Consider the following 57,671-nt stretch of genomic DNA (forward strand, 5'->3'; position numbering starts at 1 on the left):
AGATTAATAATTAACGTTTAATTTAACGTCCAACTTTTCGGGGTCACTTCAAAAATGGGTCGGCGCCTTTGATGTTTAGAAACAAAATACCTTCAAGCAAGCTCGGTTCTTATCTCACTTAACCACGACCTTTTTACTAGTACCATCGCTGTAGCGGATGATGTTGAAGCCCTTCTGCAGCTGGTGGCAACGAATGCCGCCAGTGGTGTAGAAGGCGTTGACGGACTTGCCCTCGTCGGGCGTCCAGCCGTCAACCTCGGCAGCATCGATGGTGGTGGCGATGGCGATGGTACGATAAGCCTCGAGTTCGTCCTCGCTGATGATAATCCACTGCTGGGCGGTGGCGGTATTGGCGAAGCTGAAGTTGGCCTGGGTGACGGTGCCGATGCCGGTAACAGCGCCATAGGCATTGGCGCCCATAGCCTTACTTTCGCCTCCGCTGGCCCATGTGAACCAATAGCCGTGGGTCTTGATCTTGTCGGCACCAGTACCGAGGGTGACGTCGGTGCGGTCGGGCATCAGCTGGAACTGCTCGCTGCTGGTGGGGGCTGCGAGGTCCTTCATGGTGATGCTGGTAGAGGCGTGAGAGAGGTACTTGCCTGTGGCTACGTTCTTGAACATATAGTAGCCGGTCTTGGCGTTGAACTCCATATACCATGCTGCCGAGTCGCTGAGGACGTCGTCAGCGAGGTTGTACTTCCAGCCGGCACCTGTGGACGAGCGCTGGAAGAGCAGGCCTGCGCCCAGTCCGCGGTCTTTGTTCTTGCACATGAGGTAATACTTCTTGCCGTCGTCGAAATTATAGGTATAGCCCGAGATGCCGTTGATGTCGCCACTGGTGGGACAGAGTCCGTCGATGAAAAGGCCGTGGAGGATGCACATGCCGCCGATATACTGAATCTCGGTGTGCTTGTCCTTGTCGGCACCGTTGACCAGCCAGTCGTAAGAGATGGCGGCACCGTTGTTAGAGCCCCATCCCCAGCCGTGGGTCTTATCGCCTGTGAAATAGACCTGCTGGCTGTCGTAGTTGTTCTCAAGGAAGTGCAGCACATCGTTGGCCTCGCGACCCAGCCATTTGCCGGTGGTAGTGCCCTCGCGGGTGTCCTTACAACTATACCAGCGCCAGTGGGTGCCCACGCCTACACCATGACCCGTTTCGTGGAGTACGGTGCCGATGGCCTGATTGCCGGCATTGGGACCGATGCGCATCCAGCCGCCATAAGAGCAGTCGGCCGTGGGGGTCTCTGAGCCATAGTGTCCGGAGAGCGTAAAGCCCTTGATACCAGTCCATTCGTTGAAATAGTCGATGGTTTGCTTGATGGCTGTGCGACAGCGTGCGTTGGCAGCCTCATCGGGTGCGCCCTCGTCCCATGTGCCGCTGCAAGTGCCCTTGGGATGGGTCACAATCTTGACCTCGTCGCCATAGGCCACGGTATAGGTCTTGTTCATGACATAGGGGCGCAGATAGTAAACGGTAGAGGGTTCGAGGTCCTTGATGTGGAACATCAGGCCCTTGAGCGAGAAGACCTTGGTGGTGCGGTTGTCGAGCACGGTAGGATTATGCTCTGTGCTCCAGCAGACGCCACGCTCGAGGATGTCGGAGCCCATTATCTTGGCACGCATCAGGGCCTGGGTGGCTCCTGTGGCCACATAGTGGTTGGTCTCGGTGACCTGCGGGGCGGTGCCTGTGCCTGGGGTGGCGTTGGCGAGCTTGAAGGCCAGCAGGGCCTTGTCGAGTGCGGCAATCTCGTCGGCCAGCTGTTCGGAGGTGGCCTCAGGATTGACCACCAGCAGCTTGGCGGCATCGAGGGCGGCCTTCAGGTCGGCAGCGCCAATGAGGGTATCGACATATTCGGCCTCTACATCGGCAATCTTCTGTGCCAGCGCGTCATATTCGGCAATAGACTCCTTGGCCTGTGCCGTAGCCTCCGTGAGGTCCTTGCAGGCTTTCTGGATGTCGGCATCGGGGGTCTCGACGGTTACAGCCTTAGCAGCAGCGATGGCTGTCTGCAGGGCAGAGGCCGCCACGGCCGACATCATGCTGGACTGCAGCGCCTCGGCCTCGGCAATCATGTTGGCGAGTACGGCAATAGCCTCTGCGGCATCGACCTCGGCCACCAGATAGAGTCGGAAGTTATCGACGGCAATCCAGTTGCCCGTGGCATTCTGAGCCTCGAAGCCTATCTCCACCTCACCCATTATATTAATAAAGGTGACGGAATAGTCGTCGGGGGTATAGACGGGCTCACGGTCGTCGCCTGCAAAGATATAGGCGCCGGTGTTCTGCTTCGACGTGCTGTTCTGCGACAGGTTCTGGGCAGCCACCGTGAGCATATACTGTCCGCGAGGCAGGTTTTTGATGGTCTGCTTCACAGAGCCGTTACCTACGCTGTTGCCCGAGGCGGTCCACTTCTCCATATAGTAGTTGCCGGCCTTCTTGGTAAACGAATTGTTACCTTGATGGGCCATACCGTCAACACTCCATGAGTTGGTGCCATTCTCAAAACTGGGATTCGTGATGTATTGCGTCTTGTCTTCCTGGGCAGAGACCAATACGGTGAACAACAGTAACAAGCTGGTAAGTAAGATTCTTTTCATATCATGCATAGTTAATTAGTTATTGTGTGCAAAGATAATAAAGATTGCGGAAATAACAAAATAATGTGGGTTTTATTTTGTTTTTTCCACATTTTGCACTAACTTTGCATCATGTTAGCATTGAAAATACTTTTCTGGATTTGCCTGGCGTTAGTGATCTACACCTATGTAGGTTACGGCGCCATCCTATACATTATTCTCAGAATAAAACGGCTCTTCATGAGACGGGAGCTCACCCCTATCCTACCCCTCAACGAGGAGCTGCTGCCCAACGTGACGCTGATGATCTGCGCCTATAACGAGGCCAGCATCATCAAAGAGAAGATGGAGAACATCAGGCAGCTGAAATACCCCAAGGAGAAGCTCTGCGTGATGTGGGTGACCGACGGCAGCAACGACGAGTCGAACGATATTCTGAAGACCTACGACGACATCACGCTGGTATTCTCGCCGGAAAGGAAAGGCAAGGCAGCAGCCATGCAGCATGGACTGCGCGAGAACAAGAGCGAGTATGTGGTGTTTACCGATGCTAACACCATGCTGAACGCCGACGCCATTCGCGAGATTATGCGACAGTTTATGAAGAAAAACGTCAGCTGCGTGTCGGGCGAGAAACGCGTAAAAGCACGCCACGAGGGACAGGCTGCCGCCGAGGGCGAAGGACTCTACTGGAAATACGAGAGCACCTTGAAGCAATGGGACAACGACCTCTATTCGGCCATGGGAGCAGCCGGAGAGCTGTTTGCCGTGCGCATGAGCCACTACCGCGAGGCACCCAGCAACGCCCTGCTCGACGACTTCATGATGTCGATGCTCATTCTGAAAGACGGACACCGCATAGCGTATACCCACGAGGCCTACGCCATGGAGTACGGATCGGCAGACACCACCGAGGAGTCGAAGCGCAAGCGACGCATCGCTGCAGGAGGACTGCAGAGCATCTGGTGGCTGCGCTCGCTGATGAACCCCTTTGCCTACCCCAAAGTAGCCTTCCAGTTTGTGTCGCACCGTGTGCTGCGATGGAGCATCACCCCTGTGGCCATGGTGGCTCTCATCCCTCTCAACATCCTGCTTATCATCCTGGGCGCCAACTGGTTATACAGCGTTATCGGCATCCTGCAACTGCTGTTCTACCTCGCCGCCCTCGCTGGCTATCTGCTGGAACGTGCAGGCCACCGCAACAAGCTGCTCTACGTGCCCTATTACTTCCTGTTTATGAACCTCAACGTCTTTCTGGGCGTGAGGTATCTGATGACCCACCACACCAGCGGAACATGGGAAAAAGCACGTCGAGGATAAAAATTTTATAAAGTTTTTGAGTTTTTATTCGGTCGAACGATTTTTTTTTATTAATTTTGCAACCTGTAATGCATGCTTAGCAAGAATGAGTCTAGACGAGAAAGAAATATTATCGAAGAAACTAGCTGAAGTTACTCAGGAACTTGAGTTGGCCAACAAGCAGTTGCAGCAGGCCAACCAGAAGTTAAAGGAATACGAGGAAAAGGCGGCTAAAGCAGAAAAAGCCAGCCAGATGAAGTCGTTGTTCCTTGCTAACATGTCGCATGAAATTCGTACCCCGCTGAATGCTATCGAAGGTTTCTCGAGAGTGATGGCTGAGACCGACTCTCAGGAGGAGCGACTCAACTACATGGAAATCATCGAAAGCAACAACAGCCGACTGCTGAGCCTCGTCAACGAGATTCTCGACCTGTCAAGAGTAGAGTCAGGCGAAATCGTCATCAAGAAGAACCCCACCGACCTCAACACGCTGATGAACAGCATCAAGCAGCTGTTTAAGTTCCGCTGCCCAGAAACGGTGGCGCTCACCTGGCAGAAGCCAGAGGTGTCGGCTGTCATGGATACCGACGAGAACCGCATCACGCAGGTATTCTCGAACCTCATCTCGAACGCACTCAAGCATACGCCCAAGGGTTCCATCACCTTTGGCTATCGACTCATTAACGATACCGAAGAAATTGAGTTCTTTGTTTCTGACACTGGCTCAGGCATCGACCCCAACTTCATAGACCATATCTTCGACACTTACGCTTCGAAAGACGCTGAGCAGCAGCGAGGCTTCGGACTGGGTCTAGCTCTTTGTCGCATCATCGTAGAGAAGATGGGCGGTAACATCAAGGTTGACTCGAAGGTGGGCGAAGGCTCTAACTTCGTATTCACCCTGCCATTCTCAGGCAATGTGGGCGGTCTGGCCATCAGCAACCGCTTCGGCAACAACATGCGCACGCTGCGTGTGAGCCATAACCTGGATCAGAACAACATGAAGACCGTGCTGGTGGCAGAAGACGAGGAGAGCAACTACGAGCTGGTACGCATCGTGCTGCAGAAGCGCTACAACCTGATTCGCGCCCACAACGGCATCGAGGCCGTCACCATGTTCGAAGAAGAAAAGCCCGACCTCATCCTGATGGATATCCGCATGCCAGAGATGGATGGTCTCGACGCCACACGTATTATTAAAGAGGTGAATCAGGAAGTTCCCGTCATCGCACTCAGCGCCTATGCCTTCCCTGAGAACATCCGCGAAGCCAAGGCTGCAGGATGTGACGAGTTCATGGCCAAGCCTTTCAAGGTGGAAGACCTCATTGAGCTTATCAGGCATTACATAGGAGCATAATCCACTTACGGCTATGGGTAAGCAATGCGTATATAAGTATATCTCTTTTATGTTTCTGCTTATCAGTACGCTGATAGCAATCTTCACCATTTTCGGACTCTTCGGCGGATGCGTCGACCCTGCCACAGGCACAGCAATGGCTATGCTGGTCTATGTGCTGCCATTCCTCATTGCCGGCAACGTCATCATGGCTATCTGCTGGATAGTACGCCGACGCTGGCATTGGCTCGCCATTCCTGGCGTCACCCTGCTTTGCTGCATCCCCTACATGGGCACAGTCTATCAGACAGGATGGTTCAACAGCGGCGAGACGAGTCGTTCGGGCATCAAGATTGCCACCTATAACGTGGCTGCCTTCGACCGCGAGACGTCGGGCTTCAAGGCGCAGGACATCCTTGCCGAGATGAAGAAAGAGGGCGTTGACATCCTCTGCATGCAGGAATACCTCGACACCAGCGGCGACAAGCTCAACTCTGACAGCTATAAGGAATACTTCACCGCACATTGCTACGGACGCAGCGATATGATTATCTACAGCCGATTCCCCATTGAGCGCTACGAGACTATCGACTTCGGAGACACCAACAATAGCGGCATGTGGGCAGACATCGACGTCAACGGACGCATACTCCGCGTCTTCAACGTTCACCTCGAGACAACAGGATTCAACCGTACCCTGCACCATTTCGCTAAGATGGAGGCAAAGGGACAGACTGCAGAGGAGAACACCATCGTCAGCACCATCTACGGCAACTATACCAGAGGTATGGCCGTCAGAGCACGTCAGGCTGACCTTGTGGCCAGCGAGATACAGCAATCGGAATATCCCGCCATCGTCTGTGGCGACTTCAACGATGTGCCCTACTCCTATGTCTACAACACCATGCTGGGCGACCTCGTCGATGGTTTCAAGGAGTGTGGCGAAGGGCTCATGTACACCTTTACAGGCAAGAAGATTGTTCGCATCGACTACATCTTCCACGATGAGTCATTGGAGGGCGAGACATACTACAAGAAAGATTTCGCCTACTCCGATCACTATCCCGTATTTATGAAGATTGCCTTCTGATTTAACAGTAAAGCAATCACAATTAAGCTTTAGTTTTATTTTTGCCTACAGTCTCAGTTTCTCTAAGCGAGAACGGAGTTGCGAGGCCTCACTATGTCGGATAGAGAGGGTTATCTCGCAGGTATTGTCGTAGGTCTGACTGATGATGCGGGGCTGCATATCCTTCACCACACGCATCACATCGTTCATCATCTCGTAAGGGAACTTGAAAACAATGCGCTCCTCTACCTGACGGGTCTCGATGGTGGCGTGGGCTATGGCATCGGCAGCTGCCTCACGATAGGCAATGATGAGTCCGCTGGTGCCCAAGTTGACACCGCCGTAATAACGCACAACAACGATGAGGATATCAGTCAGTTCTTTGCTGTTGATTTGTCCGAGGATGGGTTTGCCAGCGGTGCTGGAAGGCTCACCGTCATCATTGGCGCGAAACTCTTCCCTACTCGCCCCCAGCATATAGGCGTAGCAGACGTGACGAGCATCGTAGTACTTCTTGCGATACTGAGCAAGGAGTTCCTTGATTTCGTCGACAGTCTCTACATGATGTGCAAAAGCGAGGAATTTACTCCGCTTCTCAGAGTAAAATCCCTCGCTAGTAGTTGCTATGGTTTTGAATTCGTCGTTTATCATCGTTATGACGTTATAACGTGATAACGTTATTACGACAATTTGTGAATGACCAATCCTGAGCGCAGCTTCGGCTCGAACCAGGTAGCCTTCGGCGGCATAATCTTACCGCTGTCGGCAATATCCATAATCTGCTGCATAGACACGGGATAGAGCGCCAGAGCAGCACGCATCTCGCCAGAGTCCACACGGCGCTTCAGCTCTTTAAGTCCACGCAATCCGCCAACAAAGTCGATACGCTGCGAAGAACGCAGGTCGCCGATGTTGAGAATCTCGTCGAGAATCAGACGACTGGAGATATCTACGTCAAGCACACCGATGGGGTCGCTGTTGTCGTAGGTGCCTTCCTTGGCCTTCAGGCTGTACCAATGCTGGTCGAGATAGAGTGAGAACTCATGGAGCTGCTGGGGCTTGTAAATCTCAGTTCCCTTATCCTCAACCACGAAGTTCTTGGCCAATGCCTTCAGGAAATCCTCTGATGAGAGGCCGTTGAGGTCCTTCACCACGCGGTTGTAGTCGAGAATGGTGAGCTGAGAAGCCTGGAAGCATACTGCCATGAAGAAGTTGTACTCCTCGTCGCCCTTGTGGTTGGGGTTCTGCTTCTGCTTTTCGGCGCCAACCAGAGCAGCGGCAGCGCTGCGGTGGTGTCCGTCGGCGATATACATCGACGGCATCTTGGCAAACTCAGCCGTAATGGTCTCGGTATCCTTAGCATCGTTGATCACCCAGAACTGATGACGGAAGCCATCGATAGGTGCGAAGAAGTCGTACTCGGGCTTGGTGGCAGCATAGCGCATGATGAGCTCGTTGAGCACGGCATTGTCAGGATAGGCAAAGAACACAGGCTCGATGTTGGCATTGTTCACACGAACATGCTTCATGCGGTCCTCTTCCTTATCGCGACGGGTCAACTCGTGCTTCTTGATGCGGCCAGCCATATAGTCGTCGGTATGAGCACATACCACCAGACCATACTGGGTCTTGCCATTCATCGTCTGAGCATAGATATAATAGTGCTCCTGCTCGTCCTGAACCAGCCAGCCCTTGTCCTGGAACTTCTGGAAGTTCTCGGCGGCCTTCTCATAGACACGTGGGTCATACTCCGAGGTGCCAACGGGGAAGTCAATCTCTGGCTTGATGATATGATAAAGACTCATCTCATTGTCGCCAGCCTCGGCACGAGCCTCTTCGCTGTCGAGCACGTCGTAAGGACGGCTCTCCACTTTCTCCACCAACTCTTTCGGCGGACGGATACCCTTAAATGGTTTTACGATTGCCATATTACTTCTATATTCATCAAAACAAAAGTACACAAAAGGGACGGTTGACTTTCCCCTATGGGGCGTCGAGCTAAACCTTCCTTTTGTGTACTTTCTATAGTTATCTTACTTGTTCACCTGGAATTTTGTATCTCCATCCTTGAAGAAGGCGTTGATCTGCTTGGCAGCAGCGATACCAGCGTTGATGTTGGCCTCGGCTGTCTGAGCACCCATCTTCTTAGGAGTAGAGAAGTAACGACCCTCGAACTTAGCAAACTCGTCGTTGGCATCGGGCATGATGTCGGTAACGAACTTCAGGTCCTCACGCTCAGCCATCAGTTTGATAAGGCCAGCCTCGTCGATAACCTCCTTACGGGCGGTGTTGACGAGAATGCCACCCTTCTTCATCTTACCAACCAGTGCAGCGTTGATGCTCTGCTTGGTCTCAGGAGTAGCGGGGATATGGAGTGATACAACGTCGCAGGTCTCGAACAGGGCGTCCTGATTGGCAACGGCGTGAACACCGGCCTTCTCGATAACCTCTGCAGGGCAGAAAGCATCGTAAGCATAAACATCCATACCGAAGCCCTTAGCGATGCGGGCCACGTTGCGACCAACATTACCGAAAGCAAGGATACCCAGCTTCTTACCCAGCAGCTCTGAGCCGCTCTTGCCGTTGTAGAAACCACGAACAGCCATCACCAGCAGACCGAACACGAGCTCGGCTACGGCGTTAGCGTTCTGACCAGGAGTGTTCTCAGCAACTACGTTGTGAGCGGTAGCGGCAGCGAGGTCGATATTATCGTAACCAGCACCAGCGCGAACCACAATCTTCAACTGCTTGGCAGCGTCCAGCACCTCTGCGTCAACCTTATCCGAACGGATAATCATCGCGTCAGCATCCTTCACAGCGTCCAGCAACTGAGCCTTCTCAGTATATTTCTCGAGCAGCACCAGCTCATTGCCGGCTGCCTCAATCTCTGCCTTGATACCATTAACAGCTGCTGCTGCGAATGGCTTCTCTGTTGCAACTAATACTTTCATAATTTTCAATTTTCAATTGTCAATTATCAATTAGTTTAGTGATTTGCTTCGAATTCCTTCATGCAGGCAACGAGGGCGTTGCAACCTTCGATGGTCTGGGCGTTGTAGCAAGATGCGCGGAAACCACCAACAGAACGGTGACCCTTCACACCTACCATACCCTTCGATACTGCGAAGTCGAGGAAGTCCTTCTCCAGTTCCTGATACTCAGGAGCCATCACGAAGCAGAGGTTCATCAGTGAACGGTCCTCAGCCTTAGCGGTACCCTGGAACATCTTGTTACGGTCGATCTCGCCATAGACGATCTCAGCACGCTGCTTAGCCAGCTTGTCCATAGCCTCAACACCACCGTTCTTCTTGATCCAACGGAGAGTCTCAAGGGCGCTGTAGATGGGAACCACAGGAGGAGTATTGAACATAGAACCCTTGTCAACATGTGTGCGATAGTCGAGCATGGTAGGAATCTCACGAGGAGCCTTACCCAGTTTCTCGTCCTTCAAGATAACGATAGTCACACCAGCCATAGCCAGGTTCTTCTGAGCACCAGCATAGATAGCGTCGTACTTCTTCACGTCGATAGGACGGCTGAAGATATCAGAAGACATATCGGCAATCAGAGGCACATTGACATCGAGGTCCTTACGGATCTCAGTACCGTAGATAGTGTTGTTGGTAGTAATATGCAGATAGTCTGCATCGGCAGGTACACTCCAATCCTTGGGGATGAAGGTGTAGTTGGCATCGGCTGAAGAAGCCACCTCCACTACCTCACCGAAAAGCTTAGCTTCCTTCATGGCCTTCTTTGCCCAAACACCAGTGTTCAGGTAAGCAGCCTTCTTAATCAGGAAGTTATAAGGAATCATACAGAATTCCAGACTGGCACCACCGCCAAGGAAGATTACTGAATAGCCCTCGGGAACATCAAGGAGTTCCTTAACCAGAGCTACAGCCTCGTCAACAACGGGCTGGAAATCCTTTGCACGATGGCTGATCTCCATCAAAGAGAGACCAGAACCATTGAAGTCTAAACACTGTTTGGCGGTTGCCTCAATGACCTCGCGGGGAAGCATTGAAGGACCTGCATTAAAGTTGTACTTCTTCATAACTTTTTTGTAATTGTTTATTGGGTTTTTATACTAATTTCCAAATTTGCGTGCGAAATTACACTTTTTATTTGAATTGGGCAAATATTTTGGCATAAATTAATGAAAAACCATACATTTCCTTTCATAATGTCAAGTCAACGCGCCAATTTAATGACTATTGAACATCACCTAACCTCTTCTATGATAGTTTTGATGCCTTTGATCTTCTCGCCACGAGTGAGTCGGATGACCTGCTGCAGTTTTTCTCGCTTCACAGCGGCATAGGCATAGCGGTCTTTCACATCAATACGCCCTACCTCACCAGGCTCCAGTCCGCCTTTCTTGCAGAGGAAGCCCACAATATCGCCCTTCGAAATCTTATCCTTCTTGCCCTTGCCGATATATAGAGTAGCCATCTGGGGAAGGGCTGGCTCTGTAAGCTGAGGCACTGCCTCAGCATACGTAATCACGTCGTCCTCTACAAACTTAGGGACGTGCTCTTCTGGTCCAACAAGGAAAAAGGTCTTTCCCGTAGCATCCCACCGAGCCGTACGGCCCACACGATGCACCAGCGCCTCCTCGTTGGCAGGCAGGTGATAGTGGATGATATTGTCGATATGGGGAATATCCAAGCCTCGCGATGCCAAATCGGTAGACACCAACACGGTGGCAGAGCCGTTGGAGAACTTATAGAGAGCATCCTCACGCTGACGCTGTTCCAAGCCACCATGAAAGGCACTTGTCACAAAGCCCTGCTGACGCAGGAACTGATCGGTACGTTCAACCGAGTCACGATAGTTCAGGAAAACTATGCTCTGCGTCTCGCCCAGCGATATCAGCAACTGTGCCAATGTAGAGAGTTTATCCTTCTCGGGGCTTTTTACGCAGTAGACCTCCACCCTATCGTTGAGCGGCTCTTCTTCTACCAAATAGTCCAGACGGTCGGTACGCCCCATCTCCACAAAGCGAGGAATAAGGTCGGTATCGGTAGCCGACAGCAGGAAACGACGCTCCAGCAGGGGCAGTTTTCCCAGCAAACGAGACATCTCGTCTTGGAATCCCATCTCCAGACATTTGTCGAACTCGTCGATTACTATATATTTAATAAGGTGTGGATCGATGTTGCCTTTATCCAAATGATCGATAAGACGACCAGGCGTACCAAAGACCAACTGCGGACGGTTCTTCTTCATCACACGATGTTCGTCCATAGCCGTACGTCCGCCATAGCAAGCCTGTGAACGCAAACCAGAGCCCATAGACTTCATGACACCATCCGACTGCAGGGCCAGTTCTCGTCCAGGAACCACCACCAAGGCCTGTACAGCATCGCTCTGAACGTCGAGCATCTGTACCAATGGCAACAGGTAGGCCAACGTCTTTCCTGTACCTGTTGGGGACAGAACGACCACGTCGTTCCGTCCCCTCAAGATATGGTTCATGGCATCCTGCTGCATCGGGTTCAACTCACCGATGCCCAGCTTTGCCAATATTTCAGATAAGTTGTTTCCCACAGGCTACTCCTTGATATTGGGTTCTTCCAGACCTATGCCTTTCTTCTTGTCAACAACCTTCAGTACTAAGCCCAACAAGAGGGCTGCAACACCAAGACCAGCCAGCATAACCAGCGGCCAGGTATAGTCAAACTCCGTAGGATTCTCTACACCAGGATTGGTAGCGTCGAGCACTTTACCAATAAGCAAGGGGAACAGCCACAGACCTATATTCTGAATCCAGAAGATGAGTGCATAAGCTGAACCTATTACTTTAGCATCAACAAGCTTAGGTACTGAGGGCCAGAGAGATGCAGGCACAAGAGAGAAGCTACTACCAAGCACCAGAATAGTGGCATAAGCAATAATGATACCACCTACGGCTGAACCCTTGAAGAGAGGCAACACGAAGGCGAAAGTCAGGTGACAGGCAATGAGCAGCAGCGAGCCCAGAACCAACATCGAAGCAGCCTTACCCTTATGGTCAACGTAAGAACCAAGTATCGGAGTGATGAGCACAGCCAACAGGGGGAATACAGCGAAGATGGTCTCTGCCGACTGACGCATGTAACCCATGTAACAATAGGTTATGAGGGCGAGAACGGAGACGCCAAGCAAACCGTACTGGCGGCTCTTCACCTTCTGGAAATTGCTGGCAAAACCAGCTGCTGCCACCACAAGCATGATGATGTACTGAACGATGGTTACAGAGTCAGATGCCCAGAACGAGTCTTCTGCCGGTGGGGTCAGTGTGAGGTTGCATTGCAGCATGTTCACAGCATACTTCTGGAAGGGGAAGATAGCAGAATAATATAGCACGCAGAGCAGAGCCACGAGCCAGAAGCCGCTGGAGGTAAGTATCTGTCCTAAATCGCTGATCTTGAACGGATCGTCCTTTTCTTCTGATTCGCCTGTCTGAGAGTCGAGTTTCTTATCCATGAAGAAATAGACAATAAACATGATGAGGGCTATGCACAGCAGCACCACACCGAAGGCCACAGAGCGACTCACGCAGATGTCGCCGCCCAGCTTACAGAAGAAGGGCGAGAATATCATACAAGTGGCAACGCCAAGACGTGCCAATGCCATCTCGGAACCCATAGCCAAAGCCATCTCACGACCCTTGAACCACTTCACGATACCGCGACTGACAGTAATACCAGCCATCTCGCAACCACAACCAAAGATCATGAAGCCGCAGGCTGCAAACTTAGCAGAAGCAGGCATTCCCTCATAAAAAGGCGACACGCCCAGCTCATCAAACACAGGAATATAGTTCAGATTCTCGGTAAACCATGTGTCGAGTGAACTGCCGATGAACCCGTCGGTCATTGCATACCACTTTATAACGGCGCCTGTCAGCATCACAGCTCCAGAAAGAATGGCAGTGAAGCGTACTCCCATCTTGTCGAGGATAATGCCTGCGAAGATGAGGAAAAACACGAAGACATTGAGGAACACCTCTGAGCCTTGCATGGTGCCGAAGGCTGTTCCGTCCCAACCACGGGTGTCTTGCACCTCCTTGAAGATGGGAGAAAGGATATCCATGAATATGTAGCTGCAGAACATGGCCAGCGCCAAGAGCAGCAAGGCGGTCCACCGCATGGCGGCAGAATCGCGCAGAGTCTTTTGAATAACTTGTGACATATAATTGATTATTGTTTATAATTTTCGGGGTGCAAAGATAATAAAAAACTTCGTTTGGTGCAAATAATCACCTTAAAATTTGGGCAAATCAAGCGGCGGCTGTTAAATGGAGTTAAACCACAGCAGAGAATAGACGTAAACAGAAAAATCTTTGTACCTTTGCATCGCTTATCGAATAAACTATAAAATAAGGTATATGAAGAAACTTCTCTTTGCAGCCATGATGCTGATGCCACTGGCTGCCACAGCACAAGACAACACATGGGAGCAGACTGAGAAAAAGACCGCTGACGACACTCGCTATCTGGTAGGTGCCGTTCCTGAGGTTGATGGCCGCGTGGTGTTCGAGACCACCATCCAAGCTCCTGGCAAAAGTGCGTCGCAGATTTTCACCCTGCTGCGCGACGATATGCAGAAGATGACAAAGGAGCCCAACCAGATTGAGCAGTCACGCATCAGTTTTGAGGATGCCGACAAGGGCGAGGTTGTAGGCACCTATCAGGAGTGGCTCGTCTTCAAGAACAAGCCCTTGGTGCTCGACCGCACCCGTTTCTTCTACACCATTCAGGTAGAGTGCAAGGCTGGCGAGGCTAAGGTGAAGGTATCGCACATTCACTATCTGTACGAGGAAGAGCGCGACGCAATGGTTTATAAGGCTGAGGAGTGGATTACCGACCGCTATGGTCTGAACCGCAAACAGAACAAGCTGGCCCGTGTCAGCGGTAAGTTCCGTCGTAAGACCATCGATCGCATCGACTATATCTTCGCACGTTTTAACAAGCTGCTGAATAATGAGTAATAACGAATCGTTGCTCAGCCCAGAAGAGCGTGCACAAGTGCAGCATCCCAAGCGCCACAACCTGGAGCCCTTCCGCGACTCCAGCAAGACGCGCACCCTCCGGCTCTGGCTCAACATCATCTTCATGATAGGAGCCATAGTCGGACTCATCGTTTATTTCTACTACAGTCAACAGCTCTCCTTCTACATCCTCATCGGCGCTTCTGTGTTCAAGTTCGTGGAACTGGCATTGCGCATCCTTAAGATATGAAATTGCGCTTCACAACTCACATCTTATTTCTTACGTCATTTCTCTTTCTCGCAGGCAGCCAGACACTGTGTGCTCAGGGCATCCGTGAACAGAGTGATGACGGATTCAACGTGTCTGATACGCAATACGATCAAAGCCGCAACACATTCCGTCCCAACAAGAACGACTCCACCCGCGGCAGCAAGGAGATACCCAAGGGCATCAAGGTATGGACTGTGGACCGCAAGTTCGGCGACATCATCCCTGCCGAGGTTGACACAATGCCCCATCTCTTCCCCCAGAGCACGCTGGCCGCTGGGAAATACGGACAGTATAATACCATTGGCACAAACTATGCCGCACGCCAGAACCGCATCTTCATAGACCGCAGGGAGAAGTCGCAGTTTGGGTTCCTTGATGTTTATGACCAGGTGATGAAGACCCCCGATGAACGTCATTTCACGCAGACCCTCTCCCCTATCACCAACCTCACCTACGATAACTGTGGCGACAAACAGAATGGTGAAGACCATCTCGACGCCAAATTCGCCGTTAATGTCGGCAAACGCCTGGGCGTAGGCTTCGACGTGAACTATGCTTATGCCCGCGGTTACTACCAAAATCAGAGTGTGAGTCATTTCGGTGCTACCTTCTATGCAAGTTATAGGGGCGATCAATATCAGCTGCATGCCATCTACTCCACCTATCATCAGAAGGCTACGGAGAATGGCGGTATCACCAACGACAACTATATCACCCACCCCGAGCTCTCTGGTCAGTCGTTCAATGCTAACGAGATTCCCGTCTTCCTGCAACAACATTGGAACCGCAACGATAATGATCGCTTCTTCCTGACACATCGTTATGCCGTGGGATTCTATCGTCAGGTAAAGATGACTGAGGAAGAGATTGAGGCCAAAAAGTTCGCAATGGCTGCCGCTAAGGAAAAAGCCGCAGCAGAAGCAAAAGCCACTGCCAAAGCTAAGGCCGACAGTCTGGGCATTGACGTCTCAGAGGTTCTGGCTCAAGCATCTAACACCAACGACACGTTGATAACTGACAGTGCCGCTCTGTTCATGAAACGCGAATTCGTACCTGTCACCAGCTTCATCCATACTGCTGAGGCAGGCACCTACGATCGTCGTTATACGGCCTACGCCACTCCAAAGGACTATTTCGCCAACACCTACTACAACTACTACGACAACAGCTATGGTGGCGACTCCATCAACGATATCACCAAGCATCTCTACTTGAAGAATACGCTGGCCATTGCCCTGCTCGAAGGCTTCAACAAATACGTGCCTGCCGGTCTTAAGGTCTTTGCTACCCACGAGCTGCGACGCTTCGAGATGCCAGCCCTCACCAATGGCATCGCCCTTTTGGAGCGCACCACAGAACATAACATCAGTATTGGCGGACAGCTCATCCGCTCGCAGGGCCACACCCTCCACTACAACGCAAAGGCCGAGACGTGGATTATTGGCGAAGATTTAGGACAGTTGAAACTCGACGGAAGTGCCGATGTCAACTTCCCACTTTTTGGCGATACTGTCCGTCTGGCTGCCAAAGCCTACATCCATCGACTGAATCCCACCTTCTATGAACGTCATTACCACGCCAAACACTTCTGGTGGGACAATAGCATGAGTCATGAGACCCGTACCCGCATCGAGGGTGCCTTCACTTATGAGAAGACCAACACTACGCTGCGTGTGGGTATTGAGGAGATTCAGAACTACACCTACTACGGTATGTCGTACACTAGTGCTGACGAGAAGCACACCCTGATGCAAGCTGGTGTCCACCAGCATGGTGGCAACCTCAATGTAATGACAGCCCAGCTCGACCAGAAGTTCCGCTTGGGTCCGCTTCATTGGGATAACCTCCTTACCTATCAGAGTTCATCCAACGAGGATGTACTGCCGTTGCCTACACTCAACGTTTTCTCCAACCTCTATCTGGAGTTTATGGTTGCTAAGGTGCTAAGGGTTGAGCTGGGCGGCTCTGCCACATGGTTTACTGAATACAACGCTCCTGAGTTCTGCTCAGCCCTCAACCAGTTTGCCGTGCAGGAGAATACTGCCACACGCACCAAGATTGGCAACTTCCCCTTTGTCGATGTCTATGCTAACCTGCACTTGAAGCACGCACGATTCTTCCTGTTGATGCAGAACGCCACCAACTCTTCGTTCAATCGTGCTTACTTCCTCACGCCCCATTACCCCATGAACGCCTCTGTGCTGCATTTCGGTATCTCCTGGAACTTCTTCAATTAATTCCAACTCCATGTATTCGCTGCTGTTTACCCTATTGTCACTATTCTATTCCCCCTTTCCCCATCAATCCTCTTCAGAAATAGATGTGGTCATCTTGGGCGACTCGAACACATGGTTGGGAGGTGATGACTGTTCAAAGCCGAAAGGTTGGAACACATGGTTCAAAGAGGCGCTGAAACCACGCAGTTGTTGCAGTTACGCCAGAAGTGGAGCCACATGGACACATACCCCCAACACCCAACGAGACACTAAGGAAAACATCGGCACCTTGGGCGACAATAACGTTATCATGAATCAGATATGCCGACTGGAGGAGGCCATAAACGAGGGGAGCCAAGTAAAACCCAGCCTCATCCTCATAGCAGCCGGCACCAACGATGTTTGGTTTAAGAACAAACGTCCACATGCCTTCGAACCTACAGAGTTCAGCCTTGAGAGTCTGCAGGGTATCGTTGACTACTGCTGCCTTAAGCTTTTCCGTCTTTGCCCACAGGCTCAGGTCGTCCTCATCACCCCCATGCAGACCATCCAGGCCGATACAGCCGATATACATCGTGCTGGCGACATTATAGAAGCTCGGGGACAATATTTTCATATCCCAGTCATACGTCTGGATTACCACAGCGATGTGAAGAGCCAGAACGAGCAACAAGCATTTAAGTACACTTACGACGGCACCCACACCAGCGAACTTGGGGCCCGCAGCAATGGCTATTATATTGCCCAGCAGGTACGTGCCATCATCGAACAGAGTAAACACGAATAACGAATGGTATTCTCAGATCTTTTCTTCCTTTTCGCATTCATCCCCGCTTTTGCCATCTGCTATCTGCTGGCAGGCCTTTGGCGCGGCGGTCTAGGGGCCAGAAACATCATTCTGGTCATATTCTCACTTATCTTCTACGCCTGGGGCGAACCCGTCTATGTGCTCCTCATGCTGTTCAGCGTGCTGCTCAACTACCTGTCGGGACTCGCTATCGGCAAGACGCAAGGCACAGGCCGACGCTGGGCGCTGATTATGGGACTGGTATGCAATTTGCTGATACTGGGTACCTTCAAGTATCTGGGGTTCTTCGTCCAGACGCTGGCCTCCATCGGCATTAGTGTCAGCGCCCCCACCATCGCGCTACCCATCGGCATCAGCTTCTACACCTTCCAGTCTATCTCATATCTTATCGACGTCTATCGCAACGAGTCGCCTGTACAGAAGCGTTTCCGCGACCTGCTGCTTTACATATCCATGTTCCCGCAGCTCATTGCAGGACCTATTGTCCGCTATGGTACCATAGCTCACGAGATTCATAACCGCCAGGTCACCGCCAACGACTTGGCAGACGGCATTTATCGTTTTCTCAGGGGTTTAGGCAAGAAGGTAATTCTGGCCAACCAACTGTCAGATCTCTCATCGCAGTTTTTGGCCAACGAGCTCAACGACCTCACTACGACTGGTGCGTGGCTTGGCATTGTGGCCTTCACCCTTCAGATTTATTTCGACTTCTCGGGTTATAGCGATATGGCAATAGGACTGGGCCGTTGTCTGGGGTTCCATTTCAACGAGAACTTCCGTCATCCCTACTGCTGCAACTCCATTACCGACTTTTGGCGTCGCTGGCATATCTCGCTGGGCAGTTTCTTCCGCGATTATGTCTATATCCCTATGGGTGGCAACAGGAGTCATCAGGCATTGAATATTCTCGTGGTGTGGTTCCTCACTGGCATGTGGCACGGGGCTTCCTGGAACTTCATCATCTGGGGTGTGTACTTCGGCATCATCGTCATGCTTGAGAAATACACGATGCTCCGTATTATTAATAAGGTGCCTGCCGTGTTCCTGCATATCTACAGCTTGTTGTTGGTGGTTATTGGCTGGGGAATCTTCTATTTCGACGATTTCTCGCAGATGACCGTCTTCTTCCAGCGGTTCTTCGGACAGGCCGAGACATTCCATGATTTCCTAACCACCAGCGCCATTACCGACAACTTCTGGATGTGGGTGCTCGCCCTGCTGTTCTGCATGCCAGTCAGGTCAACCTCGGCCCGACTTCTGGCCCGCATCACCCATGAAGGCAGCAATCTGCATCAGACGCTTAAGTTCTCCGTACGCCTCGCCGTCTCGCTATTGATGCTCATCCTGAGTGTAGCCCTGCTGGTAGGCGCTACCAACAATGCCTTTATCTACACTCGATTCTGACGCCCATGATGAGAAGATCCATTATCACGATAGCCGTTATTCTGGTAGCCGTTCTGGCAGGCAACGCCCAGAATGTGAAGAAGGCTCGCAAGGGCATCATCGTTGTGAAGACCGACTCGACAGTCAGGGCGATGGAGCCATATGGCGGATGCTCTGACGACGGGGCGGCCTATGCCAGAGCCGTCAACGAGTTCAAGCGTCGCTATAGTCAGGCTAATGTCTATTGCATGATTATCCCCAATGCGGTGGCCATCTACTGTCCCGACTCTGTATCATCGTGGACTGCCGACGAGCAAACCTATATCAATAGGTTCTATAGCAAGCTCGATGACGACATTAAGGGCATTCAGTTGATTGACACACTCAATAACCACCGCGACGAATATATCTATCTGCGTACCGACCACCATTGGGCGCCGCTGGGAGCCTATTATGCTGCCCGCACCTTTGCCCAGTCTGCCGAAGTGCCTTTCAAGTCGTTGGAGGACTATACGCCACAGGTCATTCGCCATTTCGTGGGCACTATGCTCAAATTCTCTGGCGAGAAGTCGCTTAGCAACTATCCTGAGGACTTTGTCTATTACATTCCCAACGACGTGAACTACGAGGCTACGCAGATTAAGTACTACAACAGGACCTACCGCAAACGTCGCCGTAGATTTACAGTATTAACCGCCAAACCCAAGGAGAACGTCTCGTTCTTCCGCAGCTATGACGACGGTAGTGCTGCAGCCTATAGCACGTTTATGGGTGGCGACCTGAACACCACTATGGTGACTACTGATACCAACAACGGGCGCCGACTGCTCATCCTGAAGGATAGCTACGGCAACGCCCTTCCCCCTTTCCTGTTCGCATCGTTCGAGGAGATTCACGTGGTGGACTGCCGCTATTTCCTCGGCAATATCATCACCTACGCCAAGGACCATCAGATTACCGATGTGCTCTTTGCCAACAACCTGATACATGCGTCCACTCCTGCCATCAGTCAGAACTATATGCGATATATGACCCAATCCAGATAATACTCAGGACATGAAACTCAGCAAGATATACTTGATTATCATAGTGACGGTGGTTGCCGCTTTTGCCATCGTCTTCAACACATTCCCCCGCCCCACTTTCTCTGAGCTGGAGAAGCGCGAGCTAACCACCTTCCCCAAGTTCTCGTGGGAGAGTCTGGCCGACGGCTCCTTCACTCGCAACGTGTCGTCGTGGTTCAGCGACAGCGAGCCCTTCCGCGATGTGTTTATGCTGCTCAGCATGCATATCAACGACATGGAGAAGATATCGACTGGCGAGGAGGACATCACCTTCCACGCCTCAGCTCCTATGCCTACTGAAGAGACGACACCTATGGAGGACTTCGACGAAGAGGTCATTGAGGAAAACGACACCACAGACACCTATACCCCCGCCGACGAGAATGCGAAGATAGCCAACAACGGCATTCTGATTATTGGTCAGGGCGAAAACGTCAGGGCACTCATGGCCTATGGCGGCACAGGCTCAGGCTGTACGGGCTATGCCGAGGCTGCCAATAAATACAAGGAGACATTCCCCAATGTTAACGTCTATTGTATGGTCATCCCCACATCAGTCGAGTTCTACTGTCCTGAGAAGGCCCGCAAGCGCAGCAATCCTCAACGTCCTACCATCGACAACGTCATCAACCACCTGGAGGGCGGTGTCAAGTCTGTCGATATCTACTACACCCTTCGCGATCACGCTGCCGAGGATATTTATCTGCGCACAGACCACCATTGGGCACCGCTTGGAGCCTTCTATGCCGCCAAGAAGTTTGCCGAGGTGGCTGGTGTGCCTTTCCGCGATTTAGACGGATACGAACGTCGAGTGGTTCATGGCTATGTGGGCAGCATGTATGGATATTCGCAGGACATCTCTGTGAAGAATGCTCCAGAGGACTTCGTCTATTACGTGCCTACTGGTGTGGAATACACTACTACCTATATCAACTACACCATCGACGAGAATTATCACGTTATCGGCGAGGGCAAGCCCTACAAGAGCGTGTTCTTCTTTAAATATAAGGATGGCAGCGGTGGCGCCTACTGCACCTTCATGGGCGGAGACACCAAGCTCACGCATGTGGTCACCTCTAGCAAGAACGGCAGACGCCTCATCATCTTGAAAGACAGCTTCGGCAATGCCATTCCTGGCTATCTCTTCTATTCATTTGAGGAGATTCACGTCATCGACTCGCGCTATTTCACCAAGAATATGGTAGATTACGTCAACGAGAACCAGATTACCGATATTCTCTTTGCCAACAACATCTTCAAGGCCTACTCATCGTACACCTACCGCAACTACGTTCGCTTCCTCACCCAGAAGGCTGGCGTCCACGTGCCAGCTGAGAAGAAAGACTCCACCAACAACGTGTCGACAAGTCCTGAAAAAGCCCAAAACGACTCTGTTTCAGCCACTCCGACGGTAGTGAAAGAGGAAACAAAGGAAGCAACTGACAGCATCGACTAATAGTCGGCTGTGTACGCGTACATAAAGGAATAATCCCTATAGGGGTAAGTCCTATCTCCATGAGTGTTGGAGCCTATCCGAATGAATCAAAGATGCCATTTGCTAAAGAAAAAACCATTTTCCCTTTGGTTTTTGCTCACTTATTCGTACCTTTGTACCCATGAAATTGATAGAAAAATATTTCCCTGAGCTCACCCAAGAGCAAAAGGAGCAGTTTGCGGCACTCGATGCCCTGTATCACGAATGGAACGAGAAAATCAATGTCATCTCACGAAAGGACATTGACAACCTGTACGAGCACCACGTGCTGCACTCGCTTGCCATCGGCAAGTTTATCCACTTCAGGCCAGGCACCCACATCCTGGACTTTGGTACAGGAGGCGGTTTTCCTGGTGTGCCCCTGTCCATTCTGTTTCCGGAATGTGACTTCAAGCTGATTGACGGCACAGGCAAGAAGATTTGTGTGGCGCAGGAAGTGTGCAAGGCCATAGGACTGAAAAACTGCCACCCAGAGCATCTTCGCGGCGAGGACGAGAAGGGCAAATACGAGTTTGTGGTAAGTAGGGCCGTGATGCCCCTACCCGACCTGATGAAGATTGTCAAGAAGAACATTTCGAAGGAACAGCAGAACGCTCATCCCAATGGTGTCATCTGTCTGAAAGGCGGCGACCTGCAGGCCGAAACGCAGCCCTACAGACGCATCGTCGAGACCGTCCAGCTTAGTAATTACTTCGAAGAAGAATGGTTCAAGGAAAAGTATTGCATTTATATCCCAACATAATGGTTATCAAGACATTCGAAGTTAATCCGCTGCAAGAGAATTGCTACGTGGTGAGCGATGATACAAAGGACTGCGTCATCATAGACTGCGGCGCCTATTACGATGCCGAACGACAGGCTATCACGAACTATATTCGCGGCAACAAACTGACCCCCAAACACCTGCTTTGCACCCACGGACACTTTGACCACAACTTTGGCAACGACACCATTTTCGACGAGTTTGGACTGAAGCCCGAGATACATGCCGACGACGAGGCATTGATCGCCGATGTGGCACATCAATGCGAAATGATGGGCATGGGACTGGCCTATTACCGTCAGTCGCCACCCATAGGTCATCGTCTGGAGGATGGTGAGACCATCACTTTCGGCACGCACAGCCTCAAGGTCATCCACACCCCAGGCCATTCGAAAGGCGGCGTCGTCTTCTATTGCGAAGCCGAGAAGACGCTGTTTACTGGCGACACTCTGTTTCGCATGAGTGTAGGCCGCACCGACCTCCCTGGCGGCTCGTGGGGCGAGCTAATGGACTCGCTCGAGGAGAAGATTGCTACACTCCCCAAAGATACAGTGGCTTATCCCGGACACGGTCCGAAGACGCTGCTTAGCGACGAGTTTTCCATGAATCCATACTTCAGATAAAACACAAAAGTGCATGCAAAAGGCAATAAAATGATGATTTTTATCTAAAGATAAGTTGTAATTCATAGATTTTTTGTAATTTTGCAGGCAAATAGCAATAACATCTCATTTTAGGAAGAAAGAATTTTGATAGAGAAGCATATTGTTTTGGAGGATATTGACCCCGTAATGTTCTACGGGGTTGGCAATGCACATCTACAGATGCTGCGTGCACTCTACCCCAAGTTGCGCATCGTGGCCCGTGACAACGTCATGCGGATTATGGGCGACGAAGAGCAGATGGCAGCCTTTGAGGAGAGCTCGGAAAAGATGCGCCAGCACGTGCTGAAATTCAATGCCCTCACAGAAGAAGATATCATCGACATAGTCAAAGGCAAGCGCACTCGCGAGGAAGTGCCCGACGATGTGGTGGTCTACGCTATCAGCGGACGCCCCATCAAGGCCCGCAGCGAGAATCAGCAGCGACTGATCAACGCCTACCACGACAACGATATGGTGTTTGCCGTAGGTCCGGCAGGAACGGGTAAGACCTATCTGTCGATAGCCCTCGCCGTCAAGGCCTTGAAGGAAAAGACCGCCAAAAAGATTATCCTGAGTCGTCCCGCCGTAGAAGCTGGCGAGAAGCTTGGTTTCCTGCCTGGCGATATGAAGGACAAGATAGACCCCTATCTGCAGCCCCTTTACGACGCGCTGGAAGACATGATTCCGCAGGTAAAACTGCAGGACATGATGGAGAAGCACGTCATTCAGATAGCGCCGCTGGCCTTTATGCGAGGCAGAACGCTGAGCGATGCCGTCGTCATTCTAGATGAAGCACAGAACACCACTCCCGCCCAGATTCGCATGTTTCTGACCCGCATGGGTTGGAACACAAAGATGATCATTACAGGCGACATGACCCAGATTGACCTCCCCCACTCGCAGAAGAGCGGACTCATCGAGGCGCTGCATATATTAAATAATGTGGAAGGTATCGGCGTGGTGAACCTCAACGGAAAGGACATAGTGCGCCACAAGTTGGTGACGCGTATCGTCAACGCTTACGAGAATTTTGATAAAGAACGAAATAACAATGAAAGCATTAACAAAGACGGACTTTAAGTTCGAAGGACAGAAGAGCGTGTACCACGGAAAGGTACGCGATGTGTACAACATCAACGACGACCTGATGGTGATGGTTGCCACCGACCGCATCTCGGCATTCGACGTAGTGCTGCCGAAAGGCATTCCCTTCAAGGGTCAGGTGCTCAACCAGATTGCAGCACAGTTCCTGGATGCCACTACCGACATCTGTCCCAACTGGAAGCTGGCTACTCCCGACCCAATGGTAACTGTGGGTCTGAAGTGCGAGGGATTCCGCGTGGAGATGATTATCCGCAGCATCCTGACGGGCTCAGCCTGGCGTGAGTATAAGAACGGCTGCCGCGAGCTGTGTGGTGTGAAGCTGCCCGACGGTATGAAGGAGAACGAGCGTTTCCCCGAGCCCATCATCACTCCTACGACGAAAGCCGACGAGGGTCACGACATGAATATCTCGAAGGAAGAAATCATCGCACAGGGCATCGTCTCTGCTGAAGACTACGCCATCATGGAGGACTACACCCGCAAGATCTTTGCCCGTGGACAGGAGATTGCCGCCAAGCGCGGATTGATTCTCGTCGACACCAAGTACGAGTTCGGCAAGCGCGACGGTAAGGTCTATCTCATCGACGAGATCCACACCCCCGACTCCAGCCGTTACTTCTATGCCGAGGGCTATGAGGAGAAGCTGGCTAAGGGCGAGCCCCAGAAGCAGTTGTCGAAGGAGTTCGTGCGCCAGTGGCTCATCGAGCACAACTTCATGAACGAGCCCGGACAGGTGATGCCTGAGATTACTGACGAGTATGCCGAGAGCGTATCAGAGCGCTACATCGAGCTCTACGAGCACATCACTGGCAGCAAGTTTGACAAGGCCACCGAGACTGGCGACATCGCCGCCCGCATTGAAAAGAATGTGAGCGAGTGGCTGAAAAACCGTTAATAATATTTTGACCCATCACCCCCATTAGTCCCATGACATACAAGCAGGAAGAGATTAATCCCTATCACGAAGGCGAGAAGGCGCAGCAGGTGGAGCAGATGTTCGACAACATCGCTCCCACCTACGACACGCTGAACCATCGCCTGTCGTGGGACATAGACCGCAGATGGCGCAGGAAAGCCATTCAGCAGCTGGCACCCTATAAGCCGCAGACGATGCTCGACATCGCTACGGGTACTGGCGACTTTGCCATTATGGCGGCACAGATGCTGAAGCCCCAGCAGCTTGTTGGGGCCGACATCAGCGAAGGGATGATGGATATTGGACGGAAGAAGGTTAAAGCGCAAGGACTCGACAAAATCATCTCCTTTGCAAAGGAAAACTGTCTGGCCCTAAGCTATGATGACGCTTCATTCGATGCTGTGACAGCCGCCTTCGGCATCCGCAACTTTGCCGACCTGGACAAAGGGCTCAGCGAGATGTGCCGCGTGCTGAAGCCTGGCGGCCACCTGAGCATCGTCGAGCTGACCACACCAGTCAGCTTCCCCATGAAACAGCTCTTCCACATCTACTCTCACACGGTGCTGCCCGTCTACGGACGACTCATCTCTAAGGACACCAGCGCCTACTCTTATCTGACCAAGACCATTGAGGCCTTTCCGCAAGGTGAACGCATGCAGGACATTCTGCGGCGGGCTGGCTTCAAGGATGCCTCTTTCAAACGGCTCACCTTTGGTATATGCACCATGTATTTCGCCACTAAATAATCAACTGTTATGGACAAGTACGGACTTATTGGTTATCCCTTAGGGCATTCGTTCTCCATCACCTACCACAATCAGCGGTTTGCCGATGAAGGTATTAATGCCAAGTACTTTAATTACGAGATTCCGAGCATCGACAACCTGACCGAAGTGCTCGACTCAAACCCCGAGCTGAAGGGGCTCAACGTCACCATTCCCTACAAGCAGAAGGTGATGGAGTATCTGGACTACATCAGTCCTGAGGCCCGCGCTATTGGTGCCGTCAACGTGATTCGCGTGATTCACGAAGGCAAGAACACCATTTTGAAGGGCTACAACTCCGATGTGATTGGCTTCACACAAAGCATAGAGCCCATGTTGGAGGAATATCACAAAAAAGCGCTGATACTCGGAACGGGCGGAGCTTCAAAGGCCATCAACTACGGCTTGAAGTCGCTCGGACTGGAAACGATATTCGTCAGTCGCTATCGCAGACCAGGCACCATCTGCTACGAAGACATCACACCAGAGGTCGTCAAGGAGTATAACGTCATTGTGAACTGCACGCCGCTGGGCATGTATCCCAAGACAGAAGAGTGTCCTTTCCTGCCCTATGAGGCAATGGATGAAAAGAATATCCTGTATGACCTGATATACAATCCCGACGAGACTCTGTTCATGAAGAAAGGAGCAGAACACGGCGCCAACGTGAAGAACGGTCTGGAGATGCTGTTGTTACAGGCCTTCGCTTCGTGGGAGTTCTGGAACGGCAAAGAGAAATAATCATCAACAAGCAATATGGAACTACCGTTTACCAATTTCAAACTCACAGGATTCAGCGGATGTCTGCTGTCGATACCTGCTTTGCTGTTTGTAGGCATTGCAGGCGTTATTGGTCAGCAGTTCTACGATGAGATATCGCCCTATATCATTATTGTCGCCACGCTGGCGGTTCTCGGCGTTATCATCTCTTACGGCAAAAGCGCCAACAAGACCCATGCTGACGATATAAAAAACTATAAGGACTTGCAGGAAGAGCTGAAGCATATCACGGTGAAATACAATGCCAACATTTCCGAACTGGAAACCAGCTATAAGAACGAGATCAAAGGACTGTCAAATATTTCAAAACTCACTCAGAAGTCCACTATCCGCTCTAACTATAGCTCGAAATACACGGCTACCCGCAAAGCCTACGAAAAGGAGCGCGACCAGTACCAGATGGTTTGGAAGGCCACACATGGCGGCATCAAACTGAAGAACATCTGGCAGATGCTCTTCTTCATTGGTTTCGTACTCATTCTCGGAGCATGCAGCTTCTCTATGGGCGTCACAATGGAACCCGAAGAGCCTGCTACTGAGATTACTGCCCTGATGCAGTCTCGCACTTGGAGTGCCGACAACATTCCCATGCCCCACATGACTGACGGCTCGCTGTATGTGTCTAATCCCGACAGCATCCTCTCGCAGAACGTTGTCGACAGCATCAACGTCGTGCTGCGTCAGATGGATGAGCAGTTCGACATCGAGTCGGCCATGATTATCGTTGGACATATTGAGAACGACGACCCCATCGCTATGGTGCGTGGCGTCTATCAGAAATATGGTGTAGGCAAGAACAATCGCGGTCTGGTAATCGTAGTGGGTTATCTGGATCACAGCTACTTCATTGCTCCAGGACGAGCTCTCGAGGGTGACCTCACTGACTTGGAGAGCGACCAGCTGGCACGTACCTATCTTATTCCCAGCATGAAAGCCGAGCTGCCCGACAGCGGTATGCTCTATTTGGCTCGCGGCACCTATGCCCTGTTTGCAGAGAAGGATATGCCTGTCATGTCATCACTAACAAATACCTATAATGGTCAGGAAGATGAAGAGGATACAGAGAGTATGATTATCATGCTGATCTTCACAGTACTGCTGGGGGGATGGGCATATTATGCCAACAGCATGTCGCGCAAACTGGGCTTCAACTCAACAAGCCAGACACGTCTGCGTGCTAACCCCTTCATCGACTACACTACGGCGGCAATAGCAGCCGGCAGCGTCCTCGGCAGTTCACGTTCATCGTCACATTCGTCTGGCGGCTGGGGCGGTGGCAGTTCTCACATCGGAGGCGGCTACGGTGGCGGCAGCTGGGGTGGCGGCGGTGCCGGAGGACGATGGTAACATTAGACATTAAAGAATAAAGAATAAAACAACAAACCTCAAAAAAATTACAATCATGAGCAACAATGCAAGCAAGAGTGGTTTCTCAAAGAACACCCTCATTATCGGAGCAGTATTGGCAGTCATCGTTATCTGGGCTATCAGCGCCTACAACGAAATGGTGAAGGTAGAAGAACAGGCTACCACAGAGTGGGCCAAGGTGCAGTCGGCCTATCAGCGTCGCGCTGACCTCATCCCCAACTTGGTGAATGTGGTGAAGGGCTATGCCTCTCACGAGAAAGAGACGTTGGAGGGTGTAGTCAATGCACGTGCCAAGGCAACAAGCATCACCGTTGATGCCGACGACCTAACTCCCGAGAAGCTGGAGCAGTTCCAGCAGGCTCAGAGTGAACTCTCTCAGGCACTTGGTAAGCTGCTGGCTGTACAGGAGAACTATCCCGACCTGAAGGCTAACGAGAACTTTATGGACCTGCAGAAGCAGCTAGAAGGAACGGAGAACCGCATCAACGAAGCCCGTAACAGCTTCAATACCGCCGTTCAGGAGTATAACCTGAAAATCCGTAAGTTCCCCAACACCCTCCTCGCTGGTATCTTTGGTTTCGACAAGATGGCAAAATTCGAGGCTGATGCCGCAGCTCAAAAAGCTCCTGAAGTACAGTTCTAATAATATATGAGTGACAATCGTTATATGATGCGTGGCGTTTCGGCCGCAAAAGAAGACGTCCACGCAGCTATCAAGAACATAGACAAGGGTATCTTCCCACAGGCATTCTGTAAGATTATCCCCGACATCCTTGGCGGCGATCCTGAGTATTGCAACATCATGCATGCTGACGGCGCCGGCACCAAGTCGAGTCTCGCCTACATGTATTGGAAAGAGACTGGCGACCTGAGTGTGTGGAAGGGTATTGCCCAGGATGCCATCGTGATGAATACCGACGACCTGCTGTGCGTGGGTGCTGTGGACAACATCCTCGTGAGCAGCACCATCGGCCGTAATAAGATGCTAGTACCAGGCGAAGTAATCTCTGCCATTATCAACGGTACCGACGAGCTGCTGGCCGAACTGCGTGAGATGGGTATCGGCATCTACCCGACTGGTGGTGAGACAGCCGACGTGGGCGACCTCGTTCGCACCATCATCGTCGACTCAACGGTTACGTGCCGCATGAAGCGTAGCGACGTCATCAACAATGCCAATATCCGTCCGGGCGACGTGATTGTTGGTCTCTCGTCAACAGGTCAGGCCACCTACGAGAAGCGTTACAACGGCGGTATGGGTTCTAACGGACTCACCTCAGCCCGCCACGATGTCTTCGCCAAGTATCTGGCAGAGAAATATCCTGAGAGTTTCGACCATGCTGTGCCCAACGATTTGGTATATAGCGGCAAATATAAACTGACCGACGCTGTCGAGGGGTCTCCCGTCGATGCTGGCCAGTTGGTTTTATCACCAACTCGCACCTACGCCCCCGTCATTAAGAAGTTGCTCGACGAGCTGCGTCCCGAGATTCACGGTATGGTGCATTGCACGGGCGGCGCCCAGACCAAGGTATTGCATTTTGTAAACGACAACTGCCGCGTCGTCAAGGACAACATGTTCCCTGTTCCCCCACTCTTCCACGCCATCCACGATTGTTCTGGCACCGACTGGAAGGAGATGTATCAGGTGTTCAACATGGGCCACCGCATGGAAATCTATGTACGTCCAGAAGTGGCCGAGCAGGTTATCGCCATCAGCAAGTCGTTTAACATCGATGCCCAGGTGGTGGGCCACATCGAGGAAGGAAAGAAGAGCCTGACTATCGAAAGCGAGTTTGGTACATTTAACTATTAATTAAATAGGAAGTAGTGGGAAATGACAGACAAAGTACAGATTATAGCAGGTCCCTGCGTTATCGAGTCAGCAGAGCTGTTGGATACGGTTGCCGCCACGTTGGTTGACATCAACCAGCGTCTGGGAACTGATATCATATTCAAGGCCTCGTTCGACAAGGCCAATCGCACTTCTATTCACTCGTTCAGAGGTCCCGGCTTAGAAAAGGGACTTCAGATGCTGAGTGATGTGAAGAGTAAATACGGACTGCGGCTGTTGACCGATATCCACGAAGCCTGGCAGGCAGAGCCTACCGGACAAGTGGTTGACGTCATTCAGATTCCCGCCTTCCTCTGCAGGCAGACTGACCTGCTAGTGGCAGCCGCCAAGACGGGCAAGACTGTCAACATCAAGAAGGCACAGTTCCTAGCTGGGCGTGACATGCGCTATCCAGTAGAGAAAGCCCGAGAGGCTGGTGCCAAGGATATCTGGCTCACCGAGCGCGGCAACATGATGGGCTACGGCAATCTGGTGGTCGACTTCCGCAACATCAGCGATATGCTCGACATCGTGCCTACAGTGGTGATGGACTGCACCCATTCTGTACAGCGTCCCGATGCCCAGGGTGGTAAAACTGGCGGCGACCGCCGTTTTGTTCCTTCAATGGCATTGGCAGCAAAGGCCTTCGGCGCCACAGGTTATTTCTTTGAGGTGCACCCCACCCCAGACCAAGGACTGAGTGACGCCGCCAATATGCTGGAATTGGACAAATTAGAGAACCTTGTTAAGCAACTCATCGCATGACTACAAGAGAATACGGCATACAAGCCATCAAGGACGAGGCAGAGGCTCTGCTGGACTTGATTCCGAAAATGGACAAGAACTTTGACACAGCCGTCAACCTGATTCTTCAATGTAAGGGAAAGGTTGTTGTCACCGGCGTTGGCAAAAGCGGACATATCGGTGCCAAGATTGCCGCCACCTTCTCGTCGACAGGCACCCCATCGTTCTTCATCAACCCCCTTGACGTCTATCATGGCGACTTAGGCGTGATGACCCACGACGATGTGGTGATAGCCATCTCTAACTCCGGTCAAACCGACGAGTTGCTGCGCTTCATCCCGATGGTGCTCCACATGGAGATACCTATTATCGGCATGAGCGGCAATCCCCGATCGCTGCTGGCAAAATACTCCACTTGCCACCTGAATGTTGGTGTCAAGAAAGAAGCCTGTCCGCTGAACCTAGCTCCCACCAGTAGCACTACAGCTGCTTTGGCTATGGGTGATGCTTTGGCCATAGCACTTATGCAGGAACGCGACTTCCGTCCTCAGGACTTTGCCCATTTTCATCCTGGCGGTGAGTTGGGCAAGCGCCTGCTTACAACAGCCCAGGATGTGATGCGTTCTAACGACCTGCCCGTCTTCCCGCCCGAAACCCGTCTCGGCACAGCTATCATGCTGGTCAGCGAAGGCAAACTTGGTTTAGGTGTAGCCGAAGTGGACGGCAAGATCAACGGCCTCATCACCGATGGTGACATCCGTCGTGCTATAGAGCGCTGGCAGGCCGATTTCTTCAATCACACGGTCAGCGACATCATGACACGTACGCCGAAAACCGTCAAGCCAGAAACAAAGATTACAGAGATACAGAACATCATGCAGCAATACAAGATTCACTCTGTGTTGGTAGTCAGCAATGACAACAAGCTTTTGGGTGTTGTAGACCACTACTCATGCATGATCTGAGAAACGAGAACCGAATAATGAGAGTAATGAGGAATAAGACGATGAAGACGTTTAAGACGATACTGCTTGCGCTGATGTTGCTGCTGCCCCTGACGGCATCGGCCGAACACCTGTTCAAGATTCTTGATGCCCGCCGAGGACTCACATCTAGTCAGGTCAACTGCATCATGAAGGACTCAAGAGGATTCATGTGGTTCGGCACACCGGCAGGACTATACCGCTACGACGGCTATATCTTCAAGCATTTCCAAAGTGACTCACAAGATGGCTCTTCACTTCCCGACAGCTATATCGAAAGTATTCAGGAGGTGAATGGAGACCTTTGGATAAAGACGAATTCAGGTTACTGTATCTACCATCCGCAAACTGAGACCTTTGAGCGCGACATGCGACTGGTGTTCTCAAAAATTGGTATGAAGGATGTACCCGACATTATCTATATTGACAAGCACAAGAACCTGTGGGGATTCATTCCAGGCAGAGGCGCCATTTGTTATAACACGCAGCAGCAACTGCACTTCGAGTTTGGCTACAACAGCGATGCCAACGCCATTCCTCAGGGCAATATCTGTTCTATCGGCGAATGTAAGGATGGAACGTTGCTGGTCTATGAAGACGGCCGCATCATCTGCTGCGATGTCATTCCTCAGCAGCATATTGTATGGAGGAATCTGGACATCGCCCAGCAGAAACTCAGACACACCAAGACACTTCGCATCTTTGCCGACCAGATGGACAACCTTTGGCTTTATGGTCAGGGTACACTGTTCCTTTACAACAAGAAGGCACATCTTTGGGATACTCATATAGGCGACAAACTTGGACTGCAGGGCATCTCCGTTGACTATGCCGTCAACTCGATGGGAGGCGACCGCAGCGGCAACGTGTGGTTGGGAACCAGTCGTCACGGCCTGGTTAGCATGAATGTCAACACCCACGAGATGTCGTTTGTAGAACTGAAGAGCATGACTCCCTACAGTAGGGCCAGAAACAATATCGGCGTTCAGAGCATCTATGTTGACGACACCGACCTGCTGTGGGTGGGAACAGCTAAGTCGGGTATCGCCTATTCCGGACAGAACATCTACAAATTCGAATCTGACATTCTGGGAGACATCACGGCTCTGGCACAAGACAGCACAGGAACCATCTGGTACGGAACCAGCGACAACGGCATCATCGGTTTTGAAGGCAAACTGGCCAGCCTGAAAGTGTCGGCCATTGCCTGCACAAAAGACGGCAGCATTTGGGTTGGTTCAACGCAAAACGGTCTGACTCGCATCAAAGACGGACAGTCGAAGGTCTATTCCGCTGCTATGGACAGCACCCGCCGCGTGATGATTGACGATCATATCAATGCGCTGACATCCGACAAGATGGGCAACCTCTGGGTGGCCACCGAGGGCGGTCTGCAGGTCTATAACCCCCGCACAGACCAGTTCTCAAACTATACCAAGGAGAACGGCAAGATTCGTGTCAACAACATTACGTCGCTCCATTACACCAAGAACAACAAGATGCTTATCGGCACCTCCGAGGGCATCATCATCCTCAACATCTCGACCTCCGAGATGAAATACCTGACGGGTAATTCCACCAACCTCCGCAAGTTCTCCAACAACTACGTCACTCAGGTCTATGAAGACTCACGAGGCCTCATCTGGGTCGGAACTCGCGAGGGCGTCAACGTCTATAACCCCGAGAACGACATGCTAGACTACCTGAACGAGAAGAACGGACTCTGCAATAACAACATCTGCGGCATTGCCGAAGATAAGCGCACTAACATCTGGCTGACAACGAGTAATGGTGTCAGCCGCATCGTTACACAGCGAAACCACGAGGACGGCTCGTATAACTATGGTATCCACAACTACTCTCACAACGACGGATTGCAGAGTGATGAGTTCAACCCGGGCTCCATCCTGTTGAAACAAGACGGCGAGGTGCTGATGGGCGGACTTAATGGTACCAACTGGGTACGAAAGAGGTCGGCCGACGAGTCCGAAGGTCTACCACGAGTCATGCTCACCCAACTGTTTATCGGCGAAGAGGAGATTCTTGTGGGTCACTCATATAATGGTAACGTACCTCTGCCCCAGGCTCTCAACGAGAGTAACCATATCGGACTGAACAGCGATCAGAACACTTTCACCATCAAGTTTGCAGCAGGCAACTACAACCAGAGCGAGGGTTTGCAGTTCATGTATCAGATGGAGGGATTGGACAAGGAATGGCACGACGGCGACGCCATGAAGCATAGCGTCACCTTCACCGACCTGTCCTCAGGCTCCTACAAGCTGCATGTCAAGGCCCTCAGCGCCGAAGGTGCCGTGAGCAACCAGGAACGTATCATCGAGATAGTGGTTGGCAAGCCCTGGTTCCTGCAATGGTGGATGCTAGTTGTCTACGCCATCATCATTATTATCTGCGTCTATCTCTGGAAACGCGGTATGGACCAGGTTCGCGGTCTCTGGAAGAGAAAGAACGCCATCATCGGCGAGCTGACCCGTCAGAAGGAGGAAATCAAGGCTGCCAGCGACGAACTGCGCCAGCCTATGTCACGCATGACATCCATCATCATGAACCTGTCGGAGAAAGAAACCACACTCGAGGAGCGCGAACAGCTCAACGCCCTTCACTCGCAGATGCTGCAGGTCATCACTCGCGTCAGCGATATGCAGATGGCTCTTGAGAATCCAGAAGACAAGGCCCGCAAGAACGTTCATAAGTTCTACGAGCTGAACAGCAAGGGCGAAATGAACATGCCTGAAATATTGACCGACGAGCTCACCTCCGAGATTCGTCCCTATCAGGGTCAGTTGCCCACGCAGAAGTTCCGCGTGGTGTTCATCGACAGCAATCAGGAGTTCACCCAGTTCATCTACTCGCGCCTCAGATATGTCTACGAGTTCCATCCCTACGACAACATCCGCAAGGCAGCCACCGACATCGAGACCATGATACCCGACCTAGTTATCTGTAAGCAGGATATGCCCGACTTCACCGGTAGCGAGCTGTGCAATAACATCAAGATGCACCCCACCCTCAACAAGATTAAGTTCGTGCTGATGACCGACACCAAACTGTCGGCCAAGGAGATGATGAACCAGAATATCACGATGGCTGCCGACGACTATCTGGCCAAGCCATTTAACCTGCAGGAAGCATCGATACGATTCAACAAACTGCTCGGAATCGGTCCTGTAGAGATGGACACCAACCTCATCGAGGGTGCTGAGACACGACGCCTCGAGGAGCGCAACTCTAGCATGACCACAGCCACCGAGAGCATGGATCTTGCCACGATAGACCCCACCACCGCGGCTATCGAGGAAGACGAGATGCTCAAGGCCGTCTCGCTCCAGAACATCAAAGTGCAGGCATCCAGCCTCAATCCGCAACTTTCAACCATCGAGATGCAAGAGCAGTTCAGCATGTCCGACACCATCGACCAGCAGCTGCTCACCAGCATTGAGCAGTATGTTCAGCAGAACATGAACCGAGGTACTATCAACCTCGACGATATGGCATCGGCTATGGGTATGAGCATGAAGCCCTTCTTCCAGAAGGTGCGCGAGATTACTGGCAAAACCCCTGCCGAGGTGGTGCGCGATCTGCGCCTCAAGCACGCCTGCATCCTGCTGCAGCGCACCAATATCAACATGAGCGAGCTGGCCACCCACGTAGGCTTTGCCACCGGCGAGCACTTCATCAACATGTTCAAGGAACGCTTCGGCATCTCGCCATCGGAATACAGACTGAAATATCGCAAATGAACGCATCTCTTCATACAAAGGCGTGGTGCGCACTTGTCGCCCTCGCCCTTACTGTGCCTACCTCTTCTTTAGCCCATACAGTGCCCGCTGATTCTATCAGCGGGGCAACCTCCCAAATCGCAGCTCAGCCCGTCAGGTCCGATTCGCTCATTAGAAGCCAGTTAGAGGACTATGGAATTCGCTTCACCGCCAACAATAGCTGCGCCCTGCTCATGTCCGGACAGGAAAAGTTCGACGATATGTTCCAGGCCATCCGTCAGGCCCACCACAGCGTTCATCTAGAGTATTTCAATTTCCGCAACGACTCCATCGCTATGCTCCTCTTCGATATTCTCCGCGAGAAACGCCGCGAGGGTGTCGAGATAAGAGCTATGTTCGACGGTTTCGGCAACGACTCGAACAACCAACCCCTCAAGAAGCATCATCTCCAGAAACTACGTGCCGACAGCATCGACATCGTCGAGTTCGACCCCATCCGCTTCCCCTGGGTCAATCATATCTGGCCGCGCGATCATCGTAAGATTGTCGTCATCGACGGCAAGGTGGCCTATACAGGCGGCATGAATGTGGCCGACTATTACATCAAAGGCACAGAGCAGGTAGGCGCCTGGCGCGACATGCATTGCCGTCTCGAAGGTGGCGTTGTCGACGACCTGCAGCTCATTTTCGCCCGCATCTGGCAAAAGGCCACAGGCGAAGACCTCCTCTGTCAGCCCCAGTATTTCCGTTCGTATGATGCCGTAGATATGGAAGCCCTGAAGCCCGACACCACCGCTTCAGCGGGAAACAAGCTTGTTGGCATCATTAACCGCGAACCCCACACCACCAACGATGTGATGCGCTATTTCTACGTCAACGCCATCGATGATGCACAGGACTCTATCCATATCATCAACCCCTACTTCACCCTCATCCCATCGGTCAACAAAGCCATCAAGCGTGCCCTCAAACGAGGCATCAAGGTAGACATTATGCTCTCCGCCAAGAGCGACATCCCTTTGACTCCTGACTGCGCCTTCTACAACGCCCATAAGCTCATGAAGCGCGGTGCCAACGTGTGGCTCTATCAACCGGGCTTCCACCACTCTAAAATCATGATGGTCGATGGTCGTTTCTGCACCGTTGGCAGCACCAATCTCGATGCCCGCAGCATGCGTTTCGACTACGAGGAGAATGCCGTCATCATCGACAGCTGCACAACTCGCGAACTCGATGATATGTTTGAGCGCGACAAGCACGAGAGCGTCTATCTCACGCCTGAAACATGGAAGCAATTCCGCACACCCTGGCAACGTTTCCGTGGTTGGTTTGCCCATTTGCTCCGTCCCTTCCTGTAATAATCAACAAAAAGCATTCCGATAATCCGATTAACAAAACTGACAGTATTGCCTGTGCCCTCATCGGCACAGGATACTGTCTGATCAATAACAATAAACCAAGATACTAACCTATCAATATTTCTTAGGCTTCAGAAATATTGGTGCAAAGGTAGTCAATAAGAGGAAAGGATGTTTCTTACTACGTCTCATAGGGATATTGTCTGTTACCATGGGACAAAACAAGGTTGAAAAAGGGACAAATGCAAAAAAGCCTGTTTGCGGAGTACAGACAGGCTTTTTGGGGATATGTGTGGGCCTTTATTGATGCTGTTTTATATACTCTGTGGGCGACATGCCGAAATGTTTCTTAAACACGGTGGAGAAGGTGCTGATGTAGGAGAAACCAACAGAATAAGCCACCTGCGAGATATTCTGCTTCTGCTCGGTGAGCAAGCGTGCTGCCTGCTCCATGCGCACGTTCTGGATGAAGTCGCTGATGGGCAGTCCGGTGAGCTCCTTCATCTTGCGATGCAGATGCGAGCGGCTGATGCCCACCTCCTGACAGATGAGCTGCGAGTCAAGCTGGTCGTCGCTGAAATGGTCGTTGATGCACTTCATAATACGCTCCAGCAGCAGTTCGTCGCTACCTTTTATCTCAACATTATCAATATAGTCTTCAGGACGCTTGGCTTTAGAGTACTTGCCCTCAAGGAGTCGGTTACGGTCGATGATATTATCGATGGTGAGACGCAGCTCCGACAGGTTGAAGGGCTTGGTGAGATAAGCGTCAGCACCTTTCTCCAGACCTTCGAGACGGTTACCCACATCGGTCTTAGAGGTAAGCATGATGACGGGGATGTGACTGACATTGGGGTTGGTTTTGATAAGACGAAGCATTGTGAAACCGTCCATCTCAGGCATCATTACGTCGCTGACCACCAGAGAATAGGCGTTCACGGCATTAGCCTCGTCCTGCTTGGACAGCAGCTCTTTGAGGCCCTCACGACCATTACTGCAAATGGTGATGTGATAATAAGCCGACAACTCCTGGCCAATGTAGCGAGCCAGCTCCTCGTCGTCGTCAACAATAAGCACACGGTGGTTAGACTTAGGCTTAGAGGTATTGGCCAGACTGACGGTGCCGGGCTTCTCAGCCATATTATCAAACTCGTCGGCAGCCAGATGGGCCTTACCCTGAGGCAGGCGCACAGAGAACACGCTGCCCTGCGGACCGTCTGTACGGTTGTGGGCAGAGATGGTACCATGATGCATATCGACTATCATCTTACATAGGTTCAGGCCGATGCCCGTACCTTCGACATGCGATGATTTGGCACTCTTGCCTTGATAGAAACGATCGAAGAGGTGCTTCAGCGTGTCTTCACGCATGCCTGTACCATTATCAGTAACGGTGAGCTCTACATAGTCACGCAGCGGTCCGCGAGCCTTATCGTCATGACCTGTGGTGAGTGCCACATCGATATTGCCCTGGTCGAAACTGTACTTAAACGCGTTGGAAAGCAGGTTTGACACCACCTTATCGAACTGCACGCGGTCAATCCACGCCTTCACCGGCTCCTCTGGGGCGCTGAAGGTAAAGCTGATATTGCGCTGCTGAGCATTGAACTCGAAGAAGGTGCAGATGTCTTTCACAAACTTCGACATATCAGTCTCGCGGCATTGTAGGCGCATCTGCTGCTTGTCTATCTTACGGATATCGAGAATCTGGTTCACCAGGTTCATGATGCGGTGAGCGTTGCTGTCGATGACCTGCAGCGAAGGCTGAAGAACAGAAGTGTTATATGACTGAATATCTTCAGGAGTCTTTAATTTCTCAATATCATGATTCTTCAACTTCTCGATGGGCGACATGATGAGTGTCAGTGGAGAGCGGATGTCGTGAGTGGCATTGATAAGGAACTTCATCTTGTCCTCGTCGAGCTGCTGGCGCAGATTACGACGCCATACCCACCCTACCAAACCAACGAGGCCCAGCAGTATAGAGATATAAATAATGTACGCGAGTGAAGAGCGATACCAAGGGGCGGCGATAGTGATGAAGAACGTGCGCGAGGGCGAGGCGGTTCCCGACACGATGGCCCTAACTTCCAGATGATAGTCCCCGCTGGGCAGGTGGTTGAAACTGATGGTGTTCTGTCCCTCGCTGTTGCGCATCCACTCGCCATTACTGTCCATACGGTATTCAAACACGGTGTTGGCAGCATCGAGGAAGTTCATCAGCGAGAACTGCAGCGAGATGACGTTGTCGATATAAGGTAGCGTGAAGTGGTCGTTCTCGGCATAGGTGCTCACCTGCTGTCCGCCCCACGACATGTTGGTCAGTCGGATCTCGCCCAGTTCGTTGACCACATCCTGCACCTGATGAGGTTGGAAGACAGTAATGCCGTCGCTAGTGGGGAAATAGATGATGTTGTCCTCAGCATCGTAGAGGCCTGCCTGCGCCACATATTCCTTCACCGCCAGTCCCGAGCCGCTGATATAGCTAATCCATTTCTGGTCAGACTCGCGATAGTGCCAGATACCCATCGATGTAGAGCACCAGATGTCACCGTCCTGGTCTTGCACAATATAGGCTATGTTGATGCCTTTGAGCGATTCCGAGTGAGGCAGAATCTCCAGAGTGCCAGTACTTCTGCGCCAAATGTAGATGCCCTCGATGGTACCTATGAGCATATCTCCCTGTTTCGTCTCACACAAACACTCGCAGCGATTGCCTTCAAGCAGAGACTCCCACCCAAAGGGTTTAAAACTGCCTGTGACATCGTCGTAGCAGCATACACCGTTAGAGGTGGCCATCCACAAACGTCCATTACGGTCGGTAGTCATCGCCATCACCCAGTTGTTAAGTAGTCGGCCTGTGGTGGTATTAAGGCTGTCGGTCTGGGCAAACAAGCGTGTCTGTCCAGTCTTCTGGTCGTAGCGCATCATGCCCTTGCCAAAAACCGAGAAATAGAGGTGACCTTGTCCGTCGTCGGCCATCACATTAAACTTCTCTGACATGAATTCCACAATCTGGTGAGTATGGCCTGTCAGCGGGTCATATTCGTAAACACGACTACCAGTGCCCAGATAATAGTTGCCCTGACGGTCGCGCTCTATAAACTCCACATCCTTCGGCGAGGCAGGGTTGGCCACCAACTGGCCCTCGGCATTGAAGCCAAAGACGCCCTCGTTCTGAACAGTACACCAGACGATGCCGCCATCGCCTTTGCATACAGACGAGACATAGCTACCGATATCCTTTTTCTGAATTGAGAAGCTCCAAGTGGTAAACTGGGCCTTGCGGCTTGGCAGCAACAATAGTCCCTTATGATGACAACTTAACCAGATATTGCCCTGGCGGTCTTCCATAATGTTGCGGATATTGCTGGTAGACATGTTGATGCCTGGCACGTTGACCACATAACGCTGCACCTTTCGTGAGCCGCGTGGAATCCAAAGCAGACCATTGCCGCGAGTGCCTATATAGACATTGCCCTGATGGTCGCGCATAGCCGACCAGAACTGCATCTGCGATGAGGGCAGCTCCGATAGGTCGAAATAGTCTGACAAGAAGTTGCCATTGTCATAGACTATCAGGGCGTCGCGCGTCAGCATCAGAATCTTACCTTCTATATCGACATAAGCCGTAGGCGTTTCGCTCAGCATTGTAAACATCTCCGGACGCTTGTCGGGCTTTTTCACGCTGAAGCCAGAGAAGGCGCTATGCCACAGGCCGCCGTCGGAATCAAGGAGCAGGCGTCCGAAATAATTATCATCGTCGGTGGCCTTATAGCTGTCCTGAGGCGTCAACGTACGTTCCTCTACATTGATACTAAACAGGCCGTAGCCTGCTGTACCCACCAGTACCTTGCCGTCAGGCAGTTGACAGATGTCGCTCACACGAGGACGCCGATTCTCTGGAAAGGAGTATGTCAGGAACCGGTCGGTCATATAGTCATAACGCTGAAGGCCCGTATTGGTACCTACCCACAAGTTGCCCTTGCTGTCGCAAAACACCTTGCTGATGATGTTGAACATCAGCGACGTAGAGTCCTGAGGATTGTTTTTATAAACGGTGAAGGTGTAACCGTCGAAACGGTTCAAGCCATACTCTGTACCTATCCAGATATAGCCCGTTTTATCCTGACAGATACTTGTGACAATGGTACTCGACAGCTTGTCGCTGGTGAAATACAGACCACTCTGAGCCATCAGGGAGGTAGTCGTTATACAGAGTAGAAATGCAAAAGCAATTATTTTCTTCATAATACTTCAATTAATGTGCTATGGCATTGAGCATCAGCTGAATCTCCACATCGTTAATCTGGTGTTGAAGCAGCAGGTCGTGTTCAGTCACCATAAACTCCGTCTCCATGTTGAAATGTTCATCGTCCTTTGCCATCATGAACTGCTGGAAGGCAATGACGGCATTGGCAATATCGCCAGAAAACCACAGGCAGTAGCCGTAGTCGAGGAGATCGACAGGTACAGGATGTTCTACAGCCAATAGCTGCGTATAGAGTTTCTGAGCCTGTTCAAGCTTGTTCTGAAGGGTGAGCACCCAGGCCAACGCACGGTTCACCTGCGTATCGTCAGCATACAGATAATTCAGCTTATACAAATATTTCTCTGCCTCTTCGTATCGATTCAGGTTACTCAGGCAGATGGCCAAGTTCAACGTATAGTTTCGGCTGTCGGGTTGCATCTCCAACAGCTGTTGATAGACATCGGCAGCCGTCTGGTAACGACCCGCGCCGAATGACACACGGGCAAAAGCCGCCATCGCCTTATGGTCATCAGGCTTCATATCCATCGCCTTGCGATACATCTCCATGCATGTAGCAATAGGACTGTATGGCAGATGTTGCAGCATGCTGCCTGTCACCATATAATACTGATAATCCCAGCAACGTTCAGGAACATGGGCTATCACCTTCTCCACATCCTCGTAGTGATGACGTTTCATCAGAAACGAGGCTATCTGCATCAGACGGTCTTCCATCGGCGTACCGTCAAAGAGGCTGCTAGCAAGGAAGAGATACCGCTCGCGCTTGTCAAAAGGAACAAGAAACTCCCTTCGCATGGAGAACAGCCGATAGAAACGATACATGTCCTGCAGATAGAGGCGGCGAGCCAACGCTGGTGAATGACGGTCTTCGGCATTTTCACTCTCGGACAAGAACATAAACGACGCCTCACCGTCTTCTATCATCTTCAATATAGTCTCTGGCAAATGGTTCTGCACCTTCTCAAACGTCAGTGTAAACGAGTATTTGTCGCTGTCGCACAGATTCTCCATCTGGATAATCATACTAAGCATACGGCGGCTCTTAAACTTCTGCCATATTGGACTGATAAGCGGATGTCTGGGCATGAAAGGTGCAAACCAGTTAGAGACATCGTTGAAGAAAGGATAACGCTTCATCTGCGAGAATCCGCTGAAGTAGATATCCGTACCTTGCTTCTGCATGTCGTGCATGCGTTTCATGCCTTCTTCCACCTGTTCCATACTACGCTCAGCCTCCTCCGGATGAAGTATATCCTCCAACGTGTCTTCATCCATTTCCAACAGTCCATGTTGCTTCATCTGAAGACGGCCGGCATTGATGATTCCAGGCATTATCTCTTCATCTATCTTCTTACGGTCGCTTTCAGTATCAATGCAATAAAATATCTGCATCTGCAACTCAGTCAACTCGTTACAGCATGTTTCATCCTGACAAATCTGACGTATTATCTGACTCATCTCAGGATAGAGCCTACACTTGCTGTCGTCCATCACCAGCGCCCAACCTACAAGTGCGCGCTGTCGCAGTCTGACATCCGTGGTCTTTCGATAAACGTCTGTCAGCACCTTGAACTTATTGAAGTCGAAAGCATTCATAGCCGATAGCATGATGGCACTCACAATCATCAGTTGGTCGTTGATGTCGATTGTGGGTGACAGGAGGATATCCGAGAAAGCGTCATAAAGCAACTCGTTCCACAGGCGTGAGGTCAGGATATAATCAAAGAGGTCTTGAATCAGCTGCTGATGCTGCTTGTCCAGCTCATCCTGCTTGGCCTGGCGGGTATGCTCCGGCTCAAGACCCAGCATGGCCGAATCGGCAACATATGCTTCAAGCTGACTCTTCACCGACGATAGCGACCAGTCACGGCGTATCTGTCTAGGACGCTGATAAACGCCCATCATATAGGCGCTGGACCGCAGTTGCTCATGAATCAGCACATTGGTGGTAAGCATATAGATACGATGCAACAGCTGATTGTACACCTGAAGGCGCTGAGGATCGTCGAACCCCCGCTGCCAGTAGTCTGACATCAGCTGATAGTCGTTCTTGATAGCCACCAACTTCTCCATATCACTCTGCTTAGGGTTCGACAGCAGGAGATTCTCCAACGCATCGATACTGCTGCCTAGGCGACACTGGCAGATATCTAAGATGATTTGATTCAGTAGCTCGGTTCTCTGCATAGACTATCAGTATTGCATGTTCAGCCATTTCACAGCCCTGTCCACATCCTGCTGGAAAGGCTGATGCGCTGGAGTGAATTGAATATCCGAAGGCAGGGAGTCAACAACGGCAGGTGTCACTCTGCAGCGCTTCATAATGATGTCGCGATAACGCTTCAGCCCCAACTCGTTCAATGAGTCACAGGCCTCGTTATAGGCATTGAGGAACGCCTCGCGCTGACTTTTACGCAACGTAGCGTCGGCAATGGTGGTATCGTTCATCACAACCACACCCATCGACACATTGTTCCAACGGGTGTCGTAAAGCACTGGCGACTCCATATTACGTGCCACCGTAGCCTGAGGTTCTGGCAACAGCAAGAGGTCCATCACCTGGGTCTCCAGCATGCTGAGACGCACGAAGATGCTGTTCACCTGAATGCGAAACACATGTTCATTGACAACACCAGAGGTGTCAACCAACTCGTCTGCCAGCATCGCCGTTGCCGAATAACGGGTCATAGCCACCATTTTATCTTCCATCTGCGAGAGACGTTTCACACGTGAGGAGCGAGAAGAGAGCAGCTGCCAGTTCAAGTCGGTAGCCGTCAGATAATCAAGATTCATACCCTGCTCCTTCAGTCGTTCTGCACGCACCAAGTCGGTAGCCATCGCCCCTACCCAACCGCCCTTGAAGGCGGTGTCGCAGTCCATCTGTGCGTCATAAGTATAAAGGCTCACGCTAGCTCCATGACGTTCGAACATACCATGATCGGCTGCCACATAGATAGGCAGACAGTCCAACGTAGGCATCACCGCCATTTTCACCAGCGCCGTGTCGGCAGACCATTGCGCATAGAAATCATTGTTATTCGCTGCGCTGTCATCATCACCGCCACAGGCGTTCAGCAAACATGCCAACAGCGTTATCGAGAGTATATAGTAGATTTTCCTCATTTTTATGTTGTCTGTTAAAATAACCGTATTGAGATTGCAAAATTACGAAAAAGTTTTGTAACAACGAAAATTATTCGTAATTTTGTGCCATAAAACACGTCACGATGGCAAAAGACAAAACAGCATATGTCTGCGAGAACTGCGGACAGGAGTCACCCAAATGGATTGGCAAATGTCCGGCTTGTGGACAGTGGAACACTTTCAAGGAGATTAAGATTGCTGGCGACAACGCACGACAGACAGCTACATCGGCAGCTGCCAAGACGGGCATGGCGCTTCGTACCAACCGCACTATGCGTTTGCGCGACATCAGCAGCAAGGACGAGGTTCGTATCGACATGAACGATGCCGAGCTGAACCGCGTGCTGGGTGGCGGCTTGGTGCCAGGAAGCATTATCCTGCTGGGCGGCGAACCAGGTATTGGAAAATCCACATTGACGCTACAGACGATGCTCAACCTGCCTGACAAGCGTATTCTTTATATTAGCGGGGAGGAAAGTGCCCATCAGCTTAAGATGCGTGCCGAGCGTCTGCTCTCTGGAACCAAGACTTCTGGATTATCCGGCTCTGACTTCGACAATCTGCTCATCCTCTGCGAGAACTCGCTGGAGCAAATCTACGAGCAGATTCGTGAGGAGAAACCCGAGTTGGTGGTCATCGACTCCATTCAGACCATCTCTACCGAGGATGTGGAGTCGTCAGCAGGCTCCATAGCTCAGGTACGCGAGTGTGCCTCGTCCCTACTCCGTTTTGCTAAGACCAGTGGAGTGCCCGTCATCCTGATTGGTCATATCACCAAGGAAGGCACCCTGGCAGGACCTAAGATTCTGGAACATATCGTCGATACGGTGATTCAGTTCGAGGGCGACCAGCACCATCTGTATCGCATCTTGCGAAGCATTAAGAATCGATTCGGAAGCACCAGTGAATTAGGCATTTACGAAATGCAGAACACTGGACTCAGACAAGTATCGAACCCATCCGAGTTGTTACTCACGCAAGACCATGAAGGACTCTCAGGAGTGGCCATCTCAAGTGCCATCGAAGGTGTACGACCTTTCTTGGTTGAGACACAGGCATTGGTATCTACAGCCGCCTACGGCACCCCTCAGCGCTCGGCCACAGGTTTCGACCAGCGTCGTCTGAACATGTTGTTGGCTGTGTTGGAAAAACGTGTAGGATTCAAACTGATGCAGAAAGACGTGTTCGTCAATATTGCTGGTGGTCTGCGAGTCACCGACTTGGCCATCGACCTCAGCGTCATTGCAGCGGTGCTGTCGTCCAATGTCGATACGCCTATAGAAAGTGGCTGGTGCATGGCTGGCGAGGTGGGTCTCAGCGGTGAGGTACGCCCTGTGAACCGCATAGAACAGCGTATCGCCGAAGCCGAGAAATTAGGCTTTCAGCATATCATCATTCCAAAATACAACCTTCAAGGACTGAACACCAAGAAGTTCAGCATCGAAATACATCCAGTTAGAAAGGTGGAGGAAGCCTTAAGAGCATTATTCGGCTAAAAGCCCACTTTCCTCTTTCCACTTTCCTCTTTCCACTTTCCTCTTTCCACTATTATTCCTCGTAATCCGTCGGATCAACGATACCTGCTTCGGCCAATGCCTCCTTGCGTTCTACGCAGGTACCGCATTTGCCGCAATGCTTCTCGCCACCCTTATAGCACGACCATGTCTCAGCATAGTTGATGCCCAGCTCGCGACCACGAGCGGCTATCTGTCCTTTGGTGATATTGGTATAGGGCGACACCAGTCTTACGCCGTTATACGTGCCAGCATGAGCTGCTGCGTCGAAAGCCTCAACAAACTCAGGACGGCAATCAGGATAGATGGTGTGGTCGCCACCGTGATTAGCCATCATCACGTACTGCAGCTCCCTACTCTCTGCCATTCCCACCGCCACACTCAGCATAATGCCATTACGGAAGGGCACCACCGTCGACTTCATGTTCTCGTCGGCATAGTGACCCTCTGGAATAGCCTCAGCGCCCTGCAGCAGCGAGCTGTTGAAGTACTGCGCCATAAACTGCAAAGGGATGACAATATGCTCAATGCCCAGCCGTTCGCAATGCAGACGGGCAAAAGGTATCTCACGTGCATTATGGTTTGAGCCATAATCAAACGATATGGCCAACGCAATGCGGTCCTGATAGTCATAGAGCAGCGTGACGCTGTCCATACCGCCACTCAAAATAAGTATTGTGTCTTTTTTTGCTTCCATGGGTGCAAAGTTACGAATAAACGAGTGAAATGCAAAAGAAAGAACTAAAAAAAACGTAATACATCATTCGTTATTCGTATTTATTTCGTATTTTTGCACCCATGAACACCAAGAGTCTACTGATTGTGTTGCTGCTGATGCCGCTGTCGATGATGGCGTGGCACAGTATCAAGATGCCCAACATCAAGAGCCTGCAGGTCATTGCCAACGATGACTTTGAGGCGTTGCCCGTCATTAAACTGAGAAGTGCCGACCGCCTGCATATCAGTTTCGATGAGCTGTCGCACGACTATCATCGCTTTACTTGTCATCTGGAACCCTGCAACCCCGACTGGACTCCCAACGACGACCTCTTCGAGAGCGAATGGCTGGAGGGTATCAACGACCTGCCCATCGAGGACTACGAGAACTCGCTCAACACCACGATGCTCTATACCCACTACACTTTCAGCTTCCCTAACCGTCAGACCAATGTTCGCAAGAGCGGCAACTATCGCCTCCATATCATCGACGACGACACACAGGAAGATGCTGCCATTGTGGAAATCAGAGTGGTGGAGCCGCTGATGAGCGTCAGCATGGATGTCAGCGCCAATACCGATATCGACATCAACGACAGTCACCAACAGGTTTCGATGAAGGTCTCGTTCAATGGCATCACCGTGACCCGTCCCGATGACCAGATTCAGACCTTCGTCATGCAGAACGGACGCGAGGACAATATGAAGGTGAACATACCGCCAACGGGACGAACGCCCCAGAACCTGCAATGGGTTCATTGCCGACAGATGATATTCGATGCTGGCAACGAGTATCATAAGTTCGAGCTATTAGACCCTACTCACACCACTTTGGGACTGGCCTCTGTGCGATGGGACGAGGCCACTCGCACCTGGCACGCTTGGCCTATGCCTTGTGAACCTCGGCCTAACTACCTCTACGACCAGGATGCCGATGGTGCCTTCCTGCTGCGCAACAGCGATAACTACGAGGCTGAACGTACGTCAGACTATGTCTATGTGCACTACCGCCTTCAGCCCATCCGCTATTACGACTATGCCCACGTCACAGTCAACGGACAATGGACCACAGAGTCGGCCGACACCTACCGCATGACCTACGACGAGCTTGACGAGGCCTATACGCTTACCATTCTTCAGAAGTTAGGATACTACAACTATCAATTGCTGATGACCGATCTTGATGGCACCACCCATCCACTACCCGATGAGGGGTCGTTCTATCAGACAGAAAACCGCTATCAGACCTTTATTTACTATAAAGGCACCACCGACCGAGCCTGGCGACTGACAGGCTTCGAGGATGTGATATTCAAACCCTGAAGATATTATTTCTTTTCTTTCTCCCTATACTCCTGCGGGGTCATCTTATACTTGTGGAAGAAAGTACCCATGAAATAGTTGGGTGTGTGGAAGCCGCATTCGTTGGCTATCGTCTCCACGTTCTTATCCGTATTCTGCAACATCTGGGCACCCTGCTGCAATCTGTAGGTCAGCACCAGGTCACGAGGACTCTTGTAGATATCTGCCATCACGATGCCGTAGAACTTCACCACATCCATGTTGGCCACGCTGCTCAGCTGACTCATGGTCAACTCGCCACGCATGTGATTACGAACATAAGGAGCCACCTTCAACATGGTGTCGACAAACTCGCGGCTCAATTTCATATTGTTCTCCTCTGACACCTGATGGAAGTCCTCAATAGCAGGCGATAACGGCTTCGTAAGACAGGACTCACAACGCTGTACGAACTGACGAATCTTGCGGATGATATCACCCTCCTGATGGTTTCTACGCAGGCGCAGACGGTCGTTGCGCAGATAGAAGCCCAGATTGACTGACGCCATCATCATCAGGATGATGCCAACAGCCCAGTACATACCCGTGGTGCGCCACCAAGGTTCGTTTACGTGGATATACCACTCAAAGGGCGTACCATCCCACTGGTCAGGATACAACGACGCCTGAATCTCCAGCGTATAGTCGCCAGGCTTCAGACCCAGAATGGGGAAATGCAGCAAGCCCTGACGGTCCACCTTTCCCACAGTAGAGAAGAACGAGTACTCCTGCCACTCCTCATAGTCGGGCAGACCTTTGATTCTCACTCTGTAGTAAGTCTGCAGTGGCCTGTAGTAGTTCAGCGCAGAGAAGGTGATTGACACGGTGGTCTGGTCGCTGTTCAGGCTGATATCCCTTACCTGCGAGATGGCGCGGTCTATAATCACGTTATCGTCCATCGGCACATTAGGTTCTGCATAGTTGCCGTTTACCAGCAGACGAGCCATTTTGGGGAATAGCTTCGACTTATGCGGTGTGCTTATCTCGTAAAGGTCCTCGGGATTGAACTCTATCACGTGGTCAATGGCTTTCATGATGATGTGGCCATTGTTCAGCATCATCGCCTTACAGTTGTCAAACGACTCTGCTGGCACACCGTCATTCTGGTTGAAGCTGTTCACAAAGAGCACCTCGTTGTCTGCATCGAAGAGGATGCACGAAATGCCGTTCGATGTGGCCACCCAGATCTGGTGATTACGGTCTTCAATGACGGAGTGTATCACGTTGTTAAACAGGCCGTTACTCTTTGCAAATACCACAGGCTTCTCCTTGGCTTTCTTAAACAGATAGAGGCCCGTCATCGTGCCAATCCACATCCATCCGCGACTGTCGCGATACTGGCAGTTGGCACGCTGACCCTGAAATTCTGTGATGTTCTGCGTGATGTCTGCCATCATGTCGTCATAGACCAACGACTGCGGGTTCGTCCAGGGATAACATTTGAAGGCAGGTTTCGTGGGACGTCCATAGAGCACACCTCTATTCTCAGTACCAATCCAGATGCCGCCCTGTTGGTCAAAGGCAATCATGTTACAGTCCGTCTCCACTTTCGTGCCATCGGCCATTGTGAGCTCTTTCACCCACTCCAACTCCTTGCTCTTGATGTCGTACACCCAGAAGCCATACTCCGAGGCCATATAAATCTTGTCCTCATGGAGAGCCAAGTTATTAATATGGTATGTGAACTCTGACACGGTGGTCCAGCTATGCTTTCGTGCATCAAACCACATCATGATAGATTCCTTCTGTCCGTTTCTCACCTGGAACAAACCGTCGCCATAGGGAAGAATCACTGACGAGTTGGTATATTTCTTGGCAGCATTGCTGTCATAGGCCTGCGTGCGATGTACCGTTTTACCCGTCGTGATATCCTGGCCCACCACTTCTCCGTTATCGTAGAAAGTCAGCAGGACACTATCCTTCACATCTAGATCCTGGAGGTTTCGTCCACTCAGCACCTCATAGGTCATCTTGCTTTCCACATTATATAGGCCTTTCGAGACGAGCATCCAGATATTGCCTTGAGAGTCAACAAAGACATCCTGCATGTGCTCGTCGCACCCCATGCTCTTCACCACGCTGTCCACATTCTGCACAAACTGTTCCTGAAACATGTCAACGCAGGTCACCATGTAGGTGTTTTTCAGCCAGAGATGATGATGACGGTCGAAATACAGATGATAGTTTCCGCTATATGCAGGCAACTGATACTGATATTCCTCACGGGTGCCGATATGCGAGAAGTTGATACCATCGTAGAAATTCAGGTTGCCCAGCGTAGAAATCACCATACGTCCCGAACGGGTACAAACCACCTGCTGAGCGCTATTGTCAGACAGTCCGTTGACGGCGTTAATCACCCTATACGTCCTCTCTTCCATACCGTTAGCATGGAGGCAGGCCAGTAGTAGCAGTAGGAGTAATATGTTTGTTTTAAGTATTCTACCCATAGTTTTATGGAAATTCATTCGCCATAAATGGTGATTTACACGCTACAAAGATAGTAAAAAAAATACTTTCAGCAAATAATTAGCAAGAAAAATGTGCAATAATAGCAAAAAAAGAGCCATCTCATGTCTGAGATGACCCTATTTTCATGCTTTGTCGAGGTGACAGGACTCGAACCTGCGACAGCCTGGTCCCAAACCAGGAACGCTACCAACTGCGCTACACCTCGTTTTGCGGGTGCAAAGGTAGTAATTTTTTTGCACCCACACAAATTATTTCGCAATTATTTGATAATTCCTTGCTCAACAAAGATTTTCTTCAGGATGCCAACCGAACGCTCTACCTGCTCCTCGGTGTGAGTAGCCATGAGGGCGTAGCGTACCAGTGTGTCCTGAGGAGCACATGCGGGAGGAATAACCGGATTGATAAACACACCAGCATTGAAGGCCAGCGCTGTTACCAGGAAGGTCTTATCCACATCGCGCACATACAGGGGAATGATAGGACTCTCGGTCTCACCAATCTCGAAGCCCTCTTCGCGGAAGCGCTTCAGTGCGTAGCGCGTTACTTTCCACAGTTTCTCAATGCGCTCGGGCTCCTCCTGCAGAATGTGCAGGGCCTCCATAGCGGCAGCAGTAGCTGCAGGCGTGTTCGATGCCGAGAAGATATAGGTGCGACAGGTGTGACGCAGCCAGTTGATGGTGTCCTTGTCAGCAGCGATGAAACCGCCGATGCTGGCCAGCGACTTCGAGAAGGTACCCATAATCAGGTCAACCTCGTCAGTCAGTCCGAAATGGTCGCAAACACCGCGTCCCTGCTTGCCGAACACACCAATGCCGTGGGCTTCGTCAACCATCACCGAGCAGTTGTACTTATGCTTCAGCTCAATAATCTCAGGCAGCTTGGCCAGGTCGCCCTCCATAGAGAACACACCGTCAACCACAATCAGCTTGATAGCCTCCTGAGGCAGCTTCTGCAGCACGCGCTCCAGATCTTCCATGTCGTTGTGCTTGTAGTGCAGCTGCTTGGCAAAAGCCAAACGGCGTCCGTCCACGATACTGGCGTGGTCACGGTCATCACAAATCACGTAGTCATCCTTGCTCAGCAGTGAGGGGATGACACCCTGGTTTACGCTAAAACCTGTTGACAGACACAGACAATCGTCTTTGCCGATGAACTTGGCAATCTCTTTCTCCAACTGTACGTGGAGGTCGAGTGTACCATTCAGAAAACGGCTACCAGCGCAACCGGAACCATACTTATCAAGTGCTGCCTTAGCTTTGTCTATAATGCGCTGATCACCGGTAAGGCCCGTATAGGCGTTAGAACCGAACATCAACACTTTATGGCCTCCCATCTCTACTTCAGTGCCCTGTTTGCCAGTAATGGCACGGAAATAAGGATATACCCCTTTTGCCATAAATTCCTGGGGTAAACGATACGATTTGTATCTTTCTTGTAGTTGTCCCATATTTGTTTTTATAGGTTTCTCTAATTTCAGGCTGCAAAGTTACACAAAATTCCGTAAAACGTGCACATTTTTTTTAATAAATGTTCTTTTTTTGTATTTTTTCCTGACCTACAGGCTGTTTTTTGCTATAAATGTCGTACATTTGCACTATGCAAAACGAAAAAAAGACGATAGTTTTCATTGTCAACCCCATCTCGGGAACCAAGTCGAAGGCACAACTGCCCCAACTCATCGACCAGTGCATCGACCTCAGTCGATTCAGCAGCCGCATCGTTCAAACGGAGTATGCGGGTCATGCTGCAGAGATTGCCAAGCAATGCGTTGCTGACGGCATCGACATCTGCGTCGCAGTAGGTGGCGACGGCACCGTCAACGAGGTGGCTCGCTCGCTGGTTCATAGCGAAACCGCCCTTGGCATCGTGCCCTGCGGCTCTGGCAACGGCCTGGCGCGTCATCTCTGTCTGCCCATGAACATGAAGAAAGCCCTCGACATCATCAATCTGGGACAGACCGACCATTTCGACTTCGGTGTCATCAACGACCAGCCGTTCTTCTGCACCTGCGGCATGGGCTTCGACGCCTTTGTATCGCTGAAGTTTGCTGAGGCAGGCAAGCGCGGCCTCACCACCTATGTCGAAAATGTGCTCAAGGAAGGACTCACCTATAAGCCCGACACCTACACCGTTGAGGATGAATCGGGCACCCACCAGTACAAAGCCTTCCTCATTGCCTGTGCCAACGCTGCGCAGTATGGCAACAACGCCTACATCGCTCCTGGCGCTTCGATGCAGGATGGTGTGATGGATGTCATCGTCATGGAGCCCTTCAACGTCATCGAGGCCCCTACCCTCGCTGTCGACCTCTTTGCTAAGACGCTGGGCAACAACTCCCACATCAAGACCTTCCAGGCGCGTAGCATCCACATTCATCGTGAGCGCGAGGGTGCCGTTCACTTCGACGGCGACCCCATCAGGATGGGCACCGACATCGACGTCCACATGGAGCACCTTGGTCTGAAGTGCATCATCAACCCCGATGCCGTAGAGGACGAGGCACGCCCCAACCGCATGGTCAACGCCATCAGCAGTCTCATGGACAAGATCATCGTATAATATAAATAAGGTGTACCCTCTATTCGTTGCCGTTACTATGCAGTTAGCCCTCGTCATTACCATCCTTGTGCTGTGCGCCGCCTACGTTGGCTGGCGTCTCTACCGCAACCTCACGACTCCTGCCGACCCCTGTGCTGGCTGCGAGGGTTGCGAATTAAAGGACAGGATGTGCCAAAAACAGAAAAAAGGATGCTGCTGCAGCAAAAATTCGTAAAATTATTTGGCAATATCAAAATTTAGTAGTACCTTTGCACCCGCAAAAACCGAAATGGTGCGTTGACCAACAGTCAGAATCGGTGCCTTGGATGAGTGGCTTAGTCAACGGTCTGCAAAACCGTCTACGGCGGTTCGAATCCGCCAGGCACCTCAGAGCAAAGTCCTGAAACCTCGATAAACAAAGGGTTTCAGGATTTTTCTTTTTCCCAGGAAGTTAAGAAATGCTGCGCAATTTGTTTCAATTATTTTCATAAGATAGTTTTTTAATTTAAGATAATCTTTGGTAGTTAGCGGAAAAATGCCTACCTTTGCACCCGCAAACATTTATTCATCAACAAATTAAGTAGAAAGAAATGAAAGCATTTGTATTCCCTGGACAGGGAGCACAGTTCGTAGGAATGGGCAAGGACCTCTACGACAACAACGCAACAGCAAAGGAACTTTTTGAGAAAGCTAACGAGATTCTGGGCTACAGAATCACTGATATTATGTTCGAGGGCACGGACGACGACCTGAAGCAGACCAAGGTCACCCAGCCCGCCGTATTCCTGCACAGCGTGATCAGCGCTATCTGCATGGGCGACGCCTTCGACCCAAAGATGACTGCCGGACACTCGCTGGGTGAGTTCTCAGCATTGGTAGCTGCCGGCGCCCTGAGCTTTGAGGATGGTCTGCGTCTGGTCTATGCACGTGCTACGGCCATGCAGAAGGCTTGCGAGGCTGCTCCCTCGACAATGGCTGCCATCATTGGTTTGCCCGATGCTCAGGTGGAGGAGATCTGCGCTGGCATCAACCGCGAGGGTAACGTGGTGGTTTGCGCTAACTATAACAACCCCGGACAGCTGGTTATCTCGGGTAATGTGGATGCTATCAACGAGGCCTGCGAGCAGCTGAAGGCTGCTGGTGCCAAGCGTGCCCTGCCCCTAAAGGTGGGTGGTGCCTTCCACAGCCCCCTGATGCAGCCTGCCAAGGACGAGCTGCAGGCCGCCATCGAGAAGACTGAGTTCAAGACGCCTAAGTGCCCCGTTTACCAGAACGTGGACGGAAAGCCTCACACCGAGCCTGCTGAGATCAAGCAGAACCTCATCGCTCAGCTGACCTCTTCAGTACGCTGGACTCAGTGTGTGCAGAACATGATTGCCGACGGTGCCGACGACTTCACAGAGTGTGGTCCTGGTAAGGCTCTGCAGGGCATGATTGCCAAGATCAACAAGGAAGTGAGTGCTCACGGAATTGAATAAGGTGAAAGGTGAAAGGTGAAAGGTGAAAGGTGAAGGGACCCCGAAGGGGTCAAATAACCTAGCGTAGGGGCTTGCCCCTATGATAACCAAAAGTGAAAGTTAAAATATAATGAAAGGTTCGAAAATTATTATCTACCAAATCTTTACGCGTCTGTATGGCAACCGCTGTCAGACGCGTAAACCTTTTGGAACCATCGAAGAGAACGGCTGCGGCAAACTGAACGACTTCACGCCTACGGTGCTGAAGCAGATCAGGGATATGGGCGTCAGTCATGTGTGGTACACAGGTGTGATTCGTCACGCTACGATGACGGACTACAGCAAGTATGGCATTCCCCGTCAGCACCCCGCCGTGGTGAAGGGAAGGGCTGGCTCGCCTTACGCCATTACCGACTATTACGACATTGACCCCGACCTGGCCGTCGATGTGACGAAGCGAATGGAGGAGTTCGAGAAGCTGGTGAGCCGTACGCACAAGGCTGGCTTGAAGGTGATTATCGACTTCGTGCCCAACCACGTGGCACGCCAGTATAAGAGTATCTGCAAGCCCGCAGGCGTGAAGGACCTGGGCGAGGACGACGATACCAACGTGGGATTCGACCCTAAGAAGAATAACTTCTACTACTGTCCTGGCGAGCAGTTCAGCCCCTACTTCGACCTCTACCACGGTGAGAAGGAGCCCTACACGGAGATTCCTGCCAAGGCCACGGGTAACGACTGTTTCCACAACGCCCCTGGCATGAACGACTGGTACGAGACGGTGAAGTTGAACTACGGCAAGGACTACAACGGCACGTGGTCGATGCTCACCGAGCAATGCTCTACATGGCATAAGATGCTCGACATCCTGCTGTTCTGGGCTGGCAAGGGCGTGGATGCCTTCCGCTGCGACATGGCCGAGATGGTGCCTGCCGAGTTCTGGGCATGGGCCACAGCCAAGGTGCGCCAGCAGTATCCTGACATCCGCTTCATTGGCGAGGTGTATAACCCCAACGAGTATCGCCGCTATATCGCCTCGGGCTTCGACTACCTGTACGACAAGGTGGGTATGTACGACGCCATGCGTGACGTCGTCTGCCATCGTCGCAACACCGACGCCATCACGTGGGCCTGGCAGCAGACGGACGATATTCGCGACCACATGCTCTACTTCCTGGAGAACCACGACGAGCAGCGCATTGCCAGCGACTTCTTTGCTGGCAACGGCGAGAAAGGCGTGCCTGCACTGGTGGTGAACGCCCTGATGCAGAAGAACCCGTTTATGGTCTATGCAGGACAGGAATGGGGCGAGCGCGGCATGGACAAGGAGGGATTCAGCGGATGCGACGGACGTACCACCATCTTCGACTACTGGTCGTTTGAGAAGCATTTCGACCCCCTCACCCTTATATATAATAAGGTGTTGGGCATAGCACGTACGGAGAAAGCCGTGGCCGAGGGTCAGATGTTCGACGTGATGTACGCCAACAAGCAGTACTACCGTCAGTATGCCTTCCTGCGCAAGGCTGGCAAGGACATCCTGCTGGTGGTGGCCAACTTCGACGATGCGCCGCTGACCATGCAGCTGACCATTCCCGATCATGCCTTCAACTACCTGGAGATGATGGAGAAAGCCTACGATGCTGTGGACCTGATGACTGGCACAGCCCGCAAACTGGTGCTGATGCGAGATCAGGCTATTCAGGTAGCACTTCCTGCCCGTGGGGCAGTCGTATTTAAGGTGAAGGGAGGATAGATATGATTCTGAACGAGCATAACAAAGAGGAGTTTCCGCCTGCCCATACGGCAGAGCATCTGCTGAACCAGACGATGATTCGGCTGTTTGGATGCGGACGTAGCTATAATGCCCATGTGGAAAGGAAGAAGAGCAAGATGAGTTTCCACCTGGACCACAAGCCCACACGACAGGAGGAGAAGGAGATAGAGCGTAGGATGAACGAGCTGATAGAGGAGGACCTGCCCGTGACGTTCGAGTTCGTCACCCGCGAAAACATCCCCGAGGGCGTGATGCTGGACCGTCTGCCTGACGATGCCAGCGAGACCATCCGCCTGGTGCGCATTGGCGACTACGACGTCTGTCCCTGTATTGGCAAACATGTGCGAAGCACTAGTCAGATAGGGCGTTTCGAGATGCTGGGCACCAACTGGGACGAGATAGAGAAGTCGTTCCGAGTGCGTTTCAAAATTGTATAAGAAAACAAGAGGCTGTGTCAATCAACACAGCCTCTTTTCTTTTTGACCTCCAGTCTATCCTCCCTTCACCTTTGACCTTCGGTCTAGTCTGCTCACGCTCGGCATAGCTCAAACAATTTCTTGCGTCCCTTCGGTAGCAAGCGGTATAACCGAGCGGGCTTTGCTCTCGCTTACTCGCAGCCTTCACCTTTCACCTTTCACCTTTCACCTTTCACCTTTCACCTCGTGAAAACGAAATCATGGAGTGTGCAGAGTGACTTTTCTTTCGTCGACGACTTGAACTTGAAGAAGATGGCGTGCTTATACTCCAACTTGGCAAGGTCGGGCAGCACGGCATTCAACTCCGTTGGCTCCTGCCTCATGCCAGCCTTCAGCTCGATCTTACCCAGCAACATACCTTGCTGAGAAGCCCAGGGGCGATCGGCCCATATCTCGATGGTGCCGTCAACGCCCAGCGGCGTGAGGTTCAGCAGCAGTTTGGCCTCCTTGCCCTTGAACAGAGGAGTGCCAGAAGCCAAATCGGTGAAGTTGAAGTACTTATAGCCCACGATAGAGCCATCGGTATTGTTCACCACATCGTTGGTGTTGTTCTTCAGGTCATAGGGGGCCTCGTAGTTGCTGTCGGTACCATAGCCAGCGGCCACATACGAGCCATAGAACGTGTTGTTGGGCCATTCGTGGGTGGCAGGCTTAGGACCAGTGAGCCAGCAGGCGATGCCAGCAGAGTGGCGCTCCAGGGGGTCAAGACCATCGGTGGCAAAGCCCTCAGACGTATATTCTCCCTCGCTGATCAGCACTCGCCCACCCTCGCCTTCTTCAACGTTGACGGTGATAGGAGCCACCATAGCCTGACGGGCATACTCGTTGGTGCCTGTCTGACGATGATAGAACACCCACCACTTGCCGTTGATCTCGCAGATAGAGCCGTGGGTGTTGCCATCAGGCACGGCAGAGGCGATGACATGTCCCTGTTCGTCCAGCTCGCGGCCTCGTCCGTCGATGATGGTACCACCATAGGTCCAAGGGCCTAAGGGATGGTCGCCATAGCAGTAGGCCAGCGTGTAGTTGCTGGTAGGCAGACCGAACTCACCGTCCTCAGTAAAGCGGCTGTAGATAAACACATACTTATCCTTGATTTTACGGATGCTGGAGGCCTCGAAGAACTTGAACTGTCCCTCCTGGTTGCGACCAGAGATCATGTCCTCCACAATCTTCGTGCCAGGCTTCACCGTAGCCATCGTGGCGGGGTCGAACTCAGCAGCATAGCTGCGCTCAAAGCCCCAGTAGCCATAGACGCGGCCATCGTCATCGACAAACACAGCGGGGTCAAACTGCAGCACGCCGTCCACCATGTTGGGGTTGTCCTTACTCCAGTTGCACACCTCGAAAGGTCCGTCAGGACGGTCGCTCTTGGCAATGAGTCCGTTGCGATAGCCCGTCTGGTCGTTGGGGAAGAGATAATAGGTCTTCTTGCCAGTGCTGTCAGTCACCAGCGTCACGTCAGGCGCAT

Annotated in this window: 42 protein-coding genes, 2 tRNA genes and 1 pseudogene (1 of these 45 running past the window's edge); 30 read left to right on the forward strand and 15 right to left on the reverse strand. The window is 51.6% G+C overall.

All coding sequences use genetic code 11. The features are described 5' to 3' along the window. Positions 1-114 precede the first annotated feature (114 nt). Positions 115-2,598, reverse strand: a complete 2,484-nt coding sequence (locus tag Q0R57_RS07855; RefSeq protein ID WP_294745672.1) for a hypothetical protein — start codon at positions 2,596-2,598, stop codon at positions 115-117. A gap of 111 nt (positions 2,599-2,709) precedes the next feature. Here Q0R57_RS07855 and Q0R57_RS07860 point away from each other — a divergent pair, with 111 nt between their 5' ends. The 3 genes from Q0R57_RS07860 to Q0R57_RS07870 all read left to right on the forward strand — a co-directional run bounded on the left by Q0R57_RS07860 (position 2,710) and on the right by Q0R57_RS07870 (position 6,302). Beyond that, positions 2,710-3,897, forward strand: a complete 1,188-nt coding sequence (locus tag Q0R57_RS07860) for a glycosyltransferase family 2 protein (protein ID WP_294745673.1) — start codon at positions 2,710-2,712, stop codon at positions 3,895-3,897. An 85-nt stretch (positions 3,898-3,982) separates the two neighbouring features. Next, positions 3,983-5,233 (forward strand): ATP-binding protein, encoded by a 1,251-nt coding sequence (locus Q0R57_RS07865; RefSeq protein WP_294745676.1) that lies wholly within the window; start codon positions 3,983-3,985, stop codon positions 5,231-5,233. Between the two features lie 13 nt (positions 5,234-5,246). After that, positions 5,247-6,302, forward strand: a complete 1,056-nt coding sequence (locus Q0R57_RS07870; RefSeq protein WP_294745678.1) for an endonuclease/exonuclease/phosphatase family protein — start codon at positions 5,247-5,249, stop codon at positions 6,300-6,302. Positions 6,303-6,347: 45 nt separating this feature from the next. Here Q0R57_RS07870 and Q0R57_RS07875 read toward each other — a convergent pair whose 3' ends face one another. From Q0R57_RS07875 to Q0R57_RS07900, 6 genes are all read right to left on the reverse strand, one after another. Then, positions 6,348-6,932 carry a YigZ family protein gene (locus tag Q0R57_RS07875; RefSeq protein WP_294745681.1) on the reverse strand — a complete coding sequence of 195 codons (585 nt, stop codon included), beginning with the start codon at positions 6,930-6,932 and terminating at the stop codon, positions 6,348-6,350. A gap of 29 nt (positions 6,933-6,961) precedes the next feature. Then, positions 6,962-8,209, reverse strand: coding sequence for a DUF1015 domain-containing protein (locus tag Q0R57_RS07880; protein WP_294745686.1), 1,248 nt, complete (start codon positions 8,207-8,209; stop codon positions 6,962-6,964). Between the two features lie 105 nt (positions 8,210-8,314). After that, positions 8,315-9,232: an NAD(P)-dependent oxidoreductase gene (locus Q0R57_RS07885; protein ID WP_294745688.1), complete on the reverse strand. Its 918-nt coding sequence runs from the start codon at positions 9,230-9,232 to the stop codon at positions 8,315-8,317. A gap of 35 nt (positions 9,233-9,267) precedes the next feature. Continuing rightward, positions 9,268-10,335: a 3-phosphoserine/phosphohydroxythreonine transaminase gene (gene serC, locus Q0R57_RS07890; protein ID WP_294745689.1), complete on the reverse strand. Its 1,068-nt coding sequence runs from the start codon at positions 10,333-10,335 to the stop codon at positions 9,268-9,270. A gap of 167 nt (positions 10,336-10,502) precedes the next feature. Beyond that, complete coding sequence (locus tag Q0R57_RS07895; RefSeq protein WP_294745846.1) at positions 10,503-11,774, reverse strand: DEAD/DEAH box helicase; 1,272 nt, start codon at positions 11,772-11,774, stop codon at positions 10,503-10,505. Positions 11,775-11,834: 60 nt separating this feature from the next. Next, on the reverse strand, positions 11,835-13,457 hold the full coding sequence (locus tag Q0R57_RS07900; protein ID WP_294745692.1) for an MFS transporter: 1,623 nt from the start codon (positions 13,455-13,457) through the stop codon (positions 11,835-11,837). Positions 13,458-13,653: 196 nt separating this feature from the next. On the opposite strand from Q0R57_RS07900, the gene Q0R57_RS07905 reads away from it, so the two are divergent. The 20 genes from Q0R57_RS07905 (at position 13,654) to Q0R57_RS08000 (ending at position 36,491) form a co-directional block, all read left to right on the forward strand. Next, positions 13,654-14,256 carry a DUF4468 domain-containing protein gene (locus Q0R57_RS07905; protein WP_294745695.1) on the forward strand — a complete coding sequence of 201 codons (603 nt, stop codon included), beginning with the start codon at positions 13,654-13,656 and terminating at the stop codon, positions 14,254-14,256. After that, positions 14,249-14,506 (forward strand): hypothetical protein, encoded by a 258-nt coding sequence (locus Q0R57_RS07910; RefSeq protein ID WP_294745698.1) that lies wholly within the window; start codon positions 14,249-14,251, stop codon positions 14,504-14,506. The genes Q0R57_RS07905 and Q0R57_RS07910 overlap by 8 nt, the downstream gene beginning before the upstream one ends. Continuing rightward, the gene (locus tag Q0R57_RS07915; protein WP_294745700.1) at positions 14,503-16,764 is read left to right on the forward strand and encodes a putative porin; all 2,262 of its coding nucleotides are present in this window, start codon (positions 14,503-14,505) and stop codon (positions 16,762-16,764) included. Before Q0R57_RS07910 ends, Q0R57_RS07915 begins: the two co-directional genes overlap by 4 nt. A 10-nt stretch (positions 16,765-16,774) precedes the next feature. Then, positions 16,775-17,530 (forward strand): SGNH/GDSL hydrolase family protein, encoded by a 756-nt coding sequence (locus tag Q0R57_RS07920; RefSeq protein WP_294745703.1) that lies wholly within the window; start codon positions 16,775-16,777, stop codon positions 17,528-17,530. Positions 17,531-17,533: 3 nt separating this feature from the next. Further along, positions 17,534-18,955 carry an MBOAT family O-acyltransferase gene (locus Q0R57_RS07925; protein ID WP_294745707.1) on the forward strand — a complete coding sequence of 474 codons (1,422 nt, stop codon included), beginning with the start codon at positions 17,534-17,536 and terminating at the stop codon, positions 18,953-18,955. A 5-nt stretch (positions 18,956-18,960) separates the two neighbouring features. Further along, positions 18,961-19,980: a DHHW family protein gene (locus Q0R57_RS07930; protein WP_294745710.1), complete on the forward strand. Its 1,020-nt coding sequence runs from the start codon at positions 18,961-18,963 to the stop codon at positions 19,978-19,980. A 10-nt stretch (positions 19,981-19,990) separates the two neighbouring features. Continuing rightward, a complete protein-coding gene (locus Q0R57_RS07935; protein ID WP_294745713.1) occupies positions 19,991-21,454 on the forward strand; it encodes a DHHW family protein in 1,464 nt (487 codons plus the stop codon). Positions 21,455-21,614: 160 nt separating this feature from the next. Further along, positions 21,615-22,235, forward strand: coding sequence for a 16S rRNA (guanine(527)-N(7))-methyltransferase RsmG (rsmG, locus tag Q0R57_RS07940; protein ID WP_294745717.1), 621 nt, complete (start codon positions 21,615-21,617; stop codon positions 22,233-22,235). After that, complete coding sequence (locus Q0R57_RS07945) at positions 22,232-22,879, forward strand: MBL fold metallo-hydrolase (RefSeq protein ID WP_294745850.1); 648 nt, start codon at positions 22,232-22,234, stop codon at positions 22,877-22,879. Before rsmG ends, Q0R57_RS07945 begins: the two co-directional genes overlap by 4 nt. A gap of 126 nt (positions 22,880-23,005) precedes the next feature. Further along, a complete protein-coding gene (locus Q0R57_RS07950) occupies positions 23,006-23,980 on the forward strand; it encodes a PhoH family protein (protein ID WP_294745721.1) in 975 nt (324 codons plus the stop codon). After that, positions 23,952-24,899: a phosphoribosylaminoimidazolesuccinocarboxamide synthase gene (locus Q0R57_RS07955; RefSeq protein ID WP_294745725.1), complete on the forward strand. Its 948-nt coding sequence runs from the start codon at positions 23,952-23,954 to the stop codon at positions 24,897-24,899. Before Q0R57_RS07950 ends, Q0R57_RS07955 begins: the two co-directional genes overlap by 29 nt. Before the next feature lie 32 nt (positions 24,900-24,931). Beyond that, complete coding sequence (ubiE, locus tag Q0R57_RS07960) at positions 24,932-25,666, forward strand: bifunctional demethylmenaquinone methyltransferase/2-methoxy-6-polyprenyl-1,4-benzoquinol methylase UbiE (RefSeq protein WP_294745728.1); 735 nt, start codon at positions 24,932-24,934, stop codon at positions 25,664-25,666. Positions 25,667-25,675: 9 nt separating this feature from the next. Then, positions 25,676-26,425 (forward strand): shikimate dehydrogenase, encoded by a 750-nt coding sequence (locus tag Q0R57_RS07965; RefSeq protein WP_294745730.1) that lies wholly within the window; start codon positions 25,676-25,678, stop codon positions 26,423-26,425. Between the two features lie 15 nt (positions 26,426-26,440). Continuing rightward, positions 26,441-27,811, forward strand: a complete 1,371-nt coding sequence (locus tag Q0R57_RS07970; protein ID WP_294745733.1) for a TPM domain-containing protein — start codon at positions 26,441-26,443, stop codon at positions 27,809-27,811. Positions 27,812-27,866: 55 nt separating this feature from the next. Next, complete coding sequence (locus Q0R57_RS07975; protein ID WP_294745736.1) at positions 27,867-28,475, forward strand: LemA family protein; 609 nt, start codon at positions 27,867-27,869, stop codon at positions 28,473-28,475. Between the two features lie 6 nt (positions 28,476-28,481). After that, complete coding sequence (locus Q0R57_RS07980) at positions 28,482-29,648, forward strand: AIR synthase-related protein (protein ID WP_294745739.1); 1,167 nt, start codon at positions 28,482-28,484, stop codon at positions 29,646-29,648. Between the two features lie 21 nt (positions 29,649-29,669). Beyond that, positions 29,670-30,431, forward strand: coding sequence for a 3-deoxy-8-phosphooctulonate synthase (kdsA, locus tag Q0R57_RS07985; RefSeq protein ID WP_294745743.1), 762 nt, complete (start codon positions 29,670-29,672; stop codon positions 30,429-30,431). Continuing rightward, on the forward strand, positions 30,428-31,375 hold the full coding sequence (locus tag Q0R57_RS07990; protein ID WP_294745746.1) for a KpsF/GutQ family sugar-phosphate isomerase: 948 nt from the start codon (positions 30,428-30,430) through the stop codon (positions 31,373-31,375). Before kdsA ends, Q0R57_RS07990 begins: the two co-directional genes overlap by 4 nt. A 26-nt stretch (positions 31,376-31,401) precedes the next feature. Next, complete coding sequence (locus tag Q0R57_RS07995) at positions 31,402-35,154, forward strand: two-component regulator propeller domain-containing protein (RefSeq protein ID WP_294745749.1); 3,753 nt, start codon at positions 31,402-31,404, stop codon at positions 35,152-35,154. Then, positions 35,142-36,491 carry a phospholipase D-like domain-containing protein gene (locus tag Q0R57_RS08000; protein ID WP_294745853.1) on the forward strand — a complete coding sequence of 450 codons (1,350 nt, stop codon included), beginning with the start codon at positions 35,142-35,144 and terminating at the stop codon, positions 36,489-36,491. Before Q0R57_RS07995 ends, Q0R57_RS08000 begins: the two co-directional genes overlap by 13 nt. 300 nt (positions 36,492-36,791) lie before the next feature. Here the strand turns inward: Q0R57_RS08000 and Q0R57_RS08005 are convergent, their stop codons facing one another. From Q0R57_RS08005 to Q0R57_RS08015, 3 genes are read right to left on the reverse strand one after another with little or no spacing between them, the layout of a single operon-like run. Further along, positions 36,792-40,742, reverse strand: a complete 3,951-nt coding sequence (locus Q0R57_RS08005; protein ID WP_294745752.1) for a hybrid sensor histidine kinase/response regulator transcription factor — start codon at positions 40,740-40,742, stop codon at positions 36,792-36,794. Between the two features lie 10 nt (positions 40,743-40,752). Further along, positions 40,753-42,951 carry a tetratricopeptide repeat protein gene (locus tag Q0R57_RS08010; RefSeq protein WP_294745755.1) on the reverse strand — a complete coding sequence of 733 codons (2,199 nt, stop codon included), beginning with the start codon at positions 42,949-42,951 and terminating at the stop codon, positions 40,753-40,755. Positions 42,952-42,957: 6 nt separating this feature from the next. After that, entirely contained in the window at positions 42,958-43,887 is a 930-nt protein-coding gene (locus Q0R57_RS08015; RefSeq protein WP_294745757.1) for an ABC transporter substrate-binding protein, read from the reverse strand. Positions 43,888-43,991: 104 nt separating this feature from the next. Here Q0R57_RS08015 and radA point away from each other — a divergent pair, with 104 nt between their 5' ends. Next, a complete protein-coding gene (radA, locus tag Q0R57_RS08020; RefSeq protein ID WP_294745760.1) occupies positions 43,992-45,404 on the forward strand; it encodes a DNA repair protein RadA in 1,413 nt (470 codons plus the stop codon). Positions 45,405-45,456: 52 nt separating this feature from the next. Here radA and queC read toward each other — a convergent pair whose 3' ends face one another. Beyond that, entirely contained in the window at positions 45,457-46,119 is a 663-nt protein-coding gene (gene queC / locus Q0R57_RS08025) for a 7-cyano-7-deazaguanine synthase QueC (protein WP_294745763.1), read from the reverse strand. Positions 46,120-46,220: 101 nt separating this feature from the next. Between queC and Q0R57_RS08030 the strand changes: the two genes are divergently transcribed. Next, positions 46,221-47,462, forward strand: a complete 1,242-nt coding sequence (locus Q0R57_RS08030) for a DUF5103 domain-containing protein (protein WP_294745766.1) — start codon at positions 46,221-46,223, stop codon at positions 47,460-47,462. Between the two features lie 5 nt (positions 47,463-47,467). Here the strand turns inward: Q0R57_RS08030 and Q0R57_RS08035 are convergent, their stop codons facing one another. From Q0R57_RS08035 to Q0R57_RS08045, 3 genes are all read right to left on the reverse strand, one after another. Continuing rightward, a complete protein-coding gene (locus Q0R57_RS08035) occupies positions 47,468-49,930 on the reverse strand; it encodes a two-component regulator propeller domain-containing protein (RefSeq protein WP_294745769.1) in 2,463 nt (820 codons plus the stop codon). A gap of 154 nt (positions 49,931-50,084) precedes the next feature. Next, positions 50,085-50,157, reverse strand: a tRNA-Pro gene (locus tag Q0R57_RS08040). Between the two features lie 54 nt (positions 50,158-50,211). Continuing rightward, positions 50,212-51,399 carry a pyridoxal phosphate-dependent aminotransferase family protein gene (locus tag Q0R57_RS08045; protein WP_294745773.1) on the reverse strand — a complete coding sequence of 396 codons (1,188 nt, stop codon included), beginning with the start codon at positions 51,397-51,399 and terminating at the stop codon, positions 50,212-50,214. 149 nt (positions 51,400-51,548) lie between these two features. Between Q0R57_RS08045 and Q0R57_RS08050 the strand changes: the two genes are divergently transcribed. The 5 genes and pseudogenes from Q0R57_RS08050 to Q0R57_RS08070 all read left to right on the forward strand — a co-directional run bounded on the left by Q0R57_RS08050 (position 51,549) and on the right by Q0R57_RS08070 (position 56,161). Next, positions 51,549-52,511 (forward strand): YegS/Rv2252/BmrU family lipid kinase, encoded by a 963-nt coding sequence (locus Q0R57_RS08050; protein ID WP_294745776.1) that lies wholly within the window; start codon positions 51,549-51,551, stop codon positions 52,509-52,511. 10 nt (positions 52,512-52,521) lie between these two features. Then, on the forward strand, positions 52,522-52,725 hold the full coding sequence (locus Q0R57_RS08055) for a hypothetical protein (RefSeq protein WP_294745779.1): 204 nt from the start codon (positions 52,522-52,524) through the stop codon (positions 52,723-52,725). 81 nt (positions 52,726-52,806) lie between these two features. Continuing rightward, positions 52,807-52,878, forward strand: a tRNA-Cys gene (locus Q0R57_RS08060). Positions 52,879-53,080: 202 nt separating this feature from the next. Further along, positions 53,081-53,968 carry an ACP S-malonyltransferase gene (gene fabD / locus Q0R57_RS08065; protein WP_294745783.1) on the forward strand — a complete coding sequence of 296 codons (888 nt, stop codon included), beginning with the start codon at positions 53,081-53,083 and terminating at the stop codon, positions 53,966-53,968. 109 nt (positions 53,969-54,077) lie between these two features. Beyond that, positions 54,078-56,161, forward strand: a pseudogene (locus Q0R57_RS08070) (alpha-amylase family glycosyl hydrolase). 218 nt (positions 56,162-56,379) lie between these two features. Here the strand turns inward: Q0R57_RS08070 and Q0R57_RS08075 are convergent. Continuing rightward, on the reverse strand, positions 56,380-57,671 hold the 3' portion of the coding sequence (locus tag Q0R57_RS08075) for a family 43 glycosylhydrolase (RefSeq protein WP_294745786.1). Its footprint extends 382 nt past the window's final position; 1,292 of the gene's 1,674 nt are visible here — the last part of the coding sequence; the start codon falls outside the window, past its right edge; the stop codon is at positions 56,380-56,382.

Source organism: uncultured Prevotella sp. (assembly GCF_946407605.1).
Taxonomy (GTDB): domain Bacteria; phylum Bacteroidota; class Bacteroidia; order Bacteroidales; family Bacteroidaceae; genus Prevotella.

Coding starts and splice junctions, on each gene's coding strand:
- Q0R57_RS07995 (WP_294745749.1), top strand. CDS start 31,402: ATGAGGAATAAGACGATGAAGACGTTTAAGACGATACTGCTTGCGCTG.
- Q0R57_RS07970 (WP_294745733.1), top strand. CDS start 26,441: ATGGAACTACCGTTTACCAATTTCAAACTCACAGGATTCAGCGGATGT.
- ubiE (WP_294745728.1), top strand. CDS start 24,932: ATGACATACAAGCAGGAAGAGATTAATCCCTATCACGAAGGCGAGAAG.
- Q0R57_RS07990 (WP_294745746.1), top strand. CDS start 30,428: ATGACTACAAGAGAATACGGCATACAAGCCATCAAGGACGAGGCAGAG.
- Q0R57_RS08030 (WP_294745766.1), top strand. CDS start 46,221: ATGAACACCAAGAGTCTACTGATTGTGTTGCTGCTGATGCCGCTGTCG.
- Q0R57_RS08050 (WP_294745776.1), top strand. CDS start 51,549: ATGCAAAACGAAAAAAAGACGATAGTTTTCATTGTCAACCCCATCTCG.
- fabD (WP_294745783.1), top strand. CDS start 53,081: ATGAAAGCATTTGTATTCCCTGGACAGGGAGCACAGTTCGTAGGAATG.
- Q0R57_RS07855 (WP_294745672.1), bottom strand. CDS start 2,598: ATGAAAAGAATCTTACTTACCAGCTTGTTACTGTTGTTCACCGTATTG.
- Q0R57_RS07895 (WP_294745846.1), bottom strand. CDS start 11,774: ATGCAGCAGGATGCCATGAACCATATCTTGAGGGGACGGAACGACGTG.
- kdsA (WP_294745743.1), top strand. CDS start 29,670: ATGACAGACAAAGTACAGATTATAGCAGGTCCCTGCGTTATCGAGTCA.
- Q0R57_RS07965 (WP_294745730.1), top strand. CDS start 25,676: ATGGACAAGTACGGACTTATTGGTTATCCCTTAGGGCATTCGTTCTCC.
- Q0R57_RS07920 (WP_294745703.1), top strand. CDS start 16,775: ATGTATTCGCTGCTGTTTACCCTATTGTCACTATTCTATTCCCCCTTT.
- radA (WP_294745760.1), top strand. CDS start 43,992: ATGGCAAAAGACAAAACAGCATATGTCTGCGAGAACTGCGGACAGGAG.
- Q0R57_RS07870 (WP_294745678.1), top strand. CDS start 5,247: ATGGGTAAGCAATGCGTATATAAGTATATCTCTTTTATGTTTCTGCTT.
- Q0R57_RS08035 (WP_294745769.1), bottom strand. CDS start 49,930: ATGGGTAGAATACTTAAAACAAACATATTACTCCTACTGCTACTACTG.
- Q0R57_RS08015 (WP_294745757.1), bottom strand. CDS start 43,887: ATGAGGAAAATCTACTATATACTCTCGATAACGCTGTTGGCATGTTTG.
- Q0R57_RS07905 (WP_294745695.1), top strand. CDS start 13,654: ATGAAGAAACTTCTCTTTGCAGCCATGATGCTGATGCCACTGGCTGCC.
- queC (WP_294745763.1), bottom strand. CDS start 46,119: ATGGAAGCAAAAAAAGACACAATACTTATTTTGAGTGGCGGTATGGAC.
- Q0R57_RS07885 (WP_294745688.1), bottom strand. CDS start 9,232: ATGAAAGTATTAGTTGCAACAGAGAAGCCATTCGCAGCAGCAGCTGTT.
- Q0R57_RS07935 (WP_294745713.1), top strand. CDS start 19,991: ATGAAACTCAGCAAGATATACTTGATTATCATAGTGACGGTGGTTGCC.
- Q0R57_RS07880 (WP_294745686.1), bottom strand. CDS start 8,209: ATGGCAATCGTAAAACCATTTAAGGGTATCCGTCCGCCGAAAGAGTTG.
- Q0R57_RS08010 (WP_294745755.1), bottom strand. CDS start 42,951: ATGCAGAGAACCGAGCTACTGAATCAAATCATCTTAGATATCTGCCAG.
- Q0R57_RS07930 (WP_294745710.1), top strand. CDS start 18,961: ATGATGAGAAGATCCATTATCACGATAGCCGTTATTCTGGTAGCCGTT.
- Q0R57_RS07980 (WP_294745739.1), top strand. CDS start 28,482: ATGAGTGACAATCGTTATATGATGCGTGGCGTTTCGGCCGCAAAAGAA.
- rsmG (WP_294745717.1), top strand. CDS start 21,615: ATGAAATTGATAGAAAAATATTTCCCTGAGCTCACCCAAGAGCAAAAG.
- Q0R57_RS07860 (WP_294745673.1), top strand. CDS start 2,710: ATGTTAGCATTGAAAATACTTTTCTGGATTTGCCTGGCGTTAGTGATC.
- Q0R57_RS08005 (WP_294745752.1), bottom strand. CDS start 40,742: ATGAAGAAAATAATTGCTTTTGCATTTCTACTCTGTATAACGACTACC.
- Q0R57_RS07955 (WP_294745725.1), top strand. CDS start 23,952: ATGAAAGCATTAACAAAGACGGACTTTAAGTTCGAAGGACAGAAGAGC.
- Q0R57_RS08045 (WP_294745773.1), bottom strand. CDS start 51,399: ATGGGACAACTACAAGAAAGATACAAATCGTATCGTTTACCCCAGGAA.
- serC (WP_294745689.1), bottom strand. CDS start 10,335: ATGAAGAAGTACAACTTTAATGCAGGTCCTTCAATGCTTCCCCGCGAG.
- Q0R57_RS07910 (WP_294745698.1), top strand. CDS start 14,249: ATGAGTAATAACGAATCGTTGCTCAGCCCAGAAGAGCGTGCACAAGTG.
- Q0R57_RS07925 (WP_294745707.1), top strand. CDS start 17,534: ATGGTATTCTCAGATCTTTTCTTCCTTTTCGCATTCATCCCCGCTTTT.
- Q0R57_RS07915 (WP_294745700.1), top strand. CDS start 14,503: ATGAAATTGCGCTTCACAACTCACATCTTATTTCTTACGTCATTTCTC.
- Q0R57_RS07875 (WP_294745681.1), bottom strand. CDS start 6,932: ATGATAAACGACGAATTCAAAACCATAGCAACTACTAGCGAGGGATTT.
- Q0R57_RS07975 (WP_294745736.1), top strand. CDS start 27,867: ATGAGCAACAATGCAAGCAAGAGTGGTTTCTCAAAGAACACCCTCATT.
- Q0R57_RS07900 (WP_294745692.1), bottom strand. CDS start 13,457: ATGTCACAAGTTATTCAAAAGACTCTGCGCGATTCTGCCGCCATGCGG.
- Q0R57_RS07865 (WP_294745676.1), top strand. CDS start 3,983: ATGAGTCTAGACGAGAAAGAAATATTATCGAAGAAACTAGCTGAAGTT.